The following is a 56445-nucleotide window of genomic DNA, read 5'->3' on the forward strand; positions in this document are numbered from 1 at the left end:
GAAACGAAAGTACGGCTTGAATCGCAGCCGGTATCGGGGCTTTGCTGGCTCAAAAACCTGGGTCGGTTTAGGAATCTGGGTTCACAACCTCAAAAGAGCGGCTCAAATGATCAAATAGAGCAATTAACTGGGATTACATGGTAATTTCTCGATATAAAAAGTCGTAGTCAAAAAAGTGACTTTGTCAAATTCGACTTTTTCAGGAGCAACTAGTTAGTTCCCCCTGAAAAATTCGGGGATTTTAAAGAAAATAAAAAGGAATTTGTTAGCTCAGATGGAAGTTGTTGTTGTCGAGATTGGGGACACAATCGGTGAAGCTCTACAGGTATCGGCCGAACTAAGAAATAACGGCATACGGAAACGAATTGATACAAGTAAGCGGAAACTGAAAAAATCACTTGCAAGCGCCTCGTCCAAAGGAGTTCCATATGTGATATTCATTGGTGAAAATGAAGCTGCAGATGGTACCCTACGATTAAAAGATATGAATGAAATGACTGAAACAGTTGTAAGTGTTAAAGAAGCAAAAAAACTCTTATTGAATATCTGAACAAAATGCCGGCCAATAATGAGACTGCTGCAAAAGTGCTACTTTGAAAAACCAACTTCATGACCCAAAGAAAACGAGCCTCTAGAATCGATTTTAAGGCTCGTTTCGAGGTTGGGGAGACATTTATGTTCGCTGCTTAGGGCTTTATTACAGTGTCCACTAAAATGAGTCTTGACATTTTTGAATAGGTTGCTTTTCATCTCTTAATGGACACCCCTTACATTACCTTTCAACTGTAATTTCTCCACTAAAATTCCTCGTAATTTCATTCCATGACAAATTAATAAGCAGTCTTGCTGCGTTAAATGAATAATAGGCCGACAGGTAGAGAGCTACGGCATCAATTAGCTCCTGCTGATTCAGGAAATATTCTTGATAATGGAGTCTACCACGAGCAGAGAATCCTTTGTGCTCATCGAAAAATAGTTTGATTTCATTGACATGTTGCGGATCACTGCCTTCAACTCTACCGCTGTTTACTTTTGCTGCAATCGCTACGCAAACAGAATCAATGATGTCTTGCTCGTCAAATTGAATTTTCATATTCTTCGTCCTCTCAGGGATCTAAAAATAACCACTATAAGCCATATAACCAAAGCTGCAATTGCTAAATCTAAGATTAATGCCATAAATGAGAACGGTTGATGAACATAACCTCCATGTGAAGCAGGGTAATAACCTCCTGAAGGATGCAGCATTGATCCCAAAAATGTTCCTGCCGCAAATGCTCCAACCATAGGCCAAATGGTGCTACGTGGTTTCTGGCCTGCAGGTAGTGTATCGGAATATGATCCTCCACCATAGTACTGTCTGCCAGTGTTTGGGTTGATGTTGGAGCTACTATTTATCGTTGTCTTATCGTTGGTATTCCCAGAGACACTAGATGATGCTCTTTGATTGCCCGTACTATAAGTAGTGCCATCTTTCGTAATGGTGCTGCTATTTGAACTCGGTAAACTTGGTACATCTGTTTTATTTGATGCTCCACCACTGAATCCAGAGTTAGATGAACTACTCTGTGATGGGGTGATTCCAGGACTTGTACTTTGACTTGTGCTTGTACTCGGATTTGTCTGAGTCGTAGTACCATTAGGTGTCGAATTGCTGCTCGCACCGCCACTGAATCCACTAGAAGATTGTGACGAAGGTTGATTTGAGTTTGACGGTTTTGGACTTTGACTATTTGATGGGCTAGTTGAAAATGAACCTGATCTTGCTGAAGTAGAAGGTGCACTTGTAGAAGACTTTGATGATGGAGAAGACTGTGTACTTGAACTACTTCTGCCTGATGTTGTTGCTGCGAAAACAGTAATCTGACTCATTGAAAGCACTAAGGCAATCATAGCTATTAATACTTTCTTTTTCATAATAATCACTCTCTATTCTCAGAATACTTAACATATTTAATAATACGACAAAACTCTTCTTTACTGCCACTTTTTATGGTTTGCTCATAAAGTAGAGATGGTATTTTTTGAAATGGCGTGGTCTTGTTTTTCATTGTACACCCTCACTAAGCAGATTATAATTTAGACATTCCTTATTTATTTTATTAATTAACAACGGAAAGTTACGAGACAAATTCCGCATTCTAAGACCCTAGAGGTCCATTGCTACTGAACCTTGGTTCAGTGTGCTTAATGAAGAATCGGAGGTCGCTCTCGTGACTTTTATTGTTGTTTAAGGGGATTAGTAGCAGTTCCTCTTTAATGCACTCAGCTTGTGTTGAGTAATCAGTGAGAACAACCTATCGAAGTGCTCTCGCCAAATGTTAAGTCTTATTCACCCTAGAGTGCATCAGGCTTATTTTTTCATACTTGGTGAGGTCGCCATTTTATTAAAATGTTGCGTCATGGTGCGATCGGAATTTATTCATATCCCCGCACCACACCTTTATTATCAACAATTCGTGAGAAGAAATTACTATCAAGTTTAAGAGTCTTGGGACAGTGTGGTGCACATATGCCTAACTGACGGTTGTGTTTGTCCGTCATCGTTCCAAGAAAAACGAGTGGCTCGCGATCCTTTCGACCGATCTAACCTTGACCGCCCAGGAGATCATCCGGATTTACGGGATGTGCTGGGAGATTGAAGTATTTTTCAAGTGTGCCAAAGTCACTCCTACGTTTGCAAAAAGAGTTTCAGGGGCGATCCTACGACCTGCTTGTCAGTCACACGACGATTGTCTTCTCCCCCTACATTCTGCTCGCTTGGCAGCATCGGCAGAGTACGGACCAGCGGTCTTTTGGAGGACTGTTTTATTTGCTTTGCGATGAAGTCGGTACGCTTGACTGGGTTGTTGCCTTGCAACAACTGTTCGATTTGATCAACGAAATCGCCACAAAAGCCGGAAAGAAGATCACCACTTTAATTCAGCGTCAACTCCAGCAATGGATTGCTGCTTTGCCCAACTACATCAAGGCTTATCTGCCAATTTCAAGCTGCGAAAGTTGAGTTAATAATACAGCAAAAAAGGTACAGCCTCTTCAATTTTCTTGAAGAACTGTACCTTTTCTAAGAAGAAGGACTTTTTCAGTGGCCTCGCTTGCAGCCTAGGGCTTTTTTCAATGTCCGCTTTTTGGGGTCTTGACCAACGCGTGCTGCGCGTTGTTGGCGGGTTTTCTGTTATTACCCCTTCAATCCGGTTGTAGCAATCCCTTCCACAATATTTTTTTGAAAAAATAGGAAAACAATGAATTGTGGAAGGAGCGACAAGACGGACATCGCAAACATATAACCCCAGTGGGAGAGCGATGAAGGGTCGGAGAACATACGAAGACCAAGAGAAACGGTATATAGCTTAGGATTGTTCAAATAAATTAACGGCCCCAAGAAGTCATCCCAGGTCCACATGAAGGAAAAGATGGCCACCGTAACCAAAGCAGGCTTGGTCAGCGGAAGAACCACGCGATAAAATATACTGTAGGAGTTACAGCCGTCAATTACTGCTGCTTCATCCAATTCACGCGGAATTCCTCGGAAAAATTGGACCAGCAAAAAAATAAAGAAGGGACTGCCCCCGATAAAATGCGGTATGGTCAGCGGCAAGAACGTATTGACCCATCCAAGGTCATGAAAAAGAATATATTGGGGGATCATGGTCACCTGGCTAGGAAGCATTAATGTAATCATCAAGCAAGCGAACAAGAAGGACCTCAGCCAAAATCGCAATCGGGCAAATCCGTATGCTACGACACTTGAGGATACTATAGTGCCTAGAAGTACTACAACCGTGATGATCAAGGAATTACTGAAGAAGGTTCCGAAGGTCGTACCGCCGAAGCCGGCCCAACCGTTTACATAGTTTTTCCATTCCAGGCTCGATGGAATTAATGATCCCGAATGGGCAAAAATTTCTGACTCCGGTTTGAAGGAGCTCGCTAAAGTCCATAGGATTGGATAAATCATCACAAGACCAAAAGCAATAACGAAAGCATGATAGATGAACCGGCGGCCCGCTAAGATCATGATTACTTCCCTCCCTCCGATTCATAGTAGACCCATAACGAAGAGGATTTAAATACTAAAGCCGTCAAGAAAGCGATAATCAGAAGCAAAATCCATGCCATGGCAGATGCATAACCCATTTGAAAATTCGTAAATGCTTTCTGATACAAATAAACCGCATAAAACAATGTGCGGTCGAGAGGACCTCCGCCCGTTACGAGGAAGCTTTGAGTAAAACTCATGAAACCGCCGATCATCTGCATGACCAGGTTGAAGAAAATAACCGGCGTGAGCATGGGAAGGGTGATCCTGAAAAAATTGGACAGTGGTCTGGCGCCGTCTACGGCGGCCGCTTCGTACAGTTCCAGCGGGATTTGCTTCAGTCCGGCCATAAAAATAAGCATAGGGGAGCCAAATTGCCAAACAACCATTGTTATCAGCGTCCACAAAGCCGTATTGGGGTTTGTAACCCAATCTTGTCCCGCAATTCCAAGAAGGGCCAGGCCGCTATTCAATGCTCCGTGGAGCCCGAACAACTGCTTCCACATCACGGACACGGCTACACTGCCTCCAATAATGGAAGGAATGTAATAGACCGTACGGTAGATGCCGACCCCGCGTCGATTTGCATTAAACAGCATGGCAATAAACAGGGCAAAAGCCAGCTTTAACGGAACCGCGATCAAGACGAACAGAAATGTGATCTTCAAAGACGTCCAGTATCTCGGATCTTGGGTAAACATATGAATATAGTTTTTAGTTCCGACCCACTCGGGACTCGAGAGCATGTCATAGTTAGTGAAGGAAAGGTACAGCGAGGCAATCATCGGGCCAATAATAAAAACGAGAAAACCCAGCAGCCAGGGAGAAATAAATGATAAGCCCACCAGCTCCCGAACTATCAACTTCTTTAAAACGGATGACTTGTGAAACGCACCTAACAACGAAGGTCTCGAAATAACACGATTGCTCACAAAGACTCCTCCTTAGAAAAGAAGCCATCTAAAAATATTTAGATGGCTCTGATAGTTTAACTGATGAATTTACTTATTGCTGCTTAAGATTGAGGTTGCTTCCGTTCGGAACTGCTTAGCCGCATCAGCGGGAGAGACCTGACCGTATAGTACCGAGTCTTGGACTCTGGTAAATAAGTCTGATACGTTGCTTGCCCCTTTAGGAGATGGAGGATCAATCGGGCGAGAATGCTTTTGTACATACTCAATATACGTAAATTGCTGTTGAGTAGCTTGATCCAGTTTCGGCATGATATGTTCACGTACTTTGGATGAAATAGGTACTCCCCGTTCCGCCAGCAGAATATCATTTGCATTTAGATCATTCGTAAAGAAATCGATGAATTTCACTGCCGCATCCTTATACTTCGAGCTCGAGGCTACCGAGAAGAATTGGGATGGTTTTAAGTAATTCCCCTCTTGTCCTCCAGAATAGCCGGGGAACGGAATTAACTGCAAAGGCCGCTTAGCATAGGTCGAATATGCGGTAATCAAATTGCTGGTGAAAGGATGAAAGGCTGCGTTTCCTTTGACCAGGAGCGTATCCGGTTCACTTGAAATTCCTTTTAAAACCTGTGGAGGAGCCATCAGACCTTCTTTAACAAGGGCTTGATCAAGAGTAAAGAAATCAACCAGTAGCTTATCATCGGTGTAGCCCAATCCGTTTCCATCTTTATTGTATAAGCTCGTCCCTCTTTGTCTTAAATAATAACCGAAGTCCAGTCCCGAATCCGAGGTTGCGTTGCAGTCGATTGGGAAAAAATTGCTATTTCCGGACTTCGATTTCAGCTGACGGGTCAGGTTCATCATATCGTCATAGGTGTAGCCTTCCTTCGGAATCGCGATACCCGCTTTCTCGAATGCTCCCGGATCAATCGCTACGGCAGGAGCGTTGGCTCCCAGGTTTACCGCAAATAACTGATTGTTGACTTTACCGCCAACGATATAAGGATCGTCGGCATCCTTTAAATTCAACGCACCGGATTGAACGTAAGAATCGAGAGGAGATACTAATTTCCGGGATGTGTATTCCCCAAGATAGGCATAGTCCATTTGCATGACATCCGGGAGACTTTGTCCGGCCGCCTCCGTTGCCATTTTAGTCCAATAGTCTTTGAAGCCGGCGTATTCCGTTTCAATATGGATATTCGGGTATTTCGTTTCGAACATTTGGATGACCTTTTGAGTACGGTCATTCCGGTCCTGCGACCCCCACCAAGCCACTTTCAAGGTGATTTTTGCATTCGGATCTTCTTTTGTCGAGACATTTGCAGGCGCTCCGCACCCAGCCAGCCCAGCAAACAAAGCAGTCGATGCCAAAATAGGAACAAAAAAATTTAAACGCCTTCCCATGATTGAAGACCTCCTGTAAGTTGGTAGAAACCATCAACCTTATTAGACACGAAATGTTAGCGCTTACGATAATTAATACTACCAAATGTTAACTCACTAGTCTATATTTTCCTGCGAGGCTTTAGGGAATTCCAGTTATTTAGTAGCCACATTCAAAGCAGGCTTTTTACCCATTGATTATTAGATGAAGATGCTTAGCGCAAATGAAATCGGTAATCTTTTACCGGCCAATCAGCATCAATGAAATATGGATATTCAAATTTATTACAATGTGAAATCCAAAATTTCACTTTCTCAAGCCGTAAATCGGCAAAAAATGTCCAAGGATCAGTTTATTAATCTGATTCTGGGTTGTGTTCATGCTTTTAAAGAAGTAGACGAATATCAGTTAGTCAATAAGGGAGTTCTGTTGGATATCGATCTCATTTTTGTAAAGCCAGGCTCGTTCGAACCTTCCTTTATTTATTTGCCTATATATGCCCATGACGAGGGGATAACCAAACTTAAAGAGTTTATTACATGACCTATGCACTTCGTGGTAACACTTGGTAAATCTCTGGTTTAGGCGTAACCCAAAGAAGCATTAAATAATGCTCTGGCCAAAATAATTGAATAAGCCTTGCAAATTGCTACACATCTGTGTCAAAATCAACGTAGATTCGCTGAGAGCCTTGGTGGTTTCTCTTGCGGAGCTGGCAACGAGTGTGGAAGAGGCCGCGAACCATTTTGCCGTGGGTGTAGCCTTCATCATCACTCGTTTTTTCTTTGTTCAATTCATAGAGAGCAACAGCTAACAACGTCTCGGCTGCAAACAATAACTCGAAGTGAGCATGGTGATGCGCTTCCGAGTCGGAGTGGCATTTTTCAAAAGCCAGTTCCTGTTTGGCTGTACGAAAAAACACCTCAATCCTCCATCTTTTCACATAAGTCTGCAGCGCTTCCTTGGGAGCATCGTAGCGGTTACTAATGAGAAGATAAGCCCCTCTGTAAGTCGCTGGGGACTCGTCTTTTTCCGTCTCGGCAGTATCGGAATCTACCAGTTGCTCATCTTCTTTTAAACGCATGGCGACGACAGCGGCAATCTGGACAAATCGCTGTTTGGTGACTTGCTTTCCTTTACGATTTGTTACTGTAAACGGCTGTTTCATGTAGATATTTGGAATCGAAATGGACACCAGGCCTGATGCCCCTTGACGTGTTAAGGTTTTAAACACTTCACGGATCAGCATGACAGGAGTAAGTGGCACGTAACGTTCTCTCCCTGTACAAGGTTCAATCACTTTACGAAATAAAGCCGTATTACGCTTGGCCTTCGTAACCCAATCCAATTGTTGAGACTCCAAGAATGTAAAAAAATCCTTACACAAATACCAACGATCCATCGCCACCCATAGGCGGCAAGTCACGGATTCACGCAGCATTAAGAGCATTTGCATGGCGAGTTCCAGCTTCGTAAGCCCTTCACCTTTGGTTTCAGGTTTATGCCACACCGAGTAAAACAAAGGATACTCCAGCCCGTTGTTCAAAACAGCTTGAAGCACCACCAGATTCATGGCCCACGCATACGTTTTTGTAGAATGATCGATAAGCCAGCCAAGGAAAGGGAGTTGTTTAGCATGGGGATGCGTACAATGGGTATCATCGAGATTGACCACATCCCCTTCTTGAAGGCGAGTCTGCTCATCTTGCTGCAAACGTTCTACGCGCTTTTTCCCGAAGGTTTTCCAGGCAAACGAAGTCGTAAAAAAGCGGCTCTTGGTGTACTGAGCGAGTTTCCAAGGATGGAATATCACTCTTAGCATGGCATCCTTCTCAGCCAAGTCGGCCATTTGGACGACGGATGAGCAATTGGAAATCAAACCGACGACATAGAGAAAGCAAATCAACCAGAACGGTGTGCCGCTACGTTTCATCATGCCAGACTGGGTTAAGAGCAGGGAGAAGTCAAACCGATCCCACAGGTTACGCAAAATCGGAGCACCCGCACATTCACTCAGAGATAGCTTGCGAAACCTTGGTTTTTGTAGCGCATTCATTGGAAAATCACCTGTTATATTGAAGTAACACCTGTAAAAAGGTATCCTTCGCAATTATTGTGTCGTTTTCTAAATGTCAAGTAATTCTTAGACTCTATGTGCTTTTTTTTCATAACCATTTTAACCTTTTACCAAAATCTAACTTCAACTGCATAACTCATGTAATAGTGTTAAATTATGGTCGAAACTGTAAAATTGTGGTCAATTGTTTTGAATTATGGTCAAGCGTGAGGTTCAACTTTCGGTGAAAGGCAATGGGAGTAAATGTTCCGTAAATTGGACTGTTGATAAAGTCTACGTCTAAGTAAAAGGCTGATGATTCAATACAATATATAGTAGGTGGAGTATCAAATACAGTCCTTTATTTAAAAGCACCTATGTTTGTGTCGCGAAGCCACGAAACAAACATAAACACATAATCACAAATGAAATTGGCCCGCAATTGATGTGTCATCTTTTGACCCCATAACGCTATCTTATTAAAAGTGGGGAATGTATTATGGAGATCTATAAGTTGTTTTCAAATTGGCTAATCTAATTTCAGAGCGAGACATCCCCAAAGGAATAGAAGCATTTAATTTTAACTTATATGAAGGCTCAGAAGATACATACGATATACAAATAATTGGTACAGATGAATTCGAAGAGGATGACTCAGATTCGCCAACTTTGGCGACGAAAAAAGCCCAGCATTCACGTAGATGTTCAATCCGAACTGCCGGAATGTGTAGCCTCTTGCACACGATACTTTATTATGTATATTATAAGAACGCTAGTTCGCATAATAAAGGGTGTATCCCATGAAAATAGAAAAAATCGTTCAGGTGAAGCTCCGTGCTGTCAGATATCGGACACAAAATACTCCGCATAATCGCCAATTTGTCCGCGCTGCGCAAGTATACGCCTAACATCGAAGCACTGGAGTTCAAGACTGGCCGGGATCGTCAGGTCGTTATGAAGGTGTTGGCCGTGTTGGCCCGGGAGCAGTATATCGAATGGTCCGAGAAGGATCCAGATTACATCCAGTTGCTGGAGGTATGGGAGCGGAAGCCTCTGTACGATGCGAAATTGTCTCCGCCATTTAAAACGAACACGTCGCCGTTTATGAATTGGCTTATTTAGGGAGTAAGTCCTGTCTGACTGACTTCAGTAAATAATCAATAATTAACGAATCCAGTTTTTCACTTAGAGACTGTAAATATGGGTGTTGAAAATCCATATCATATTCTGCAGAGAGTAAGACTATTTGCTTTACTAACTGGTCTATCTTTTTCTTTAGAGTGAATACATCGTCCACCAATTTCCATTCGTCCTTTCGAGTATATTCCAAGTTGTATTATCGCAAATTCTAATGTGGGTTTGTATTTATTAAAGGAATATTTAGGAAGAGGGGAACAATCACACCATGAAGCCAAACAAATTAGCCTCTGAGCGAACGTCATGTTTGAGTCGTCCCGCTTTATGCTACCGGATCATCACGAAAGGGCAATTGAGTAGCGTAACGGGTTGGTAAGAAACCGCGACCGGAGCTGACAGAGGAAGAGCAGCAGGAGCTATTCGGTAGGCTAAAGGCATCCTTGAGGAACTCGGTCGAGGTGACGATCACCGTTTTCGGTGAATTAGGCAACCGGCAGGTAACCGGGGGCGTCGCAGGCTTAGACCCGAAGCACCGCCTGGTCAAAGTGGAGACCTCGGGCGACTGGGAATTAATCGAGTTTGAGAACGTACTTGCGGTGGAGTTGAGCTCGGTGGAGTATTAGCTTTATCAACCAGTTTCTTTCACTTTTCCTTTACATCTCGGGCAGGTGATCTTCTCGCCGGCCAGCCGGATACCATCGAGCCTTTTTTGAAAGATGAGCGAATCTCCTTCTATGTCTCCAAACAAAACGAAGGCTTGGGTAAGACCATACAGAAGGATCTTATTCTCTTGGATACACCGTATTTTATGACTCTCGATTCCGATGACTGGGTGGAACCTGAAACACTCGAGCTATTATTAGACGAGATGGAATACTAGCCAGTAACTACTTCGCTTATTTGCGGGAATGCCCGTTATTGGAAGGAAGAAAGCAACGGAGAACTTATTTTCCTTAGAGACGAGAAGAATCCGTCTTTTTTCAATAAACTCGATTTCTTGTTTTATGGCCCCACACCAACTCCGAGGTTTTACCGAACAGCTACCGTCAAACGAATTGCGCGGCTTTTTGAATGATGATCCGTCAGGTGGCCGTAATGCTGAAGATCGCTATTTGCTTTTGAGGCTAATCGCAATCAGTAATTTCGTGTCCATCGACCGACCTTTATATAATGTTTTGGTTCACGGCAGTAATATGACAGATCCGTCTACTCGTGAGCATTTTAATGAAATCAAGAGAATTATCTATTACAAGGTATTGCAGGAATGGGGCGACGGTTATGAACCTGTTTTCGCCATTAGTACGGACGGCTGGCTAGATGTCATAGATGTTAAAATAAAAGCGGAAAGCGACGAATAAGACGCTCCCCATTTTATTTTAATACTTTCAGAATTTCTTTCGTTAATGTTTTCATAAAGAAAGGTAATTGATCAGGACGTATAGCCTTGAGCATATCTTTTTTCTGTTCAACTGAAACATTGGGATTAATTAGCGCATTTCTGACTCGTTCGTGTACAGCACTTTGAATATCTACACGATAGTCTTCAACCCTGCTTTTCATCATACTTTGCACCCTAAAATTAAATAATTTTCATGTATATAAATTTTTAATGGTAGGATTCCTACATACCCATCCGTGACCTAGAGCAGTAGGAATATTCAATGTGAAAGCCTCCCACTTTGGACTTCACCATTTGAGGTGAATTCTTCTTATCCCCCCACACTTGCCATTTCGATTACGACCCTCGATTTCATGAGTCAACTCAATCTGTCGCGGAGTCTTTTTGCGTACGTTGAAGCTTTGTTTTCGTGGTAACGGCAGTAACGGTTGTCTCTGGTTGGACGCTGTTATTCTGGTAGATGTTCTTAACTCGCGTAGGTAGAGGTACGAGAGTTTGATAGTGTTAAGGATGCAGTAGATTGAGAAAACAAAGGTGGCGTATCTTTTTTTTCTTCATACCGGAAGGGGATGAGCCGGAACGGTACGAAGAGGAAGTGCTTCGGCGCATGCGGGAGCTCGTCCGTCTGGCAGAGGAAGCAAATGTAACTCTCATTCATGAGAATGAGAAGGAGATCTACGGAGATACAGGGGTTCGCTACCAAAAGCTGCTTATCGCATTGTCTTCCGCACATCTTCGAAGTGCATTTGATCCGGCCAATTTCGTGCAATGCAAGGTGAAGCTGATGTCGGACGCTTATCCGCTAGTGGAACCGTATATCGCCTATACTAATGTAAATGATGCACTCATGGAAACTGGTAAAGTCGTTCCCATCGGAGAAGGTGACGGACAGCTAGAGGAACTCATCGGCGTGCTGAAGGACAAGAATTATTCCGGTTTCCTTTCTCTGGAGCCCCATCTTCGTACCGACGGCAAGTACCAAGGATTCAGTGGGCCGGAGCTGTTTAAGGTTGCATCTCAATCGTTGAAACAACTGCTCGCAGAAGCAGGTGTGGAGTGGCGATAAACGCGCGGTGGGAGCTTTAAATCATCATCTGAATCTGCCATTGCATTATAATGCTATAAAGAACAAGAGAGGTGCTTTTCTGGGCATCATCGGAGGTTTCGATGGATGAAACTTTCAAAACGGCAGCCGACAAAAAATTGGATTTTGTAGAGTTCTGTATCAATGTTACCCAAAATGTGGATAATTTCAAGAATAGTATCAGCGACCTGAAAAACTGAATGCTGTTCAGTTACTTAATAATCAATAGCTTATTAATATGGCGTAGCCTTGGTTGCTTCTATGAGAAGTGATCTGGCGCGATATACAGGCGTGATTGCCAAGAGTATTTCCTTAGCAGAAGATAGGGCAAATATATTGATTGAAAATGGTTGGTTGGAACAGCCACCGCAAGCAGCAGTTGAACGTAAACAATTGACAAGAGTTTAAATGATAAAACATTCAAAAACGAAAACGTTCACTGATAGCCACTTACTGAAAGTGGCTATTTTCATGGATAATTAGTAGCTCCTACTGCACCTGAGCGTGTCACATAAATTAGATTCAGGGAGATCATTCAATACTCCGGCTCTCCCAAAAATCCCCTTTTCTTTAAATACACCGATTTCATATCCTTATTCCTGCAGCTCAATGCACATATGAATTAGCGATAGAGAGACGGAGAGTAAATCAGTATCCGTATTAATCTTCGTTTAGTTTATCCATTCTATCTTCTGCAGGATATCGGGATTTTTTATCGTAGTACGTTTTGAGGGGAACTTCCCAGAACCATTTTGATGATGCCCAGTCATATACATTTACCCTTCCATACTTTTCTTTATCCCAGAGCATTTATAGTCAATTAAACTGCAAGTGACGTGACCGTGCCGTTATATGGCAACCTAATTCGTACACACTATAAATTTTCCTTTGGAAAGCGTGCTAGCATTAGCAATATATGATATAAAAAAAGTACTAGAAGCCTATTGACTTTTATAACCACTTTAAAGAATTCGAGCAATCTCTGAGGTTTTGATTTTATAAGGAAAAAAATATTGCAGTTAGATAGTGCATTATACCGGTAAGGAGAGTTTATGGGTGACACGCAGTAGAATGAGATTGGTAAGATTGCTCACATCGTTAGATGGGGGCTATTTGACGCTTACATTCAATAGAATCTTAAATTGGATTGGACCGACGGTAATTCATACAACATGAAGGAGGGATCAGATGGCTGCACTGGGGACTTGGATAATCAATGCCTACCTCGTACTGCCCAATAAGGTTTCTATGGGAAACTTATTCATAACAGGGGGCACCATTACAAACATCGTTGAGGGCGAAGCCCCTCATTCATTCATAGACTCTGACAAACATGAAGTAATCGATGCACAAGGCGCATACGTTCTACCTGGGTTAATCGATATTCATTGTGACGCAATCGAAAAAGAGGTTCAACCTCGGCCGAATACGCTGTTTCCCATGGATTTGGCTTTGTACGAATTGGAAAAAAAGTTGGCCAGCAACGGAATAACCACAATGTATCAGTCCGTCTCCCTTGGTGTAGGATTAAGCCTTCGCGGTGACGATCTCTTAGTTCAACTGATTAATCAAATTATTAAATACCGCGACGAGCGCTCGATGATCCGGCATCGTGTACACCTTCGTTATGAGTTAATTCATTTGGCGGGATTGCAGTTGGCTGAAGAGCTTATTCAAACCGGCGCAGTGGATTACCTGTCATTTATGAATCATGGGCCCGGTCAAGGACAATACAAACGACCAGGCTCTTTTGAAGCTTATGTGATGAAAAATCAAGGCGTGGATAAGGAAGAAGTAAAGAAAATTGCTGACAATGCGATAAAAAAGCAAGAGGCTATTAACTGGGATGATATCCTGGCGTTAAGTCAGTTGGCCCATAAGCACCAAATTCCCATTGCGTCACATGATGATGACTCAAAGGAAGCCATCTCGAAGGCGCTAGAGTTTGGTGTAACCGTTAGCGAATTTCCTTTGAATTTGGAGACGGCAGCTTACGCTAAAGAGAAGCAATTGTTTGTGTGTGTCGGAGCCCCTAATGTAGTTAGAGGTGGGTCGCATGATAAAAATATGCGTGCGATCGACGCAATTCACGCGGGGACAGCTCATATTTTATGCTCCGATTATTTGCCCTCGTCCTTGCTTGCAGCCGTATTTGTGATTCCAAATGAGAACATCACTCTCTCTGAGGCAGTAAACATGGCGAGCCTGCATCCTGCTCAGGTGATGGGGATTGACAAACGATTCGGATCGATTGAACAGGGAAAAGCAGCCGATCTCTTGCTTGTCAAATCCATCAATGGATACCCATGGATAAAGCGAACGATTGTAGACGGTACTACAGTATATTCCTCCGATTTTTTTCATGGGATTGCCGAAGAAATCTAATCAAATGAATGGGGCGGCATATGGAGTTATTTCGTTATGTGTTACCCGATGGCATTCTTGACGACAGCTTCATCTTACAAAAAGAAGTTATTTACAAAGGCACAAATGGGAAGTTTATCGAACGATTTGTTATTCAGACTGATCATGGACCACAAAGTTATATCTTTAAGCCGCTTACCAATGTGGAAACGATGGGGAGAGAACCGTGGGCACATACGGAGATACTACCCTTAGTACCACAAATCCGGTCACCCCAAATCCTCGCTCGGGCGGATCATTGCAATCCGGATCGATATTGGGCGATTCTGGAGGATTTTGGTACACTATCACATGATTTAAGCGAAGCGGACCTGGTGCGTGCTGCTGGCGTTGTTCCCTACTGGCATGAGCTTTCATTGCATCTCGTTTCTGAGAGCTTTACTGGCAACAAGCCCAAAGTTGAGATTGCTTTACAAACGGTACGATATAAGTGGAATAATGTGGAAAGTATCTTGCAGACTTACGGGATTAATGAAGCTGTGATTGCCAAATTTCACTTGGCTTTGAATCATGTACCGTCAAGCTTTTTTCAGGAGATGGTCGTGTCTCATGGAGATTTCCATAGAGGGAACATCGCCATTAAAGATGGTAGTCTAATTGTTCTGGACTGGGAGCATGTACACCAAAATTCGCCTTACTGGGACCTTTATAACTTGATTGATATTACTCATCCGGTGATTCGAAGGAATACAACGCAGATGAGCAGAGCCGCGGCGCTGCAAGCTTACTTTTCAAAAAGAGCAGAGTTCGGGTGGAAAAGCTCGAAAGCTGAATTTATAGCACAATATCACTTATATTCATCGATTTATTCGGCTTGGATGCTGCTCTTAATTGAGGCGGATTTGCGTAAAGGTGTATTCCAGGTCAATGATTTGAAAGAGGCGGAAAAGGAAACGTTGAACTCAATGGTCGAGTGCATGCTCCACATTTAGATGTCAGCATGGTTTGCGTCCCAATGATGGGTAAATCATAAGCACAAACAGCCTCCATCGTCAGGTCGGGGCTGTTTGGTGCGTACAGGCCATCCAAAACAAACGATAACAGAGCCAAAATAAACAAAACTTTATTTGAATAAAATGGTAAAAATTGTTACCATTTACCTATTGAATAATACACAACGTAGACAGAAGTTGGGCTAAATAACCTATATTACAATATAGTAGAAGGGGCTGGATGTACACATGCTATTTCAGTATTATCCGCAGTGTTTTCATAATTATTGTTACGAACTAAACAAGGACCTCAATTTTTCGGCAGCTCACTTTATACCTTCTTCCTTAGCGGGAAAATGTGTAAATACACATGGTCATACTTACATTGTGAATATCACTATTGCGGGAAATGAATTAGATAGATCTGGATTCTTGGTTGACTTTAAAACAATAAAAGAACTTGTCCATGGTACATATGACCATACATTGCTAAATGATCAAAACGAATTTAATGGAGAATTTGATGGAGATCCAGATTTATTTCCTACGACCGAAATTGTTGCAAAAACAATTTACGAAAAACTTCAAGCATATTTACAATCTCTAGCAAATAATCCAACTTGTTTACAAGTCATTGTTCGGGAAACACCAACAAGTTATGTGGTTTACCGACCAGATACAAATCGATAACTTTTATTAATTTAGAACTGAAGTCAAACGCAGACTTTCTCACTGGATTTAACTATTATCGCATTTTCGATATGATATAAAATTGATTCAAAAACAAGCAATTAAATGCTTATTCTGAAGAGTCAGATCAAAGTAGGTCCGCTGGGCATAATTGAACCTTCCTTCAGAGGGAATGAAGAATTTGTAAAATTTCATAAGATTCACCCGTGAAGGAGTGAGTGGTCTGTACGCGGTAGTATTACTATTTCACAGTTTAATAGCCGTTGTACTCATGGGTCCGACCTTTACATATCCATTTATTTTTTATCGGGCAAAAGGTGTAGATGATATCCGGCATAATATCCGAATCCTCAGAAATATTTGTTGGATGTTCAAATGGGCAGATATTTTAATGTTTTTCAGCGGCATGTTTTTATATATAGCTGGTGGATGGGCATCGTGGCATCTAAATTGGATTAATATTGCCATTATTCTTTTCATTCTGATGAAAACATTATCTAATATATGTGTTGCCAAAAGTAGTAAGGTCAACCGATATGCTACCGATGCCACTGTAAATGATGATGAACTGGTGACAATATTTGAAACAACAAAACGTAAGACGCTATTATTAGATGTGACGGTACCGATACTTACGTTCAGTGTTCTAATTTTAATGCATTTAAAACCATTTTGACATTGAATAGAAAGTATTAGTCCAGTTTTCAGCACTTGTACGCAATGAAATCATAACGTTTCCATTAATAATATTTCCGGTGATGTCCAGTTTGGTTTTGGGTCAGTGCAATTCGTACAATAAAGCTATCCTCGTTCAATTCCGGTGTGCCGTATGTCGGCGGCCGGGATTTTTTTGCTAGAACTCTAGTAGGGCACAGACGTTGGTATTTTCCAAGATTGGCGATATAATCAAGTATACATTTAACACATGAGACAGACGGAAGGTTGAGTCTAGTGATCGAATTGCGGAATCTATCGAAAGTAGTGCAAGAGGCCGGCCGGGAGCTCCCAGTGCTGCGCAGTGTCGATTTATCGATTCAGGCGGGGGATTTTGTCTCCATTATGGGCCCGTCGGGGTCGGGCAAGTCGACTTTAATGAACATTTTGGGACTCCTGGATGAACCGACCTCCGGCGAGTATTGGTTCGAGGGAACGAACGTCCGTAAGCTGAGCGGGAGTAAGCAGGCGGCATTTCGTAATGAGCGCATCGGCTTCGTGTTTCAAGCGTTCATGCTCATCCCCCGGTTATCGGTAAAGGACAATGTGGAGGTGCCCCTCCTATATACGTATTGCCCTCGCAAGGAGCGCAAAAGGCGCATCGAGACGGCGCTGGAGCAAGTGGGGCTGCTGCATAAGCTGAACGAACCGGTGGTTCATCTCTCTGGTGGGCAGAAGCAGAAGGTAGCCATCGCCCGTTCGATCATCAATGATCCGGATTTGCTGCTGGCGGACGAGCCGAGCGGGAATTTGGATGCGGAGTCCAAGGAGGACATTTTGCGCATCTTTACTTCTTTGAACCGGATGGGCAAAACGATCGTACTGGTCTCGCATGACCGGGAAGTGGCGGAGATCGGGAAGCGGATTCTGACTTTGCGAAATGGCGAGTGGACTGAAACCTCTGATCCTGCTCCTATGGGGGTGGCGCTATGAGGCTGCTGCGTACGTTTCTCGTCGCCTTCCGCGGATTATGGAGCTACCCGACCCGTACTTGGCTTGCGGTGCTAGGGATTACGATCAGTACGCTGCTGGTGGTCTTTTTACTGTCAGTGCTCTATAACTTCAAGAACAGTCTGGTCGGCCAGGTACAGAGCGTGGGAGTTCAGCAGATTGTGGTCGTGCCCGGCAAGCTGCTTAACAGCGGGAAAAATATAAGCCAAACCAGCTTATCCAGCTTGATGTCCTATACATCCGTCACAAGTACACTGACGTATAAAGATGCGATGGACGTGAAGGCCCAGGTGCCGGACGTCGTTAAAGCGGCTCCACAGCTGGAGACGATCACAGCGATGCAGGGCAACGGCAAAAGCGCCGAGATCATGTACACCGGAACGCTGCCGGATTATGCCGATATGTACACGCTGGAGCTGGCGGAGGGGCGTTTTTTCACGGAGGAGGAAGCGGTGAAGGAGACGCCGGTTATCGTGCTGGGGCAGACGGTGAAGCAGCTGCTGTTCGGTGATGAGCCTGCGGTCGGCAGCAAGGTGAAGGTGAAGGGGATTGATTTTACCGTCGTTGGCGTTCTGCAGGACAAGCAGCTGATCGGCTTCAACTTCAATGAGCGGGCTTATAGCGGGTATCCGTTGGTATCTCATACGACGAATTTGCAGAATGCGTCGATGCTCTTTTTCAAAGCGCAGTCCCCGGAAGGGCTGGAGGCTGTGCGGCAAAAGATTGCCAAGGTCATCGCTACCAACCATGGCGTTCAGGACTTTGGCTTGGTGGCACCTGAGGGGGCGCTGCATGTCATTGATACGATTGCCGATCTGGTCACGGCGATTGCTGCAGGGATTACGGGTGTATCGTTCTTGGTCGGCGGGCTTGGGATCATGAATGTGATGCTCCTTACGGTGAAGGAACGGACCCGGGAGATCGGAGTTCGAAAAGCGGTTGGAGCGCAGTGGTGGGACATTTTGCTGCAGTTTCTGCTGGAAGCGGCCTATATCAGCGCGATCGGATGTGTGCTGGGGTTAGTGGGAGCGTACGGATCGCTTCAGCTGCTGCATCGGTTTTTCCCGGTGCTGTCGACGGAGTTCCCGATGGCGCTGGTGGGCGGATGCTTGCTGTTCTCTATCTGCCTGGGTTTGGTGTTCGGAATTACGCCGGCGCTGAAGGCCTTGCGGGTGAAGCCAATCGATGCGCTGCGCTATGAGTAAGAAGAAACATGGAGGGATCAGCATGAGAAAAAGCAGCTGTGGCGCAGCGATGGTTACAATGGGGGGGGTAGTGCTGCTGACCGGGTGCTTCTCGGCCCCCTCGCCCTGGGTGAAGTCGCAGGCGGAAGCGCCGGTGTCCACGCCAGCGGTGACGGCAGCCACACCAGCTCCGAAGGCCACAGAGCCTCCCAAGTCTGAAGCAGCAGTGTCGGCCAGCACGACTCCGTCCAAGGAGGATGCTCCTGCCAAGCCCATTCCCGAAGAGCTGGCGCAGACAGCTCCTGCCGCATCTTCTGCACCTCCTGTAAAAGAGGAAGCAGCGCCGGCGCCTAAGCCGACTCCGACTCCAGCTGCGGCGGAAAGCCCTGCACCGCAAGCGCCTCAGCAAAAGCCTGAGCCTGCTCCAGAGGTCACGGTCGAACAAGTGACGGCGAAGTATAGAGCCGAGCTGACGCAGCTCAAGGCCTACTACTCGGGTCAGCTGCAGGACCTCTACGGGCAGGCTGTCGCAGCACAGAAGAGCGGGCAGTCGAACCGCGACATTCTCACGGCCTTTTCGCAAAAGGTGGTGGCTTTGGAGGAGGATTCGCAGGCGAAGGTGAACGAGGCGCTCTTCAAGATGAAAGAAGAGCTGACGAGCCATAACCTGCCTTTGGACAGTGTCGACGAGCTGCGCACCTCCTACTATGCGGAGCTGGATAAAGCGAAAGCCAGCTTCATGGATAAAGCCAAAATCGATTTCAAGCTGTAACCCTTCTGAAGGACGTGCTGCAGGTGAGACTAACGAAATACTGGAGGCTGGGGCTAACCCATGTGCTTCCGCTGCTAGTTTGGATGCTTGTGATCTTCTCTTTTTCCTCTCAATCGTATGATCAGCAGGACCTGCGGCCATGGCTTAAGGATCGGGTGCCGGAGCAGGTTATCAAGGAGCATTTTTCCTCGGTAAAAGTCAATTATCATGGCAGTGAAGTAAGCATCCGGAAGAAAGGCGTTCCCGGCTTCGTTGAATTTTTCATTCGCAAAGGGGCGCACGTATTCGAATATGCGTTGCTGGGGCTGCTCTCGGCTCGGCTCCTGTGGAGACTGCTGAGAGGGCGTATCGGCCTGACTTTGCTCTGCAGCCTCCTTTTTTGCGCGATCTATTCGACGTCGGATGAGGTGCATCAAATCTTTACCCCGAACCGAACGCCGATGGCGACGGATGTTCTACTGGATTCGAGTGGGGCAGCTTTCGGGATCCTACTGTTGATGGCATACTATTGGTTCATGAAAAGGCGGAGTCATTCTCTATGAGTGATTTCGTCCTTTTTTGCTCTGCTGTCTCATTCTAATGTAATAGACATGTTCTCTAAATAAGCTTGTATGATGGGGATATGTGTCTCTGCAATATTAATTTTATCCAGCTGTTCCCTTGGAATAAATCGAAGCTCTCTGGATTCTTCACTACAAACTAATTCGGTATAGGCTTCGACTTCAACCTCATACGCGATGGTAATAATCCTCTTCACATTGCCATCTGGAAATGCGATGATTCTTGAGGGATCAGAAAAGGTTCCAAAAAGGTTTACGCTTTGAACCTTCAAGCCGGTTTCCTCTTTCACTTCACGTATAAGCCCCTCTACCAAGCTTTCGTCCAGATGAATGGCACCGCCAATAATAGCCCATCGATCGCTGTCCATTCGTTTTTCTAATAATACGGAGTCTCCACTTCGAATTAATGCCACTACTCCAATACTAGTCGGCTTATTCGGTACCGGCGCTTTAGCATTTTTATAATAAAACTTAGCTTCCAAAAGCTCACCCTCCTAAATGGAATAAACGTTATTCATCTTGAGAATAATTTCGACTGAGCCCACCCATTTTCCTTTTTTTAACATAGTCCATTTTAACATAGCCTATTTTTCAAAACGCTTACATAATAATGTAGGGTGAGCCACGGAACGAATGCAAGTCAGTCCTGCGAATGGTATAGGTACCAGCCTAATCTCGGTTGAGGATGAAATGGAGGGAATGCGCATGGTTATGGTGAGAAAGCTAAAGGTTCTCTGGCATGCATTTTGGTCCTGCTATCATCGTCTCCTTTACGACAGCTGCTTGGACCGCCAAATGAGGCAGCAGCTGCTGAAAAAGGTGGAGTACCATGAGGACAGCATTCGATATATCGACGCGGCGTAGCTCCAGTATGGTAAAAATAGTTATTTAGACCTAGGGTTTATTGGGCTTGTACGACTTAAGTTGTGTTGAATTTCTTGATATAGGATGGTAAAATTTTAATGTATATAAAACCTCACATAAATCATACGACAAAGGCAAAATCGCTGAAAAGCGGTGACGCAAAGCTTAAGGGGCTTCATCGGGTGACCGATATGCCAGCCAGCTACCGAAGCATCGTACCTCCCGTAGATTTATGTGCAATTAGGAGGAGAGTTAATGGAAAAGTTGTGGCACGGATTTTGGATGAGATTTAACGAATTGATCTTGGCGGATTGCATCTGCAAGAGCGAACGAGAGAAGATTACGAATAAGATTAAGTATCATCATATGAAACTGAATAGCTTAAACTTACAAAGCACCCTATGAAGGGTGCTTTTGTCATCTAGCCTAGCTTGCAGTCCCGCGGCGGATCTGGGCGTAGGGATTCCGTTGTCGCAAATACAACCTCAAGCAGCCGGTTGGGGTGGATCCCGAGCTCCCGTCCGATGGTTAGAATATCTAAAGGCTTGGGGTTAGAAAGTGCATTCGAAGATAGATTCATGACGAAATACTCCTATCTATCCGGGTAATAATGTTAGTAGAACTTATTATAATGAAATTGGTTGAAAGTGCTGTCGAAAGGTCGTTCTTGCTATATTAAGAATTATTTAGGCTTTTTTTGGGAATCTGACAGCATTCATACGTGATGATGTTGTATGATGTAATAAACTAGGTCTTGCGACGCAGTCGCAACACCACTTCCATTATGACTTCAAGAATAGGATGATCCTGTTGAACAACTGGTCTATTGCACAACGTTATAGAGGAAGACTCGTCGGCACCGCGTTTGGTCTGGTCCAATCGGTCGTATGGATCGTACTCGTTCTGGGATATTTGAGTGTGAGGGTGGTTATAGCGGCGTGTTTATTTATGGTGTTAGGGTGGGTTCTGGGCCAACAATACGATAAGGTGAAATATTATTCCGAGAAAGATGCCCTAACCAAGCTGTACAATCGCAGATTTATCGCCAGGGTGTTTCCGAAGCTGAAGTCGCTCATGGACCGCCGGCAAAAAAAACTGGGCTTGTTTGTGGTCGATGTGGATCAGTTTAAGAAAATCAACGACATGTATGGACATGTTATAGGGGACAAGGTATTAACGGAGCTTTCGAATCTGCTGCTGGCCAATGTGAGGAATACGGATTTTGTAGCCCGGTGGGGCGGTGATGAATTCGTCATCGTGTCACCGGACATCGGCGTGGATGGCGCGGACAAAGTCATTACCAGGATGAAGGAAAAGCTGGAAGCGCTTCGGCGGGCTAACGATTGGACGCTTAGCGTCTCGATCGGGTCCGCGATTTATCCGGATGAAGCCGATACGTTGGAAGCGCTGATTCATGAAGCGGATCAAAAAATGTATCAGATCAAATTTGGGGAGTAGCTGTGAGGCGGGAATTGAAGTTGAAGAAATCTGTACTTAGTATAGCCGTACTACTTATTGTGGTAATTATCATTGCTGCCGGTGCCGGGAGATTTCTGGTGGTTGATGAGCCGCCTAGGCAATCGGATGTGATTGTCGTGCTGTCCGGCGATAAAGGAGAAAGGACTGTAAAGGGAGTAGAGCTATTTCAAAAGCATTTTGCTCCCTACCTCTTGTTTTCTGGGGGAATCGTATATAATCACGTTACTATGGCTGAATTAATGGGGAAGCACGCCGAGGGTCTGGGTATTCCTAAAGACGCTATTTTACTAGAAGACAAAGCAGATAGTACGTATGAGAACGCCACTTTTACTTTGGATATCATGAAGAAGAAAGGACTTACATCGGCTATTGTCGTTTCTTCGAATTATCATATGAAGCGTGTGAAATTTCTTTTTGAACGGGAATTTAAAAATTCAGGAATCACTCTCACGTATGTGGCAGCCACAGATGAATATTTTGCCCCCTCCAAATGGTGGTCCAACAATAAAAGCATTATGATCACTATCAACGAATACATCAAATTCGCAGGTTATTTGTTTGGCAAAAATGCTTGATGGTCGAAAGAAAAAAACGACGATCCTATAGTCGCCGCCGTTTGGAGTTCCAATATTTAATCCATTTCGCGCCTTCGTCATCCAGATAAAGCCTAACACCGACGAGTTTAAGAGGAGTCCATATTTCTCTAAAATGATACAATGGCATATATGAATTGACCTCCATTTTCATTATTAGCTATATTTTAGCAATTTCGCGCGATGAAGTTCGTCGATATTTGTTGGCTGGTTTCTAAAATAAACTTTAAACGAAAAAGACCACACTAGGCTAGGCGATGTGGTCTTTTTGAACGGCTTCTTGTAGTTTTCTTTTTCTAATACATCTATCGAGGAGCTTCGAAAGGAATTCAAGCTGCTCCATGGTGGCTACCCTTAAGAAATACCGCATGATCCTTCTCATTTGTACATGGTAGTGCAACTGGTTTAGTTTCACGGTGGAATCGTCCCTTTAACTAACGAATTTTCGCTTAAGCAGCCGTCTTGGTTGTGACCACAATTTGATCCAAACCCGTTTTTCATCATCACGATAAAAACGAATGCCGAAGTATCTCAACGGTGTCCATATATCTTGGAAGTAAGGCATTGGAAGATTTGTCTCCTAGTCAATTATGTATGAAGTATGTATATTCATATTTTAGCACTTGGCCCTATTACCGTGCGTAAACCTTAAGGTAAGTTTATAATGGTACATTATGGATACGTGTTTGGAGGAGATAAAATGAAGCTAAGCGTGATGGACCTGGTCCCGGTGTTCCCGGGGACGGAGCCTGCGCAAGCGCTGGAGCAGGCGCTGCTGCTGGCCCAGACCGCAGAGCGCTGCGGCTATGGCCGCTATTGGGTTGCCGAGCATCACGACATGCCGGGGCTGGCCTGCACGTCGCCGGAGGTGCTGCTGGCGTACATCGGCGCGCGGACGAGCCGGATTCGGCTGGGCTCGGGTGCGGTGCTGCTGCCGCATTACAAGCCGCTCAAGGTGGCCGAATCTTTCCACCTGCTCTCCTCGCTGATGCCGGGACGGATCGATCTGGGAATCGGTCGAGCACCAGGCGGCTCGGCGCATGTGACGATGGCGCTGAGTGATAATTTCCTCGACAATATCCGCCGGCTGCCGGAGGCGCTGCAGGCGCTTATGGCGCTGCTGACGGGCCAATACCGGGTGGAGGGCGAGCCCGTGACCGCCCGACCCGTGCCTCCGCAGCCGCCGGAGGTATGGATGCTCGGCACGAACCAGAAGAGTGCCGCGTATGCAGCCGAGCTTGGATGCGGCTACGTATTCGGCCAGTTCATGAGCGACCGGGATGCGGCCGAGGTGATGCAGCTGTACCGCGAGCAGTTCAGGCCCTCGCAGTTGACGCCGGAGCCGAGGGTGATGGTGGCGATCGGCGTCGTCTGCGCCGACACAGAAGAGGAGGCGCAGCGCTTGGCTGCGGAAGGCGCGGCACTGTTCGGCCAGCGGGGAAGAGCCGCCAGCCAGAGCCAGTCGGAGGCGGAGCGAGAGAAGTCTGCTGCGCCGGAGCGACTGATCGTAGGGACGGCGCAGCAGGTCAAGTCGCGCTTAGAAGCGTTGCAAGCCAGGTTCGGAGTGGACGAGTTTCTGATCGTCACTCATGTTCCGAATTATGCGCAGCGGCTGCGTTCCTATGAGCTTCTGCTTACCTAAGAATCCAAAGCGTAAGCAGCCACCGCCTCATACATCGGCGTCCGGCCCAGATGGCTTCGGTACAGCACGACTTGGTCCGCGCTCCACGTCAGCGGCTGCGGCAGCTCGAGCTGCCGCAGCTTCTCCCGCGGAAAATCGTCGCCGTTGCCGTTGCCATCGCTGGCGGTGTTCGCCGCCGAATATCGTCGAGCCAGCGTCAGGTGCGGACGATAAGCCCGCGCTTCCGGCTCGAAGCCTAGCGGCGCCATCGCCGCTTCCACGCGGGCTTGCAGCTCGCTCAGCACCCGCATCTCCCCGTGAATGCCCGCCCAAAGCACGCTCGGTTCGGATGGCTTGCCGAAGGTGCCCAGCCCCCGCAGAGACAGCTCGAAAGACGGCCGCTCTTCTGCCTCCGCCACCTGCTTCAACGCCACTTTTACCTGCTCCATCGTCTGCTCACTTGCAGCCCCCAGAAATTTAATGGTGATGTGCAAATCGTCCGGATGCACCCACTTCTGGAACGGGAGCTCCTGCTTCAGCTCCCTCATGAAATCGGCCATCGGGTCGCGCACGGTTCCCGGCAGCGGTACGGCAATAAACAGCCGCAGATCGGACATTGGAAGTCACCTCGTGAAATTTGTATCAATCCCATGAATCTTGTCGATAAATACTTGCTACGGTTAGCCAACCTTTGCTATCATAGCCATATCATATGAAAAGCAAAGGTGTGAATCGGTAAATGTCAAAGCGCGCATACAATTTCAACGCGGGGCCGGCTGCCCTGCCGCTGGAAGTGCTGGAGAAGGCACAGAAGGAATTCGTAGAATACCAGGGCATCGGGATGTCCATTATGGAAATTTCCCACCGCAGTTCCCAGTACGAGCAGTTGAATGACGAAACGCAAAGCTTGCTCAAGGAACTCTTTGCGATCCCGGATGGCTACAAGATCATGTTCCTCCAAGGCGGAGCAAGCACTCAATTTGCCATGATTCCAATGAATTTGCTGAAGCCAGGGAAGGTAGCGCGTTTCGTGCATACCGGCTCGTGGGCTGAGAAGGCGATCAAAGAAGCGCAGCTGTTCGGCGAAACGGCAGTCGCAGCTAGCTCCGAGGCAGACAAATTCAATCGCATTCCGGATGTCAGCAATCTGCAGCTGGATGCCAACACCGCTTACCTGCACGTCACATCGAACGAAACGATCGAAGGCTCGCAGTATCAACAGTATCCGGACACGGGCAGCATTCCGCTCATCGGCGATATGTCCAGCGACATTTTGTCCCGCCCTGTAGATGTTTCCAAGTTCGCCATGATTTATGCGGGCGCACAGAAGAACCTGGGACCGTCCGGCGTGACCGTCGTCATTATGCGTGAGGATCTGCTGAACGATCTTCCGAAGAACATCTCAACCATGCTTCGCTATGAGATTCAAGCCAAGAACAACTCGCTATATAACACACCGCCGGTGTATTCCGTGTACATGGTCAACCTGGTGCTGAAGTGGATCAAGGAGAACGGCGGATTGGCCGCTATGGAGAAGCGCAACCGCGAGAAGACTGATCTGATCTACCAAGCGATCGATAACAGCAACGGCTTCTACCGCGGCGTAGTCGATCCAGGCAGCCGCTCCATCATGAACATCACATTCCGCCTTCAGGATGAAGAGCTGGAGAAGAAGTTCGTGAAGGAATCCGAGCAAGCTGGATTCGTCGGACTGAAAGGACACCGCAGTGTAGGCGGACTTCGCGCCTCCACGTACAATGCCGTTCCTTACGAAGCCTGCAAGGCGCTGGCTGATTTCATGGCTGACTTCCAGAAGCGCAACAGCTAAAATGAGCATAGCGAAAAGCCCTAATCTCAGCTGAACTGAGCATTAGGGCTTTTTGTTCGATGGGAATCAGCGAAAGCCTAAATCTAAACCTAGTAAGCTACCGATTCCTTCGCCGCAGCTTCCGTCAGCTTGTAACCGACGTTGCGAATCGTTACAATATATTCGGGGCTGCGCGCGATCACCTCGATTTTGTCCCGCAGATGACTGATGTGAACATCGACGATCCGGGTATCGCCTAAGAAATGATAGTCCCATACCCCATGCAGCAGCTGCTGGCGGCTGAGGACTTTGCCACGATGCTTGCACAGGAACAGTAGAAGCTCGTACTCCTTCGGGGTGAGCTCAATCAATTCGCCTCGAACGGTGACTTCGCGCTGATCGGGCTTCACGACGATTTGACCGATCGTAATCGGTGCGGACTCCTCGGCCGAAGGCAGCGTCTGGATGCGGCGGAGAATCGCTTGAATCCGGGATATCAGCTCCTGAGGGCTGAACGGCTTGGTCATGTAGTCGTCGGCGCCGTTATCGAGTCCGGCAATTTTATCGGATAAATCCTGCATCGCTGTTAGCATAATGATCGGAACCAGATTGTTCTGTCCTCTCAGCTTGCGGCATACTTGAAGGCCGTCCATTTTCGGAAGCATCAGGTCCAGCACTATGACATCGGGGCGGAAATGCTGGATCGCCTGAAATACCGCTTCACCGTCATAGACGCAATGCACCTCGAAGCCAACCAGCTTCAGGTTGAATTCAATGAGCATCGAAATGGAAGGCTCGTCATCAACGACGAGAATCTTCTTCTTCATCATGCGATCAGTCTCCTTCGCTTCATCATGGTTTGATTATAGCGAGAGACTATCATCCGTAGATAAAGAAAAGGTTAACGGAATGTTAAATTTCTTATCCATTTCGCTAACATGGGAACCAAAATATAGCAGAACAGAAGGGAAGCATCTCATCATGGCATTTCATATCGTATTAGTAGAGCCGGAAATCCCGGCCAATACGGGCAATATCTCAAGAACCTGCGCGGCGACCGGCACTTGGCTGCATCTCGTTCGGCCGCTTGGCTTCGATACTGACGACAGGACGCTGAAGCGGGCAGGGCTAGACTATTGGCATGCCGTCAAGCTGGAGTACCACGATTCCTTCCAAGAGGTGAAGGATAAATATAAGGAAGGCCGCTTCTTTTTCGCCACGACGAAAGCGGACAAGCTGTACACCGACTATACGTTCCAGGATGGAGATTTCCTCGTCTTCGGCAAAGAAACCAAGGGCTTGGCGCCGGAAATCTTGGCGGAGCACCCGGATTCGCTGATGCGCATGCCGATGACCGATGCGGTCCGCTCCTTGAATTTATCCAATTCAGCCGCGATTGTGCTGTTTGAAGCTTTGCGGCAAACCGGGTTCCAAGGCCTAAGATAATTTGACAACTAAACTAACGGCTTTGGGAAGGAATTTTCACATACGTGCCGAATTATATAGAGTGCAGGAGGCAATTGTGTGAAAAGCGAGGTGAGTTGAGATGAAGCCGGCAGGCGTCGTGAGAAAAGTGGATCAGCTAGGGAGAATTGTATTGCCGAAATCGCTCCGCAAACGGTACCAGATGAATGAAGGGGATCCGGTTGAAATTTTGGTCAGCGGTGATCATATCATTTTAGAGAGATACCGTCCGCGCTGCGTATTTTGCAGCTCGATGGAAGAGGTCAAGGAATTCCGAGAGCGTCACATTTGCAATCAGTGCTTAATTGAAATGGCTGAGATTAAGGAATCATAGATAAGATTTAGAATAAAAAAAATCACGAGCCCCGAGTGCTTCAGACGGGCGTCGTGATATTTTTTTTCTTCCGCTTCCATTTGGCGAGCTCTTTCTTGTTGTCCGTCTGCTCATAAATGGCAATGATTCGGTCCATTAATCCCTCATCCTGAGGGAAATACACCAAGCAGCTGCTTAGGAACGTGACCGCTTCGTCCATTTTGCCCAACCGACAGCAATAATTGGCGCACCATATGGCCAAATGCTCCCATAAGGACGCAATTTCGTCATGCACACTTAAGGCAAAGGGATCGAAGAATCCCGATAGCATGCTAGAAGAGACTTTATGTAACATATATTTACATAAATTATATCGGATAGGCTCATAAGCTTCCGCTTCCGCCTGCCGCAGCTCCTTCAGAAAATCATGAACATCCGAATCCACAAATAAATTTAAACGGATGACATCCCGATCGAGAATTACACAGGGGCTGTCCGACCCGGCACCCTCTAGCAGCTTCAGGAAATGGCTCAAGTACACTCTCAGATTGGTCAAGGCAACCTTGGTTTCCACTTCAGGGAAGAGCGCGTCACACAAGTCTTCTCTTAATGTTACCGGATGGAAGGATAAGTAGAGCAAAATATTTTTCGCGTAGCGCTTATTCCACCCCTCATTAAGGACCCGCCCGTTAACGGCTACCTCGAACCCGTCCAAGCATCGAATAGTCAGATTAGGGCCTCTGAAGAGCATTTTATACCCTGCTTGTAATACTTTTCGGATCGATTCATTGATCTCCGCAGTGTACGGGCTATCGCTCCAGCCGGTGGACTGCTCGGTTCTTAGGATAAAGGCGTGGATCCGTTCGCTGGTAGAGGACGGTTGGTCCAGAAACATCATATTGGATGCGTCCGGCAGAATAAATAGTGAAGCTTGCTTCAAGAGTGAACAGGATAAGGCGTTAATCGCCGGGGTGTAGAACGGGTCAAGCTCACCGGATAGGACCAAGGCAGGTCGATGGATCAGCTGCAATTCTTCAACGGGCCTCGTCTGAATGCTCAATTGAATAAATTCAAGATACTTTTCCTTGGATAAACGCTCGTAGGCGTGTACGATCTGTTCTGCAATTTCGGCCTCGGCATTTCTAGCCGTAACCCACTGAAGCAAGTATTCGCCAAGCGGCTTAAGGGTGGGGGCTTCCAGCAACGATTTGCGAACCTCCAGATCCTTCTGGTGCGTCTTGCTGGGCAAATAAATCGGTGGCGCGAAGAAGATAAGGCAGTCAACATACGCTTCATATTCGAGAACAAATTTGGCAGCAATGTTAGCCCCGACGCCATGTCCGGCAAGGATCACCGAAGTGAGCTGCAAGTGCTCGAGAAGCTCAAGCAGATCGTGGCACAGCAGCTCCCAAGAAATACTGCTGGAGCTGTCGCCGCTTTGCCCATGGTCTCTGAGATCGTAGATTAGCAAGTTATAATTTATACTGAGTCCAGGTACCAAGGGGTGAAAAAACGAGCTGTTCAAGCCCGCCCCATGGATGAACACGATGGTTTTGGCATTTGGAACAGCTGCGTGGTGGTATTCATAATAGAGCTGGACTTGATCATCGGTTTGGAAATAATTCATTATGTGACTCTCTCCGAACAAAATTTTGGTCAAGGAATTGTCCGCCGCGTTTTCCAGTGGTCGGATATGCTCCTAGTTCTTAAGTACTGCTTGTTTATAGTATTATACCAAACCGTCGATCGCATGAATATGAAAAAAAGCGCTCATTTTTCAACAAATTTCAGTGAAACCATGTCGTTATTGCTCAATTCAGTGTACTTTTCAGGAAATAAAAAAGTACCAGCTTGTGAACTCAAGCTGATACCTTCTTCGAGGCTATTACAGACCTTTGGTCTTGTCATCATTGTAGGAAGCTGTTAGCATCGCGGTAATAAACAGCAACAACACCGTGATCATAATCCAAAACGTGGCTGACATGTCGCTCCACCTCCATCTAAGAGTATATTATAACCAACTGGGCGCGAAAAGAAAACGGGAGGAAATGTGAACATTTTGAGATTATTCGTATCGCTGCCTATTTAAAAAACAAGAAATGCGTGGCCAGCGGGCGCATGTGTCCATCGGACGGGTGGTTAATGACCTGGCCGTCAAAAACCAAGGTAGTCGAGCCGCCGCCGTCCAAATTGTAAGCATCCCGGACGCCCAGTGCCGTCAACTTGTCCTGAAGCTCGGGCAGCGAAGCACCGGAATTGCCGTTCTCGTCGTAGCCGTCCGTAACTAAGAACAGCAGCTGATCGTTCTTGAAATTGCCTACGACCGTTCTCGGCGCCCTGGCAGGGGAGTTGAGCCAAACGGAAGGGATGGACTGCTTCTTCCCATTCTGCAGCAGGATCGGCACGAACGAGGAGCCAAACGATGGCTTCAGCTTATCCAGATCCTCCTGCCGCGCGAACTTGCCGCCAATCAGCTTCAGGTCTGTGCTGATGCCGATGAACGCCAAGTCTTCGAAGCTCGGCTCGAACCCGTATACATATTTGCCCCCGATCATCGTGGTGCTGAGCGGGTATCGTTTGCCGGTCTTCGTATCGTCCGCGAAGCCGCCGGCATTGACGCCGGCCACGGCGCCGTAGCGTCGGACCGCTTCCAGCGTCGTTTCGCTGCTCCCCAGCTTATCTTTCCCCAGAACCATCTTCATCCCTTTATCGGATTTCAGATCGATCTTCAACGCAAAGCCCTTGTATCGGGAATCATTGAACGTGTACAGCTTGAGGTCGATATTGCCGCTCGAGGCGGTACGGGTCAAGTTCCCGCCGAGCTTGGCGCCCACCCTGGAGTCGAAGATGGCCGTCGGCCGCTTCGTGGCCGCATCGACCGTCTGAGACATGCCCGCGACCTCGGTCGCGCTTTTGGCGTACAGCTCGAAATATTTTTCAATCGTGGTGCGGGTTTGCCCGGCGTCGTCCTTCATCTTGTCCAGCTTCGTCAATGCCTTCTGCAGATCATCCTGCATCGAGAACATGGCTGGCATGGACATGCCTTGCTTCGGGAGCTCCACGGAAATTTGGGTCGAAAGAAGATAAATCATCAGTCCGATAAAAGGTGCACAAGCAAGCAGCATCGTTCGATTAATTAATTTAATCGGATTCGTTCTCGTTTCCATTAGGTCACGGCCTCCGTCATTGCAACGCATCCAAGCTTTTCTTCAGGTCATCAAGCTTCTTCTTCATATCGGCCAGCTGCGTGTACAGCTGATTGCTGTTGTCGGTCTTGCTGTTGGCACTGTCCTTTGTGAAGGCGAGCAGCTCGTTAACCGAATCGATCTTGGTCTGCATTCTGGCCATGTCGGAGGTGAGGCTATCTTTCAGCTGAGCCACCTGCTTCTGGTAATCATCGGCGATCTCCGCCAGCTGAGCTTCCGTCTGCTTGGAAATTTCGCTGGCAATCTGCTGCTTCAGGAGATCGGTATACCATTTGGCGCCAAAGACGCCTCCTGCAATCAGCAGCGCCCATAAGAAAAATAACAGCACATAAATACGAGCGCTTTTCTTCGTCTTTGGTCGGGTCGTGCGTACGGCCGGCGGTTGTGCCGCCGGTTCAATCGGGGTATTCAAGGCTGGTGCTCCTTCCTGTACTCGTTCGGAGACACGCCAACCATCTTCTTGAACACTTTGCTGAAATATTTCTCATCATCGTATCCAACCATCTCCGCGACCTGCGAAATGCGTAGATGGGGATTGAGTAACAGCAGCTTTGCTTTATCCATGCGAATACCGCTTATGTAATCGGATAAATTAACCCCAAATTCCTGTTTAAATTTGCGGGAAATGTATTCTCGGCTCAAGTAGAAGTGACTGGCGATCTCCTGCAAGGTGATATCCTGATGGTAATGATTTTGAATGTATCTTGCAATATCAAAAATAACATTGCTGTCCTGATGCTGATACGTCAGCAGCTCCCGGGACAAGCCCGTCAGGCTGCGGGTCAGCTGTTCCTCCCACAGCGACAGCGACAGCGTCCCGTCCGGCTTCAGCGGCATGCTTAGCGCAGAGTTGTCCTCCGGCCGGGCAAGCTGGGGCGGCGGCTCGCGGAACAGCTCGACCAGCCAGCGGCTGCGCACGACGGTGTACTCGTGCCACCAGTGCTCCAGCTGCTCCTGCGTGATGCTGTCGAGGCCGCGGACGGCCTCCATCCATTCGCCGATGACCTTGCGGATCTGCTCCTCGCTGCCGCTGCGTACCGCAAGCCGCATCGCTTCGACATGCTCCGTGAAGGGCAGCAGCTTCTGCGTCGCTGCGGCCTTGTCCGGCTCGAAGCGATGGATCAGCTTACGCGGCTCGAGCAGATTGCGGGCGCGGAGCGCTTGGCGCGCTTCCTTGTACGCGGTGCCGAGGCCAGACGGGAAGGCGCAGCGGGAGCTGGCTCCGATGTCCAGCGTGCCTCGGAGAGCAGCGAGGATCGCCGCTTGAATCTTGGCCAGCTTGGCCTCAGCATGCTCCAGCTCGCGGAACAGCAGCAGAAGCACCTCGTTCTCACGGCTCCAGTACCGGTAGGCGATGCCTTGAACCTCGGCGCCCGACTTGAGCAGCTCGCCGGCGATGTTGGTCAGCGAGAAGAAGAGCAGGTCAAGGTTCGAAGCGAACTTCGCCTTGAGCGGCAACGGAATCGTATCCAGGCTCAAGACGGCAACGATGCACTCTTTCACCTCTGGGCCCAGCCCGAACTCCGCATTCAAAGACTCAGCGCAGGCCTCATAGCCGGACGGCTCGTCGATCAAGCTGGAGAGCATCTTCTCCCAGTAGACTGGCTTGAACTGGTTGCGCTCGATGTTACGCTCCATCTGCTGCTGCCGCTCGGCTTCTTCCTTATGCCAGCCCTCCGACGCCTTCATGACGGCGCTAATCAGCTGCTCGGCGTCGATCGGCTTCAGAATGTAGTCGATCCCGCCGGATTTCACGGTATGGCGCACCAGCTCGAAGTCGTCATGACCGCTGATGACGATCGTTTTGCCGGCCGGGTAATGCTGCTGGAGCCAGTCGAGCAGCTCCCTGCCGCCGCGCAGCGGCATAACCATATCGGTGAAGATGATCTGCGGCTTATGGACTTCAATGAGCCTCGCCGCATCCAGCCCGTCCTGCGCTTCGTAAATCTCGGTGATCTCAAACCGCTCCCAAGGCACGAGCAGCTTGATGGCTTCTCGGACATGCTTTTCGTCATCGACGATGATGGCTTTCAACTTGCGTGTTCTCCCTTCGGTATCAGCAGCGTGACTTGGAAGCCGCACGGCTCCTTGGATTCCACGAACAGATGCGCCTTCTCATTATAGTAGAGCGAAAGCCGGGTCTTCACATTCAGCAGCCCGATGCTGCCCTCCGTCTCGCTGCCTGCGTTTCCATGTTCGGTGGCGTCGTCCACCGCTGCTCCTGCAAGCTGCTTGCTAAGCCGCAGCCATTCCTCTTCGGACATGCTGCGCCCGTTATTCTCGACAATGATTTCGAAGTAGGGTTCTTCACTCGATAAGCTTGAGCGGCTGATGATCGTCAGCTCGCCGGGATGCTCCCGCGGATCGAAGCCGTGCTTGAAATAGTTCTCAACCAGCGGCTGTAATGTCATTTTTGGGATAAAAATGTCGAGCGTCTCTTCTTCTATATGATACCTCACTGTGAGCTCATCTTCAAAGCGCTGTATTTGCAATTCCATATAAGCGCGGATATGGTCAAGCTCCTTACGCAGGGGCACGACGGATTCTTGGGTGTTCATGCTGTAGCGCATCATTTTGGCCAGGGCATTGAGCAGCTGATAAATTTTCGGTGCCGAATGCTGCAGCGCCAGCGTCCCGATCGATTGCAGGGAGTTGTACAAAAAGTGCGGATTGATCTGCGCCTGCAGCGCTCGCAGCTGGTTCGTCTTGTTGGCCAGATGGAGCTTGTACTCCTGCATGATCAAATGGTTGATTGTTTCCATCATCGTACGGAAGCGGCGGGCCAAGATGCCAATCTCGTCCTTCGAATCCACTTGAATGTCCACGTCGAGCTGCCCGGTCTGAATTTTGTTAATGTAGCCGATCAGCTGCTTCACCGGACGGGTAAAGCGCACCGTAATCCACAGCGTCAGCGCCACGACGACCACCAGCAGCACGGCCAGAATCGCGAACTGAATTTGCGTCAACTCCCGGGCTCCGCGGTACAGCTGCTCGTACGGAATCGTTTTGACCAAATACCACTGGAAAAAAGGGGTCTCAATCCGCTCATACATATGGATGCTGCTTTTGTCCTCCAAGCTCCCTTCATCGTCCGCCAGATTTAGCAGCCGATCGGCCCATGGGGCGTTCAGCTTGCGGCCATCCGGAGCTCCTGGCGCGCTGGAATAGACGACATTACCGTTGGCATCAAGAAGATAGACGTCCTCCTTCTCGCTCAGCAGCTGCTTCATCATCTCCTCGAGCGTGTCGAGACGGATATCGACCGACAGGTTGCCCAGCGCCTCCATCGAGGGAACGCGGTACAGCGCGCGGTGTATAGTCAAGACTTGCCGGGGGGCATAGTAAGAAAAGGAAGACATGCCGTAATCGTGGCTCCAGTGCGTCGTTTCGAGGGCGGAGTCATACGATCCGGGCTTAAGCCCAGGGTAGGGAGGTGCGGTGACGGTATACTGCTGCGTCTTCTTCATATTAAACAGCAAATACGACAGCGGGTCGCCCTCCGCGCGGTGATCGAAGCTCATATACACCTGATACACGTCCTTGTTCAGTGCAATCGACTGCATCAAGTTGTAAATTTCGGGCTCCGCTTCATACCCTGTAAAGCCCAGGTCCATCAGCTTAATGAAGGACGGGTTTTTATACATAGAGAACGTCAGGTCGTTCAATTGATTCATATAGTTGATCAGATTCAGCTTGCTTTGCGACAGCAGGTTGGTGCTTTCCCGTATGGCGTTTTGCTTGACGGATTGCTTTGTGTATAGGTTCGTGACCAGCATCGTCGTGACAATCGGCGCGATGGTGGCGATCAGCAGCAGCACGATCAGTTTAAAACGCAGGCTGTTGCGGCCCATGGTGTTCCTCCTATGACCGTTCTCGTTAGATCAATATTTTACACCAAACGGTTCATGATCTTCGGTGTTGGTCGGCGACAAATTTCAGTACACTTTGTACTATAGACAATTTGGGGAAGAAAAAAAAGAAGGGGGAATGAGCGATGAATCGAAGAAAATCAGCCGAATGGCTCGAGCAGCTCGTGTTCGTCGGCCCTGCATTTATCTGCTTTGCGCTTATCATCATCGTGCCTTTTTTCCTTGGCATGTATTATTCATTCACCGATTGGAACGGCGTTTCCGGTCAGGTGACATGGACGGGCATCGAGAATTTCAAGCAAATCCTGTCGAACGACCCGGATTTTCTGAAGGCGTTCTGGTTTACGACCCGGTTCTCGATTGCTGCGGTCATTATCACCAATGTGCTGGCGTTTGCGATCGCCCTGCTGCTCACAAAGCCGCTGAAGCTGCGCAATACGCTGCGGACGATTTTCTTTTTGCCTAACGTCATTGGCGGCTTGCTGCTCGGCTTTATCTGGCAGTTCATCTTCGTCAAAGGCTTCCCGGCGATCGGACAATTGACGCATTTGCCGTTCTTTAATTTGCCGTGGCTGGGCGACGAAAATACCGCCTTCTGGGGTATCGTGATCGTTTTCGCTTGGCAGACAGCCGGCTATTTCATGGTCATTTACATTGCAGCGCTAATGAACCTGCCTAAGGATGTCATGGAAGCAGCCCAGATTGACGGAGCTTCGCCATGGCAAATGCTGCAGCAAATCATTCTTCCGCTGGTGATGCCGGCGGTGACGATCTGCTTGTTCTTGGCGATTTCCAATTCGTTTAAAATGTTCGATCTGAACTTGTCTTTGACCAAAGGAGGTCCGTTCAAGTCTACGGAATCCGTTGCGCTCAATATTTATACCGAAGCGTTTCAGAATAACCGGTTTGGACTCGGGACGGCGAAGGCGTTCATCTTCTTCGTCACGGTTGCAATTATTACGACCATTCAGGTACGCATCACGAAGAGCAAGGAGGTTGAAGTGTAATGGATGCTCAGCCGCGTTATTCGGCACGAATTTTTGGATTGGAGCTCATTGCCATCGTCATCGCCCTTCTGTTTCTCGTGCCGTTCTACTTCGTCATCGTGAACTCGCTGAAAACGTTCGGAGAGCTGCTGACGGATCCGACCAGTCTGCCGCATACCATGCAGTGGAACAACTACTCCCGGGCGTGGAGCATTGTAAAGTTTCCGACGGTATTTACGAATTCGCTGATTGTAACGGTGGTTGCGAACCTTGGCATTGCACTAATCAGCTCAATGGCGGCGTATAAAATGGTGCGACGTCCGAACCGCTTAAATAATGTGCTGTTTACCTTGTTCGTTGCGGCCATGGTGATCCCGTTTCAATCGATCATGATTCCGCTGGTCAAGGTAGCAAAAACAGCCGGCTTGTTCGACAGTTTACCGGGCCTCGTCGTCTGCTATCTGGGCTTTGGCGCGCCGATGTCGATCTTCTTGTTTCACGGGTTTATTAAGTCCATTCCGCTCGAGATTGAAGAGTCCGCGGTGGTGGATGGGACGAGTGCTTACGGCACGTTCTTCCGAATCGTTCTTCCGCTGCTGAAGCCGATTGCGGTTACGGTTATTTTGCTGAACAGCCTGTGGATTTGGAACGACTTTCTGCTGCCGTTTCTAATCTTGCAAAGCCCGGATCTCAAGACGATTCCGCTCGCCACCAACTCCTTCTTCGGTCAGTACACGAAGCAGTGGGATCTCGCGCTGGCGGCCCTCGTGCTGGGCGTGGCGCCGATCGTCGTATTTTTCCTTGCGATGCAGCGGCATATCATTGAAGGGATTACCGCTGGTTCGGTTAAAGGTTAAATTCCGTAACATAATTCAGGCTCCGCTATCGCATACTAACCAAAAACGCAAGGAGAGTCTGCGATGTTAAAATATTTACTCATGCTGGCGTTTCTTATCGTTGTGTTTGCCTTTGTCTTTTCCATTGCGGCGATTCGGAAGCAGAAGGACCGGGAGATGGACAAGGGCATGAATCATACGTCCGTAAAGCATAACATCCTCGCCAATCCGATGCTGATCGCTTATGTGCTGTTTCCGGTTGCGGTCGTGCTGGGTGCGATGATTTGGATGTATTACTTTTAACCCTTCGGAGGAACTGACATGGAGACCAAACGACGCTACTACGTATCCGTCCAATCCAGAACCATTATGGAGAATCAGGGCGATGCTGCTTATGAGCTGGAGATTGATGCGACCCCCGAGCAAATTGATCGGCTTCGAGACTTGTTCGATGAAAAAGAGGACTACGAGCAGGATTCCTTTATTAGAGCGCATGCGCCAGGAATTCCGTACCATCACGATGCGCCTAATGACGGGTATGACGCTTCCTTGCAAACCATTTACGAAACGCTTCATGACCTTGGAACCAAGGAGACCAAGGACCACATCGAGAGCATGCAGGTGTTGAATAGAAACTGGTAAAGGGGCAGCCGGCTGTCCCTTTTTTGCATTTTGGTGGAAATGAAAGCGCGGTCAATTTGTTCCACCTTTTTGTTCAATATTCTCTGTGTTGGCTCATCGTGCCAGAATTTATAATGACCAATGTAGGCACAATATAAGAAAAGCTTCTGTAAGTTCAAGGTAAGGTCATATTAAAAGGGAGGCTCTCGAATGAAACAATCGTTCAGAAAAATGACGGCTATTTCCATGAGCGCGCTGCTGCTCGCCGGCGTTGCAGCAGGCTGCGGGGCGAAGACAGGTCAAAATAATACAGCGGCTCCAGGTGCGGCTGGTGGTAAACAGGTTACGCTGAAAATTTTTCAATTCAAGGTGGAAATTAATGAAGCGCTGAACCGCATGAAGGATGAGTATGAAAAGACGCATCCGAACGTGAAGCTGCAGATCGAAACGGTTGGCGGCGGGGCGGACTATGGCGCGGCGTTGAAGACGAAGTTCGCGTCGAACGATCAGCCGGATATTTTCAATAACGGCGGGTTCCGTGAAGCGGATACCTGGATGGAGCATCTCGAGGATCTGTCCGATCAGCCTTGGGTAAAAGATGTGCTGCCGGTAGCCAAAGCGCCGATGACGAAAGACGGCAAGCTGTACGGCATGCCAATGAACATTGAAGGCTACGGCTTCATCTATAACAAAGATTTGTTTACGAAAGCCGGCATTACGGAGCTGCCGAAAACGCTCAGCCAGCTGGAAGAAGCCGCAAAGAAGCTGCAAGCTGCAGGCATTACGCCGTTCGCTAACGGCTTTCAGGAGTGGTGGATTCTCGGGATCCACAACCTGAACGTAGCTATGGCTCGCCAAGCGGATCCGGATAAATACATTACTGGACTGTTCGACGGCTCCCAAAAGTTCGGAGGTCCGGTATTTGACGACTGGACGAAGCTGCTGGATCTGACGGTGAAATACGGTCAGCCGAACCCACTTACGACGGACTACAACACGCAGGTCACGAACTTCGCTACCGGCAAAGCGGCCATGATGCAGCAAGGGAACTGGACGCAAGTACAGATCGATAAAATTACGCCGAATCTGAATATTGGCGTGCTGCCGATGCCGATTAACGAAGATGCGGCGGCGAACGATAAAGTATTCGTAGGGGTGCCGAACAACTGGGTTATTAACAAGAACTCTACGGTGAAGGCGGAAGCGAAGGAATTCCTGAACTGGATGGTGACCTCCGATACCGGGAAAAACTACATGACCAAAGAGTTCAAGTTCATTCCGGCGTTCGCCAGCATCAATGCGGATGTAAAGGATTTGGGGCCAATCGCGGGCGATATTCTAAAGTACAGCAAAGACAACAAAGTGTTGGGCTGGAACTGGCCTAAATATCCGGACGGCGCAACGCAAGAATTCGGTGCTACCATGCAGGCATACATCGCCGGCAAGCAGACGAAGGATCAAATGTACGCGAGCTTCCAAAAGACTTGGGATAATCTGAAGGCGAAGAAATAAAGTTTTATATGAAACGGTTTGGCGGGAGCTTGAGCAAAGCTTCTGCCAGGCCGTTTTTTTTGTTGTTTGCTGGCGCTTGGTGAATGGTTTGATTGGAGAGGGGGATGCTAGGGGCAATGTGTGTATTTCCACTACCAGAGGTGACGATTTCATGTTGGATTGCATCATCGTCGGCGGGGGCATTGCAGGGATGCAGGCGTCGATCCAGCTAGGCCGCTACGGCCATCGGGTGCTGGTTATCGATAAGGGGCTGGGGCGCTCCACGCTGTGCCGCAGCTATCACAATGTGCTGGGCTGGCCGGACGGTGTCTCGGGTCAGGAGCTGCGGCGGCTCGGTCGGTTGCAGGCGGAGCGGCTGGGTGTGCAGTTTCGGGTCGATGAAGTGATTGCAGCGGCGAAGCATGGCGAGCACTTTGACGTCGCGGTAGCAGAAGGCGGCGGGACCTTGTCTGCGCGGACCCTGCTTGCGGCAACCGGGATCATGGATCGTTTTCCGGACCTCCCCGGACTTACGCCTTGTCTTGGCCTCAGCGTGTACGTATGTCCGGACTGCGATGGCTATGAGATCAAAGGAAAGCGGACGATCGTGCTGGGCGCGGGAGATGTGGGTGCTTCGATGGCGCTTACGCTGCGGTATTGGACGGATCGGATCGTGTATGTAAATCATGAGCGTAAGGTGATCGGAAGCACGTTGCTTGATCAATTGCTGGGGCGGGGCATTGTCTGTGAAGAAGCGGAAATCGCTGAGGTGCTGGGCAGCGCGGACGGGTGGTTTGGCGGGGTTCGACTGGCCGATGGCCGCATCATCGAGGGCGAGCGCGGGTTTATCGCTTTCGGCGGGAATCGAGTGCACTCGGATTGGCTGGCCCCGCTCGGCGTGGAGCGGCTGGAAAATAAACATATCGTCACCGATCCCCGAAGCAAAATGACGTCGGTGCCGGGCGTTTGGGCGGCCGGCGATATCGGCGTGCATTCGGAGCAGGTCACGATTGCCATGGGCGAAGGCTCGCAAGCGGCGATTTGGATCCATAAGGAGCTGGTGAAGCGTGATGAAGCTGCAAAAGCGCTTGTGAAGACTTAGCAGAAATGAGCGTAACAAAGCGGAATGGCTGAATGGCCTACCCTTTTTCCAGCTTCGACTTCCATTTGCTCATCGATTCTTCGCCGTTCACGAAAATTCGCTTGAGCTTGTAAGGATGCTGATCCGGCGTAGTTTTTCCCTGATCGATCGTAAAGGCATAGCGGAAGCCGTATTCCTTCAAAATGGTCAGCGTGCTTTGATTGTATTCTCCGTAAGGATAGCAATACACATCCGCTTTCGTCCCCAGATGCCTCTCAATGAGACGCCTCGCCTCGACAATCTCGTAGGCCTGCTCCTCCGCCGACAGCTTCGGCAGATGCGGGTGCGTCATGCCATGGGGCTGAATATCCCACCCTGCCTCGTGCATTTCTTTGATTTGCTCCCAACTCAAGTAGTAGCCATCATCCACCATGCCTGGCGATACGAAGAGCGTGGCATGAAACTGGTGCTTTTGCAGGACGGGCAGCGCATACTGATAATTATCGGCATAGCCGTCGTCGAAGGTCAGCAGCACCGGCTTGTCCGGGCTTGGCTCCTTGCCCTCCAATATATTGAAAAATTGCTGCAGCGTCAGCGTCGTATAGCCTTCCTCGGCCAGCGCGTCCATCTGAGCTTCAAATTTTTCGGGCGTGATCGTAGCAATGTTTCCGGGATCGACTGTGATGCTGTGGTAGTTGAGGACGGGGATGCGGAGCTTTTTGCGCTCGTCTGTCGCAGCGGCCTCGACGTCTGTGTAGTCGGTCGGCAGCGAGATCGAGCAAAGCAGCAGCAAGGGCATAAGCAGGAAACGCCAGCGGATGAACAAGGACACCGGTTTGTACAAGCGAGCGACAGCTCCTTTCTATGGGAACTCTATTACTCTATTCTTATCCGGTGTCCCATACGATTATGCATGAAAGTTTAGGATGATTCGACAGACCGAGTGGAGAGGACTCGTTTATGTAGCTGCCGGCTCCAGCGAAGGAAAAGCAGCGACCACATGGGCGAAGCTCTCCAGTGCTTCTTCCCCTAGCGGCGTAATCTTATAAATGCCGCGTTCGACGCGCTGGAACCAGAGGTAATAATTTTTTTGCAGCATGTCTGCCGCTGTCGGGTAGCCGGTTAGATCACGCAGCTTCTTTGGGCTTAGCGGGCCTTGCTGCTGCAGTACGCTGGCCATATGCAGCGACTTCTCGCGGTAGGCCGTCACCAGCTTGCGCCTGGTGCTGCCGCCGACATTGTAGTCGGCCTTGCGCTCTTGGAACTCCTTCACGACGCGGCCTGCGGCATATTTGTTATGGCGGGGGGGCGCCGTGAGCAGAGCCGGATCGGAGGGCGGATGGCATTCCACTTCGACTCGCGGCTTCCTGGTTTTATAAAATTGGACGGTTATCATTCCAATGCCGAGCATACCGCACAGCTTGCGCAGCTCCGGCCAGCTGGCGGAGTGCGGAGCGCGGCCTTTAGCCGGCCGCTCGAAGGCGACATAGACGGTACGGCTGAGCTTCAGCCGGTCTATGGCTTGCAGCAGCAGCGGGATGGAGAAGCTGCGCTTCAGCTCGACGATGACCGGCGGCTCCTCGCCGCGGATCGCCACCAAATCGCAGTGGCGCACCTCGCCCCGCACGTCGTAGCCGAGCTGCTCTAGGTAGGTTTTCACGGGAGCGTAGAGCTCCGTTTCACTTTTGATCGGCACGGGATGGCGGTCTCCTTCGTTCGGGTCTAGGGGAACAGGCTTATGTAGTGTCATTATAGCATAAATTTGGTAGGATAGATGAAACGACTAGTTCGACTAGTTCATAGGGAGCGTGTGAAACGGATGGAGCATCAATGGGAACAAGCCGACCAGCTGGAGCCGTGGCTCGGGCGGAGCTTTGTGTGTGATTCGTGCGGGCGGGAGCATCGCGTGCCGCTGCGCCGGGTGGTGCTGGAGCGCGGGGCGCTGGCCGCGCTGCCGATGTATGCGCAGGAGCGGGGGCTCCGCGACCTGCTGCTGGTGTGCGACCGGCGGACCGTGGAGGCCGCCGGCCAGGCGTTGCTCAAGCTGTGCGCTGAGGCGCAGCTCCCGGCGCAGTTGTGCGTGCTCGACGATGACGAGCACGGGGAGCTCGCCGCGAGCGAGCGGGCGATCGTGCAGCTGCTGCTGCACGTGTCGCCGGCGACGCAGGCGCTGGTGGCCGTGGGCGCGGGGACGCTTCACGATATCGTGCGTTTCGCGGCCCATCGGACCGGCCGCGTGTTCCTTAGCGTGCCGACGGCACCCTCCGTCGACGGCTTCGCTTCCACCGGCGCGCCGCTCATCCTCGGCGGCTTCAAGCAGACCATCCCGGCTTGCGCGCCGGACGCCATCTTCGGCGACCTCGAGGTGCTGGCTCTGGCGCCGCGCCCGATGATCGCCGCCGGCTTCGGCGACATGCTGGGCAAGTACACGTCGCTGGCCGACTGGCAGCTCGGACAGCTCTTGCTGGATGAGCCGGTCTGCGAGCTCGCGGCCGAGATCACCCGGCAGGGCCTCGAGCTGTGCATCCGGCACATCGACGACATCGCCTCCGGCACCGAAGGGGGAGTAAGCAAGCTGATGGAAGGCCTGCTGCTCTCCGGCATCTCCATGCTGCTCGTGGGCCATTCCCGCCCGGCCTCCGGCGCCGAGCATCACTTGTCCCACTACTGGGAGATGCAGTTCCTGCAGGCTGGCCGCCAAGCGCTGCTGCACGGCGCCAAAGTCGGCGTCGCCGCAGTGCACATGGCGGCGCTGTACCGCGAAGCTGCCGCGCTGGACGCCCCCGCTGTGCAGGCGGCGGTGCAGCAGCGGCTCGCGTCGCCAGCTTGGCTCGCGCCGGACGGCGAAGCGGCGGCGATCCGCGCCGGCTACGGCGCCATCGCGAGCCAGGTGCTTGCGGAGAACGCCGACGCGCTGGCCCCCGCGAGCCGGGCTGCGCAGCTGCGCCAGCTCGCCGAGCGGCTGAGCCAGCGCTGGGGCGACGTCGCGGCGGTGTGCCGCCGCATGCCGGCGCCGGAGCAGCTCGCGGCGTGGCTCCAGCGCGTCGGCGGGGCGACGGCGCCCGAGCAGCTCGGCATCGAGCCGGAGCTGGTCGAGGGCAGCCTGCGCTACGCCAAGTACGTGCGCAACCGCTACACGATTTTGCGTTTGCGCGAGTGGTTGTAGCATTGGCGGGAGAAGGGGAAACGTAAGTCGCATGAGGTGCGGTTGGGCAAGCGTTGGCGGAAGTAGGTAACTATATACGCCATATGCGGGGCAATCCATCAGCCCCGACTGACCAAGAGCGCGTTCGCGCTCCCCGCGCTGCCAGCAAAGCGGAAAAGCCGCGTTAGAGCGCATCCGCGCCGCCCCGCGTTACCAGCAAAGCGGAAAAGCCGCGTTAGAGCGCATCCGCGCCGCCCCGCGTTGCCAGCAAAGCGGAAAAGCCGCGCTAAAGCGCATCCGCGTGGCCCCGCGTGACCAGAAAGCGGAAAAGCTGCGCTAGAGCGCATCCGCGTGGCCCCGCGTTGCAGCAAAGCGGAAAAGCCGCGCTAGAGCGCCCCCACGCCGCCTCGCCATACCTGAAACGCGGATAATCCGCGTTACAACGCCTCCTGGCCCCGCGCCCACGTAAATGCCCCAGATCCGTCCGGACCATGTCCCGACGGTCTTTTTGACATGCGCTGGCCGCGCGAGACTCATATTTTTGCCTGGCGGCGGTCTAGAACTGGTGGGTCCAAGCATAAAGTGTTGTTTGAAGACGCCTTTTGCGAGTCAGTTGACGAGAAAGGACAGAGAGGGTGCGGGGGATGATTTTATTGAATTTGTCTTAAAATTTCGGTCAACTTACTCTCCACTCTTGCATAGGTATTTAATACACTTCGCAATTAATAAAAGAGGTTAAGGATGATGACATGAGCGCTCCTTAGGCTTTCGACGTTGAAGAAATGGGTTGTACCGCGAGAAACGCACGGGTGTGCAGGAGGCTGCAAGCAGCACTGCATGTTCGGGGAGCCCATCCTGGTGAGGCTGAGGCTCTAGTGTAGGCTGGATTGAAGAATGCTTGCATGACAACTTTAGAAGCGGATGCTGCAAAGCCGTTCGGCTGCGTTTTCGCATCATCTAAGACGTGTCCTTACGAAGCTGGTTTTGCCCCGCAAAACCCGGAGGAGGTTTGAATCATGAACTTATTTAAGAAGATCGCCGATTACCGCACGGAAACCGAAAGGCTGGCTTGGACTGGAACCTTCGCCGAATACATTCAGAAGCTCCGAGAAAATCCTCGCCTGGCCATGACGGCACATTCGCGGGTGTACGAGATGATAGCCTCCCATGGGATCGTGGAGGAGAACGGGCGCCGTAAATACAATTTCTTTGAGAAAGAAATTTTCGGGCTCGATTCGGCCATGGAGAAGCTCGTGGAGGAATATTTCCACTCTGCGGCGCGCCGGCTCGACGTACGCAAGCGGATTTTGCTGCTGATGGGGCCGGTCAGCGGTGGTAAGTCCACCATCGTGACGGTTCTCAAGCGTGGACTGGAGCAGTTCTCGCGCACCGATGACGGCGCCGTCTTCGCGATCAAGGGCTGCCCGATGCACGAGGAGCCGCTGCACCTGATTCCGATTGAGCTGCGCCCAGATGTGGAGCAGGAGCTAGGGGTCAAAATCGAAGGCAACCTGTGTCCTTCCTGCCAGATTCGGCTCCGAGAAGAGTATAATGGCCGCATCGAGGATGTGCTAGTGGAGCGCGTGCTGATCTCCGAGGATAATCGGATCGGTATCGGTACCTTCAGTCCCTCCGACCCGAAATCGCAGGACATCGCCGACTTGACGGGCAGCATCGACTTTTCGACGATCACCCAGTACGGCTCGGAATCCGATCCGCGGGCGTACCGGTTTGACGGCGAGCTGAACAAAGCGAACCGCGGTCTGATGGAATTCCAGGAGATGCTCAAGTGCGACGAGAAGTTCCTTTGGAACCTGTTGTCGCTGACACAGGAAGGCAATTTCAAGGCCGGCCGCTTCGCGCTCATCTCCGCCGACGAGCTCATCATCGCGCATACGAACGAATCCGAGTACAAATCGTTCATCTCCAATAAGAAGAACGAGGCGCTGCAGTCGCGGATGATCGTCATGCCGATTCCTTACAACCTCAAGGTATCCGAGGAGGAAAAAATCTACGGCAAGCTGATCAAGCAAAGCGACATGAAGCACGTGCATATTGCTCCGCACAGCTTGCGGGCCGCTGCGATATTCTCCATCCTGACCCGGCTCAAGGAGTCGAAGAAGCAGGGCATGGATCTCGTGAAAAAAATGCGCATGTACGATGGCGAAGAAGTCGAGGGCTACAAAGAAGCCGATCTAAAAGAAATGCAAAACGAGTACAGCGAGGAAGGCATGACCGGGATCGACCCGCGCTATGTCATCAACCGGATTTCCAGTGCTCTGATCCGCCACGACCTTGAATTCATCAATGCGCTGGATGTGCTGCGGGCGCTCAAGGATGGGCTTGACCAGCACCCGTCAATCACCAAGGAGGAGCGGGAGCGCTACCTCAACTTCATCTCGATTGCGCGCAAGGAATACGATGAGCTCGCCAAAAAAGAAGTGCAAAAAGCGTTCGTTTACTCCTTCGACGAGTCCGCCAAAACGCTGTTTAACAATTACCTGGATAACATCGAGGCCTACTGCAACTGGCAAAAAATCAAGGATCCGTTAACCGGCGAGGAGATGGATCCGGACGAAAGGCTGATGCGCTCCATCGAGGAGCAGATCGGCATCTCGGAAAATGCGAAGAAGGCGTTCCGCGAAGAAATTCTCATCCGCATGTCCTCGTATTCCCGTAAGGGCAAGCGGTTCGACTACAGCAGCCACGAGCGGCTGCGGGAAGCGATCGAGAAGAAGCTGTTCACCGATCTGAAGGATATCGTGAAGATCACCACGTCGACCAAAACGCCGGATGAAAACCAGCTGAAGCGCATCAACGAAGTCATCAAGCGGCTGGTGGAAGAGCACGGATACACGACGGCTTCGGCCAATGAGCTGCTGCGCTATGTCGGCAGTCTGCTGAACCGATAAGCCTATGATCATAAAGACAACTTCCTGTGGAGAGAAGGAAGTTGTCTTTTTCTTTGTCGTTAGCACTTATTGACTTTTGCGTGACGCTCATGCGGGTGGAGCTGGTGACGGGCTCCGCCATGATTTTGAAGTGCACCGAGCAGGGACTGTTGACAAAGTCCTCGGCTAAATAAAACGCTGATGATTCACTACAATATATAGTGGATCATCAGCGTTTTCACTTCTAAATGTTGTATCACTCAGAAGTGAAATGCCGTTTGTCAACAGTCCCAGCAGGAGGACTTTTTGAAAATTTTGTTCGAGACGGTGTCTGCCTTCGGTACGGTCGGCTACATACTAGGCCTCACCACCGACTTATCGGTGCCCTGCACGGTGCTGCTGATTTTTCTAATGTTCGCCGGTCGGCTCAGCCCGCTCACCATCGCTTACGCGATCCATCCTGAGGGAATATTATGATCGGCTAGCGTATGAATATTTTCGCACGCTTTATTATAGAAGCAAAAACGGGAGATAAAGGAACGGTAAGTCCCTCTATCCCCCGTTATTTCATTAAGAGCTGGATTAACCTCTGGCTTGCCTTTTGGCGGCGGGCATCTTAATTTCTACGGTCGTTCCCTTGCCCAGCTCGCTGAAAATCCGCATCTGGCCCCCGTGATTTTCGATGATTTTAAACGTCACCATCAGTCCCAGTCCGGTGCCTTTTTCCTTGGTCGTATAGAACGGCTCTCCGAGTCTTGGAATGCGATCCTCCGGAATCCCACACCCGTTATCGCTAAAGCGCATCAGCAGCTGTCCGTCCTCCGCCGTGACGATTGAGATATGAATTTCCCCGCCTTCCGGCATGGATTCGATGGCATTATTCAATATATTGATAAACACTTGCTTGATTTGATTCTCGTCGCATTTGATTGTCGGCACGTCCGGCTTGGCTTCGGTCGTAATATTCACATTATGAATGAGTGCCTGGGAGCCGGTCAGCATGATGGTGTTGTGCAAGATCGTCGGCACGTCCTTCGTCTGAAAGCGCACGGACTGCGGCTTGGCAATGACCAGAAATTCGCTGACGATAAAATTAATGCGGTCCAGCTCCTCCTGCATGATGGAGAAGTAGCTGTCGAAGCCCTCGACCTTGGACTGCATGAGCTGTACAAAACCTTTGAGCGAGGTTAGCGGGTTGCGAATTTCGTGTGCGACACCGGCGGCCATTTGACCGACGATCGACAGCTTCTCGGAGCGCAAAATCATTTCTTCCGCCCGCTTGCGTTCGCTGATATCTTGGCAAATCATATAGACGCCTGCGATTTGTTTGTTCACGAAGATTGGAAAGCTTTCGACGCTCAGTTCTACGGGACGCTCGTCCTTGCTGATGAACGTGATTTCAAATTGTGGGGTCGCCCCCTTGACCGTTTCTTCAAACCACGTAGCCATCAGCTCGTGATGCTCCGGCGTTACGAGCAGGTCGAGTGTTTTTTGAAGCAAATCGTCCTCTGTGTAGCCCATCACCTCGAACATGGCCGGATTGACGCTTGTGATGAGTCCATTCAAGTTCAAGGAGAGAATCGGATCGGGATTGTGCTCGAACAGCGACTTGTATCGCAGCTCGCTTTCCTCCAGCCGCAGCTCGGCCTTCTTCTTCTCGTAGAGCGCTTTAATCATGGCGTAGGAGCGGGCAAACCGGTAATCCTCTTCCTGGGCCAAAATCGTCTCGAAGATCGCATCATCCTCTTCGTTTTCCGGTACGCCGTGCCCCAGATTCTTCATCTTGGCCAGCAGGTTCATCACGTTGACGATATGATCGCCGTGAATCCAGGCGGCAGAAGCCGTCTTATACCGGGAGGAAGTGTCGGATTTCAGCGTCACAATGCCTTTGCGGGCGTCGTAATCGGTTACATGATTCATATTGACGACATTCATTTGATCAATGAGCCGAAAGCCTTCCTCGAACAGCCATTCTTCAAACGCATCGATGGAGGCCGCCCAATAATACTTGTCCGTCAGCGTATGGATGATGTACTCTTTGTCCCGAATGCATTCGATTTTTACTACATCATCGGATGGAATGATGAGGATGTCGGAGCTTTTTTTGTCACGAATCACTGGGATTTTTTGCATTAAATGTGATCACCCGCCTGTCCGCATTCGCTTCATTATAACATGGAAATTCATGGGATAACAGATCAAAGCAAGAGCCTGAAATAAAGGCCTAGCAAGGTGATGAGCAAGGTAGGAAGCGTCAGCGCCAGACCGGTCTTAAAATAGGCCGACCAGCCGATATATACCTGCTTTCGTGCCAAAATATGAAGCCAGAGCAGCGTAGCTAAAGAGCCGATCGGCGTTATTTTGGGGCCCAAATCGCAGCCGATGACATTGGCGTAGATCAGCGCTTCGCGTACCGGACCCTCGATGACCGAGGCATCCACAGCTAAGGCTCCGATCATAACCGAGGGCAGGTTATTCATGATGGACGAAAGGACGGCGGCGAGCATACCCATGCCCAAGGTGGCCGCCAGTGGACCATAGCTGGATAGGTGCTCGATTCCGGCGCTAAGCCAATTGGTGAATCCGGCATTTTTAAGCCCGTAGACCACCACATACATCCCGATGGAAAAAATGACGATCGACCAGGGGGCTTGCTTCAGCATCCGGCCGGCTTTCATTAATCCGCTGCGGTGGGCAAACCAGGTCAGCAATAAGGCGGTGAATCCCGCAACCGCGCAAACCGGTATCCCATAGGCTTCGCTGAACAAGTAGCCGAGAAACAGGATCAGCAGGACGAACCACGCCAGCTTGAATAAGGTGCGATTTTTGACGACCTCCATCGGCTGCTTCGCAAGGGACAAATCGTAATGGGTCGGGATCTGTTTGCGGTAATACAAATAGAGTACGCCTGAGCTGGCGAGCAGCGAGATCAGGTTTGGAAACAGCAAAATGGACGCATAATCCGTGAACGAGATATTAAAAAAGTCCGCGGACACAATGTTGACCAAATTGCTGATGATCAGCGGGATCGACGTCGTATCGGCAATAAAGCCGCTCGCCATGACAAAGGGAAGCACGATGGGAGCCGGAAGCTTCAGCGCTCTGACCTGGGCCAGCACGATAGGCGTCAAAATGAGAGCCGCACCGTCATTGGCGAAAAAGCAGGACACAACTGAACCCAGCAAAATCGTAAAAATGTAAAGCTTCACCCCGTTGCCACCGGCAAAGCGAACCATGTGCAGGGCAGACCATTCAAAAAAGCCAAGCTCGTCTAAAATCAGAGAGATTACAATTAGTGCTACGAAAGTTAAGGTCGCATTCCAGACGATGTGTGTAACGGCCAGCACGTCCGTCCAGGTGACGACACCGAAGAGCAGTGCTGCAACGGCCCCCCCGAGGGCGGGCCAGGCGATACTGAGACCGCGAGGCTGCCAAATGATAAGCGTCATCGTAGCTGCGAATAACAAGAATGATATGACTGCGGTCATAGAAGCCTCCGTAAAGTTTGACAGTTCTTTCATTATATCGCCACCGGAAAGGCTAGTAAATGAGATTACAATAATTAAATTTGCAAAGGATCAATAGATTTAATGGAAGACAAGTTTCGATGAAAATCGATATAATCATTTCATAGGTTTGTAACATTTTCTGGGTATATTGTATCTAAACACACGGATTTCGGACCGATCATTAAATAGAATAGATGAATAGACATTGGCATCAGACTACGGCGGAAGTAGGAGTTAAGACATGATGATTGATATTCATACGCACATTTTACCCGGGATCGATGATGGTGCTGAGGACATGGACGAAGCGATTCGTATGGCCAAGGCGGCCGTAGTGGAAGGCATTTCGGTCGTGATCGCCACACCGCATCATGCTAATGGAAAATACGATAATCCCGGTACGCGGGTTGCAAGCCAGGTGCAGGAGCTGAATGACAGGCTCGTGCAGGAGCGCATTCCGCTCAGTATTCTTCAAGGACAAGAAATTCGCATCTATGATCGCTTAATCGATGATCTACAGTCGAATCAGGCAATAGCCTTACATAATTCACCTTATCTATTGCTAGAGCTTCCTTCAGGTGAAGTGCCTTCCAACACGGAGGATCTCATTCATGAGCTGCGCGTGCTTCGCAAAATCCCTATTATTGCACACCCCGAACGCAACATGGAGCTAGCGGCTCAGCCGGCCAAGCTGATGCGGCTTATTGAGCTCGGTGCCTTGTCCCAGCTCACCAGCCATTCGGTGAACGGGGTATTCGGAAGCAAGATGCAAAAGAAATGTGTGCAGTGGTGTAAGGAGGGACTCGTTCATTTTATTTCCTCTGATGCGCACAATCTGACGAAGCGTGCTTTCGGGCTGCAGGGTGCCTATACGCTCCTGTCAGAAAAGGTAGGCGATTCAATGGTAAATTATTTTCAAGAAAATGCCCATCGTCTGGTCAGGGGCGAGCCGATTCCGGCACCTCCCAGAGTCGGTCAGACGAAGCCATGGTGGCGAATCTGGTAATTCGTCTCTATCTAAAATAACATTTAGATATCTTCTAGTACATTGACCACAAATCGACCCCATGGTAGTATTTACTACGAAATTGGTGCTTTAGACGTAGGGAATTCGCTCGAAAAATTAAGTGTTTTAACGAACTTTGCCAATAAAGCTAGTAGTGAAGACTCTACTTCACTTATGGCTTTATACATAATTTTGATATTTTTAAGAGTAGGGAGAGGAATGAAAATAATGAAAAAGAAAGTGTTTGCAACGACGGTAGCAGCAAGCCTAGTGCTTGGTTCGTTTGCCGGATTGCCACTGAGCAGCAATGGATTGCTGGAGAAGGCAGGGATTAGCGTTGCCTATGCGAGCGCGGATACGATTCCGGGGCAAGTACAGGTAATTGAGAACTACCTGTGGGATGATGCGGAGAAGCAATCGGTCATCAATGCCCGGACGAAGCTGTCTGGGTTGTATCAAGATGCTAGTGAAACAGATGGTTCCGGACATTATCCGAGAATTTCCGAGGTGTGGCAAGTAATTCAAGCGAAACTCGACAACACTCCGGACAAAACGAACTTTGCCAGCCTGACCGAGAGCAATCTGGTCAAACTGCTCAGCGATCTTGGACTGTTCTTAACTACAAACCCTCAGAAATTGACGGATTCGTTGAATGACCCGACAAACCGTGAAACGCTGCGGGAATTGGTTGCTTTGGGCGGCGGGGATACGACTCAGTTCGAAGTACAAACGGCAGTTGATTTCTCCAAAGCGCTCGAAAGTCAATTGAAAACACAGCTGAAGGATATTGACTTGACAGGTATGCTGTCGTTTACAACTGACAACGAACAGCTCAAAACCATGGTTAAAAACGCTATTAAGAATACGATTGATAATGATAACAAGCTGGGACTTGTGTTCCGTAACCTGAATATTTCCAAAGATGCGCTTACAGCCGTTGCCCAAAAGCTCTTAGACTATGCTGATCCGAAGCATGAAGCAGTGAAAAGCATTGGCCTTGCGATGCTGCGTTCCGAAACGGTTTTGGTCGAGACAACCGGAAGCACTACCAATACGAAGAACTACCAGCTGAAAACGTTCGACAAGGTTATGCCTGCCGGATTTTTCTCTTGGACATCTTCAAATCCCAATGTATCTGTGGCTTATAACAGCAATAGTGGTTATGTCGTTGCTTCTTTGATCAGCGGAAATACTGCGGTCACAACGTTCGAAGGTGCAATTAACGTTCCAACTATTACTACCAGCATGAATGGCAAGAAGCTGTACAAATCGCCGCAGGCGGTAACACTTTATATCCCGTCCAATGGTGGCTCCAGTGATCCAACCCCGCCAAGCGGTGGTGGCGGTGGCGGTGGCGGTGGGGCTGTAACGTCGAGCCCGCTTGATACGGCGCAAAAAGATCTTAGCGATATTAAAGGCCAAATCGAGAAAGCTTCCAATGTAGACAAAGCGAAGCTGATCGAGCAGGCTGCAGCAAAAGTGGCCGATGCGCTTGCCAAAGCGTCCGTGATTGATGTGAAATCGAATGTTGTAGTAGCGAACGGCAAGGCCGAGCTGAAGCTGGATACAACCGCAATGATTAACCAAATAAAAGATTTGGCGGCGAAGGCGCAAAGCTTGATCGATGGCTTGAAGGCCGTAGCTGGCAAGGATGTCCCGGTAGTGAAGCCAGTGCTTAAGCTGAACCTTGGCGACATATCGGTCAAGGCGGTAGATATTCCTCTTTCGGCAAGTATCTTGAAAGCAGCTGCAGACAGCGGGCTGTCGCAGATCGCTCTTAACGTGGGCGGTGTGGGCATAGCGATTTCGCCATCAGCATTTAACGGCGATACGAAGCTTTCGGTTAGCAAGCAAGAGAGCACAGTGGCAACCAGCGCAACCCAGCTGCCGATCGCTTCTGAAGTATACGAATTCAACATGACGGTAAACGGTCAGCAAGTATCTTCGTTCAGCACACCTGTTCAGCTGAGCCTTCCAGTTTCCAACCCAGCTCAGTTCGATAAAGAGCTTTTGACCTTGGCGAAGATCGAAAATGGCGGACTTATTTTCTACGGCGGTGAGTACAACGCTGCAACAGGTCAAGTTGAAGGCAATCGTACAGGGTTCTCCTCCTACACCGTAGTTGAGAACAAGGTGGAGTTTGACGATACAGCATCGGTAAAAGCATGGGCTGGGCGCCAAATTCAAGTTGCTGCAGCCAAAGGCATTCTTGAAGGCCGCGAAGCCAAGCTGTTTGTGCCAAATGAGTCGGTCACTCGTGCCGAGTTTGCTAAGATGCTGGTCAACACCTTCGGCATCCTGGACGCTCAAGCAGTCGAGAACTTTGGTGACGTGTCTGACGCCGACTGGTTCAAGCCTTATGTCGCGACGGCTGTGAAATACGGCCTGGTGAACGGACGCTCCGAAGGCGTATTTGATCCGAACGGTAAGATCACGCGTGCCGAGATGGCTACCATGGCGGCTAGAGCGCTGTCCGCGTTCAAAGATGCGAAGCCGGTGGCGGATGTGAACGGCTCGCTGAAGGATTTCAAAGACGTTGCTGCAATTAACGACACCCTGAAGTCCGGCGTAGCATTGTCTGCGGCTCAAGGCATAGTCGTGGGTGAAGAGGGCGGCCAGTTTAATCCAGACAGCAACTCCACACGCGCCCAAGCGGCGGTAGTGATTTACCGACTGCTTAATAAGTAATTTATCGGATTCCCTCCGTCGTCTGGATGAGGGCGGGGGGATCCATTTTAACACCATCAAAATCCAAAATTTCGTATAGGAACATCTAAGGATGGAGGCCAATAATGGAACTGGATCTAAGGGATTACATTAAGATCATAAGAAAACGGATCTGGTTAATCCTTATCTTTACTCTCGTCTGTACACTAACGACGGGGATTGTTAGTTACTTTTTTTTGCGACCGGTATATGAAGCATCGACCAAGCTGATTGTGAATAAGTCCAATGAACGTCAGGGCTTGGATCAGGTCGATATCAATTCCATCAACTTGAACTTAAGACTCATCGACACCTACAAAGAAGTGATCAAAACACCTCGGATTATGGATAAAGTCGTGCGAGAATATCCACAGTTCGATTTGACGGCAGAACAGCTAATCAACAAGATCACGGTGAGCTCGGTGAACAACACGCAGGTCATGACCCTGATCGTTCAAGACAACTCTTACGCTAAAGCCGTCGACATTGTGAATGCCGTTTCCAAGGTGTTTCAATCCGAAATTCCTTCGATTATGAAGGTTGATAACGTGTCCCTGCTCAATGAAGCGAAGATGATGGATAAGCCAATACCGGTGAAGCCAAATCCGAAGTTGAATATTGCTATCAGCTTTGTTGTATCGCTCATGCTGGCCGTCGGTTTGGCCTTCTTGCTTGATTATCTCGACGATACGATTAAGACAGAAGAGGATGTCAAAGAAGTTTTAGGACTGGCCACACTTTCTATGATTGCTAAGATCAACGAAGAGGATTTGATCAGCCACAAGCCGTCTGTAACGGCATCAAGACAGGTAGGTGAAACCAAGCATGTTACCATCAACCAATAAAAGACCGATTATCACGCATGAAAATCCCAAGTCACCCATTTCGGAAGCGTATCGGACATTAAGGACGAATATTGAATTTTCGGCGATAGATGAGGAAATCAAGGTCATTATGGTAACGTCTGCCGGTCCGGGTGAAGGCAAATCGACGACGATAACGAATCTGGCGGTCGCTTACGCGCAAGCGGACAAGCGGGTAGTGCTGATTGATGCCGATCTGCGCAAGCCGACGATGCATCACACCTTCCAAATGTCCAACCGTTGGGGTCTGACGAATGTGTTATCCGGGCAGGCGACTTTGCAGGAAGTCGTCCGAGAGACGGAGATCGTCCATTTGGATGTCATAACCTCCGGTCCGATTCCGCCCAACCCATCTGAGATGCTTGCGTCCAAACGGATGACTGCCTTCCTAGATGAGCTGAGAGGGAAGTATGATGTGATTTTGATCGACACCCCTCCTGCACTCGCTGTTACCGATGCTCAGTTGGTCGCTACCAAATGCGACGGCGTTGTCCTCGTGATTGACTCGGGCAAGGTAAAGCGTGATATGGCGATTAAGGCTAAAGCAAACCTGGATTATGTGAAGGCGAAAATTTTAGGCGTTGTACTGAATAATATGGATCGAAAAAATGCGGAATCGTATTACTATTATTACTACGGTGCGCAGGATAACAAGAAGTAAAGTCAAATTTGCGGGGGATAAACCATGAGCCACGAACGAAGAAGATCAATGTTAATATTTGTGGATTTAGTAATCATATGGTTTAGCGTATATACGTGTTATTTGCTTCGTTTCGACGGACATATCCCTCCGCACTTTATCAACCAGTCTATCTTATATGGCCTCATTTCGGCCGTGGTTTGCTTGATCACCTTGAACTACTTTAAGCTGTACACGCGAGTATGGCAATACGCAAGCGTCGGTGAGTTGGTAGCTTTATTCAAAGCGATTACGATTGGTGTGTTGATCTCGTACGGAGCGGTGTTTGCGGTTACCTTTGAACGTGTTCCTGTGTCCGTCCTGTTGCGGAATCTAGAGACGCTGCTAATTTTGATTGGTGGTTCCCGATTTGCTTGGAGATTAGTCCGAGATCGCATTTATAAACCCAAGCAAGCACATATGAATGCTTTGATTATAGGGGCGGGCGATGGTGGCGCCATGATTGCGAAAGAAATGCTGTCTCAGGAAGAAGCCTCGCTTTATCCTGTAGCTTTTATAGATGATGATAAAAATAAACTCAAGCAGCACATACACGGGATTCCTGTAGTCGGCAGCCGCAAAGACATTTCGAATATTGTCAAATTACATAATATTGATGAGATTATTATTGCCATTCCATCCCTTTCTAAAAGGGAAACGGCGGACATTATCGAGATTTGCAAGCCGACTAAAGCGAAGCTGAAGATCATCCCAGGCCTGAGTGACCTGATCGAAGGAAACGTTTCGATCAAAGAAATCCGAGATGTCGAGGTCGAAGACTTGCTGGGCCGAGAGCCGGTCAGCGTCGATCTCGAGGGCATAGCCAACTATGTCGAGAATAAAACCGTGCTGGTGACCGGTGCAGGAGGCTCGATCGGCTCGGAGCTTTGCAGACAAATCAGCTTGTTTAAGCCTAAATGCCTGATGCTGCTGGGACATGGCGAAAACAGCATCTATACGATTGAAATGGAGCTGAGACGGACTTATCCGGCACTCCAATTGGAAACGATTATTGCCGATGTTCAAGACCGGGAACGCATTCATGATATTTTTCGAATCCATAAGCCTCAGGTTGTGTTTCATGCGGCTGCGCACAAGCACGTTCCATTGATGGAGCGGAACCCGGCCGAGGCGATCAAAAATAACGTATTCGGCACCAAAAATGTAGC

57 protein-coding genes, 2 pseudogenes and 1 riboswitch (1 of these 60 only partly in view) are annotated in these 56445 nt (G+C 49.3%); of the genes and pseudogenes, 39 read left to right on the top strand and 20 right to left on the bottom strand.

What is annotated here, in order from left to right:
• Positions 1–274: 274 nt before the first annotated feature.
• Complete coding sequence (locus FPZ49_RS08005; protein ID WP_144845345.1) at positions 275–550, top strand: His/Gly/Thr/Pro-type tRNA ligase C-terminal domain-containing protein; 276 nt, start codon at positions 275–277, stop codon at positions 548–550.
• 222 nt (positions 551–772) lie between these two features.
• On the opposite strand, the gene FPZ49_RS08010 is transcribed toward FPZ49_RS08005, so the two are convergent.
• Together FPZ49_RS08010 and FPZ49_RS08015 are read right to left on the bottom strand one after the other, a co-directional pair.
• Entirely contained in the window at positions 773–1093 is a 321-nt protein-coding gene (locus tag FPZ49_RS08010; RefSeq protein ID WP_144845347.1) for a DUF2653 family protein, read from the bottom strand.
• A complete protein-coding gene (locus FPZ49_RS08015; protein ID WP_144845349.1) occupies positions 1090–1917 on the bottom strand; it encodes a hypothetical protein in 828 nt (275 codons plus the stop codon). The genes FPZ49_RS08010 and FPZ49_RS08015 overlap by 4 nt, the downstream gene beginning before the upstream one ends.
• Positions 1918–2526: 609 nt before the next feature.
• On the opposite strand from FPZ49_RS08015, the pseudogene FPZ49_RS08020 reads away from it, so the two are divergent.
• Positions 2527–3004, top strand: a pseudogene (locus tag FPZ49_RS08020) (IS4 family transposase); the annotation flags it as partial.
• Positions 3005–3178: 174 nt separating this feature from the next.
• Here FPZ49_RS08020 and FPZ49_RS08025 read toward each other — a convergent pair.
• The 3 genes from FPZ49_RS08025 to FPZ49_RS08035 all read right to left on the bottom strand — a co-directional run bounded on the left by FPZ49_RS08025 (position 3179) and on the right by FPZ49_RS08035 (position 6363).
• Entirely contained in the window at positions 3179–4018 is an 840-nt protein-coding gene (locus tag FPZ49_RS08025) for a carbohydrate ABC transporter permease (RefSeq protein WP_144845350.1), read from the bottom strand.
• Between the two features lie 2 nt (positions 4019–4020).
• Entirely contained in the window at positions 4021–4941 is a 921-nt protein-coding gene (locus FPZ49_RS08030; RefSeq protein ID WP_391563810.1) for a carbohydrate ABC transporter permease, read from the bottom strand.
• A 99-nt stretch (positions 4942–5040) separates the two neighbouring features.
• Positions 5041–6363 carry an ABC transporter substrate-binding protein gene (locus FPZ49_RS08035; RefSeq protein WP_144845352.1) on the bottom strand — a complete coding sequence of 441 codons (1323 nt, stop codon included), beginning with the start codon at positions 6361–6363 and terminating at the stop codon, positions 5041–5043.
• 247 nt (positions 6364–6610) lie between these two features.
• Here FPZ49_RS08035 and FPZ49_RS37430 point away from each other — a divergent pair, with 247 nt between their 5' ends.
• Positions 6611–6886 (top strand): DUF6382 domain-containing protein, encoded by a 276-nt coding sequence (locus FPZ49_RS37430; RefSeq protein ID WP_222429886.1) that lies wholly within the window; start codon positions 6611–6613, stop codon positions 6884–6886.
• Between the two features lie 106 nt (positions 6887–6992).
• Here FPZ49_RS37430 and FPZ49_RS08040 read toward each other — a convergent pair whose 3' ends face one another.
• Positions 6993–8399 carry a transposase gene (locus FPZ49_RS08040; RefSeq protein ID WP_144845354.1) on the bottom strand — a complete coding sequence of 469 codons (1407 nt, stop codon included), beginning with the start codon at positions 8397–8399 and terminating at the stop codon, positions 6993–6995.
• A gap of 834 nt (positions 8400–9233) precedes the next feature.
• Here FPZ49_RS08040 and FPZ49_RS08045 point away from each other — a divergent pair.
• The 4 genes and pseudogenes from FPZ49_RS08045 (at position 9234) to FPZ49_RS08060 (ending at position 10894) form a co-directional block, all read left to right on the top strand.
• Positions 9234–9521: a hypothetical protein gene (locus FPZ49_RS08045; RefSeq protein ID WP_186445678.1), complete on the top strand. Its 288-nt coding sequence runs from the start codon at positions 9234–9236 to the stop codon at positions 9519–9521.
• Between the two features lie 401 nt (positions 9522–9922).
• Positions 9923–10159 (top strand): annotated as a pseudogene (locus FPZ49_RS08050) (YolD-like family protein); the annotation flags it as partial.
• Positions 10160–10245: 86 nt separating this feature from the next.
• Positions 10246–10416, top strand: a complete 171-nt coding sequence (locus tag FPZ49_RS37435) for a glycosyltransferase (RefSeq protein WP_186445679.1) — start codon at positions 10246–10248, stop codon at positions 10414–10416.
• A 124-nt stretch (positions 10417–10540) separates the two neighbouring features.
• A complete protein-coding gene (locus tag FPZ49_RS08060) occupies positions 10541–10894 on the top strand; it encodes a hypothetical protein (protein ID WP_144845358.1) in 354 nt (117 codons plus the stop codon).
• A 13-nt stretch (positions 10895–10907) separates the two neighbouring features.
• On the opposite strand, the gene FPZ49_RS08065 is transcribed toward FPZ49_RS08060, so the two are convergent.
• Complete coding sequence (locus FPZ49_RS08065; protein WP_144845360.1) at positions 10908–11099, bottom strand: hypothetical protein; 192 nt, start codon at positions 11097–11099, stop codon at positions 10908–10910.
• Between the two features lie 356 nt (positions 11100–11455).
• On the opposite strand from FPZ49_RS08065, the gene FPZ49_RS08070 reads away from it, so the two are divergent.
• From FPZ49_RS08070 to FPZ49_RS08115, 10 genes are all read left to right on the top strand, one after another.
• Positions 11456–12001, top strand: a complete 546-nt coding sequence (locus FPZ49_RS08070) for a sugar phosphate isomerase/epimerase family protein (RefSeq protein WP_144845362.1) — start codon at positions 11456–11458, stop codon at positions 11999–12001.
• A 267-nt stretch (positions 12002–12268) separates the two neighbouring features.
• A complete protein-coding gene (locus tag FPZ49_RS08075; RefSeq protein ID WP_261381314.1) occupies positions 12269–12427 on the top strand; it encodes a DUF3231 family protein in 159 nt (52 codons plus the stop codon).
• 780 nt (positions 12428–13207) lie between these two features.
• Positions 13208–14404 (top strand): alpha-D-ribose 1-methylphosphonate 5-triphosphate diphosphatase, encoded by a 1197-nt coding sequence (locus FPZ49_RS08080; RefSeq protein WP_144845366.1) that lies wholly within the window; start codon positions 13208–13210, stop codon positions 14402–14404.
• Between the two features lie 20 nt (positions 14405–14424).
• On the top strand, positions 14425–15375 hold the full coding sequence (locus tag FPZ49_RS08085) for a phosphotransferase (RefSeq protein WP_186445682.1): 951 nt from the start codon (positions 14425–14427) through the stop codon (positions 15373–15375).
• A gap of 249 nt (positions 15376–15624) precedes the next feature.
• Positions 15625–16065 carry a 6-carboxytetrahydropterin synthase QueD gene (gene queD / locus FPZ49_RS08090; protein WP_144845370.1) on the top strand — a complete coding sequence of 147 codons (441 nt, stop codon included), beginning with the start codon at positions 15625–15627 and terminating at the stop codon, positions 16063–16065.
• 214 nt (positions 16066–16279) lie between these two features.
• The gene (locus FPZ49_RS08095; protein ID WP_186445683.1) at positions 16280–16741 is read left to right on the top strand and encodes a DUF2269 family protein; all 462 of its coding nucleotides are present in this window, start codon (positions 16280–16282) and stop codon (positions 16739–16741) included.
• Between the two features lie 275 nt (positions 16742–17016).
• Positions 17017–17712 (top strand): ABC transporter ATP-binding protein, encoded by a 696-nt coding sequence (locus FPZ49_RS08100; RefSeq protein WP_144845374.1) that lies wholly within the window; start codon positions 17017–17019, stop codon positions 17710–17712.
• On the top strand, positions 17709–18935 hold the full coding sequence (locus FPZ49_RS08105; RefSeq protein WP_144845376.1) for an ABC transporter permease: 1227 nt from the start codon (positions 17709–17711) through the stop codon (positions 18933–18935). Before FPZ49_RS08100 ends, FPZ49_RS08105 begins: the two co-directional genes overlap by 4 nt.
• A gap of 22 nt (positions 18936–18957) precedes the next feature.
• On the top strand, positions 18958–19686 hold the full coding sequence (locus FPZ49_RS08110) for a hypothetical protein (protein WP_144845378.1): 729 nt from the start codon (positions 18958–18960) through the stop codon (positions 19684–19686).
• 23 nt (positions 19687–19709) lie between these two features.
• Positions 19710–20228 carry a VanZ family protein gene (locus FPZ49_RS08115; RefSeq protein WP_261381315.1) on the top strand — a complete coding sequence of 173 codons (519 nt, stop codon included), beginning with the start codon at positions 19710–19712 and terminating at the stop codon, positions 20226–20228.
• A gap of 29 nt (positions 20229–20257) precedes the next feature.
• Here the strand turns inward: FPZ49_RS08115 and FPZ49_RS08120 are convergent, their stop codons facing one another.
• The gene (locus FPZ49_RS08120; RefSeq protein WP_144845380.1) at positions 20258–20728 is read right to left on the bottom strand and encodes an NUDIX domain-containing protein; all 471 of its coding nucleotides are present in this window, start codon (positions 20726–20728) and stop codon (positions 20258–20260) included.
• A gap of 223 nt (positions 20729–20951) precedes the next feature.
• On the opposite strand from FPZ49_RS08120, the gene FPZ49_RS35435 reads away from it, so the two are divergent.
• The gene (locus FPZ49_RS35435; RefSeq protein WP_186445684.1) at positions 20952–21110 is read left to right on the top strand and encodes a hypothetical protein; all 159 of its coding nucleotides are present in this window, start codon (positions 20952–20954) and stop codon (positions 21108–21110) included.
• Between the two features lie 123 nt (positions 21111–21233).
• Positions 21234–21320: riboswitch (cyclic di-GMP riboswitch) on the top strand.
• A 211-nt stretch (positions 21321–21531) separates the two neighbouring features.
• Here FPZ49_RS35435 and FPZ49_RS35440 read toward each other — a convergent pair.
• Complete coding sequence (locus FPZ49_RS35440) at positions 21532–21690, bottom strand: hypothetical protein (RefSeq protein ID WP_186445685.1); 159 nt, start codon at positions 21688–21690, stop codon at positions 21532–21534.
• A 230-nt stretch (positions 21691–21920) separates the two neighbouring features.
• Between FPZ49_RS35440 and FPZ49_RS08125 the strand changes: the two genes are divergently transcribed.
• The 3 genes from FPZ49_RS08125 to FPZ49_RS08135 all read left to right on the top strand — a co-directional run bounded on the left by FPZ49_RS08125 (position 21921) and on the right by FPZ49_RS08135 (position 24824).
• Complete coding sequence (locus FPZ49_RS08125; protein WP_186445686.1) at positions 21921–22568, top strand: GGDEF domain-containing protein; 648 nt, start codon at positions 21921–21923, stop codon at positions 22566–22568.
• Between the two features lie 20 nt (positions 22569–22588).
• Positions 22589–23164 carry a YdcF family protein gene (locus FPZ49_RS08130; protein ID WP_261381316.1) on the top strand — a complete coding sequence of 192 codons (576 nt, stop codon included), beginning with the start codon at positions 22589–22591 and terminating at the stop codon, positions 23162–23164.
• 682 nt (positions 23165–23846) lie between these two features.
• The gene (locus FPZ49_RS08135; RefSeq protein ID WP_261381317.1) at positions 23847–24824 is read left to right on the top strand and encodes an LLM class flavin-dependent oxidoreductase; all 978 of its coding nucleotides are present in this window, start codon (positions 23847–23849) and stop codon (positions 24822–24824) included.
• Here FPZ49_RS08135 and thpR read toward each other — a convergent pair.
• Positions 24821–25420 (bottom strand): RNA 2',3'-cyclic phosphodiesterase, encoded by a 600-nt coding sequence (gene thpR, locus FPZ49_RS08140; protein WP_144845386.1) that lies wholly within the window; start codon positions 25418–25420, stop codon positions 24821–24823. The genes FPZ49_RS08135 and thpR overlap by 4 nt on opposite strands.
• Before the next feature lie 122 nt (positions 25421–25542).
• On the opposite strand from thpR, the gene serC reads away from it, so the two are divergent.
• Entirely contained in the window at positions 25543–26631 is a 1089-nt protein-coding gene (serC, locus tag FPZ49_RS08145; protein ID WP_144845388.1) for a 3-phosphoserine/phosphohydroxythreonine transaminase, read from the top strand.
• An 89-nt stretch (positions 26632–26720) separates the two neighbouring features.
• Here serC and FPZ49_RS08150 read toward each other — a convergent pair whose 3' ends face one another.
• The gene (locus FPZ49_RS08150; protein WP_144845390.1) at positions 26721–27440 is read right to left on the bottom strand and encodes a response regulator transcription factor; all 720 of its coding nucleotides are present in this window, start codon (positions 27438–27440) and stop codon (positions 26721–26723) included.
• A 151-nt stretch (positions 27441–27591) separates the two neighbouring features.
• Here FPZ49_RS08150 and trmL point away from each other — a divergent pair, with 151 nt between their 5' ends.
• Both trmL and FPZ49_RS08160 read left to right on the top strand, forming a co-directional pair.
• On the top strand, positions 27592–28056 hold the full coding sequence (gene trmL, locus FPZ49_RS08155; RefSeq protein ID WP_144845392.1) for a tRNA (uridine(34)/cytosine(34)/5-carboxymethylaminomethyluridine(34)-2'-O)-methyltransferase TrmL: 465 nt from the start codon (positions 27592–27594) through the stop codon (positions 28054–28056).
• 100 nt (positions 28057–28156) lie between these two features.
• The gene (locus FPZ49_RS08160) at positions 28157–28408 is read left to right on the top strand and encodes an AbrB/MazE/SpoVT family DNA-binding domain-containing protein (protein WP_144845394.1); all 252 of its coding nucleotides are present in this window, start codon (positions 28157–28159) and stop codon (positions 28406–28408) included.
• Between the two features lie 40 nt (positions 28409–28448).
• On the opposite strand, the gene FPZ49_RS08165 is transcribed toward FPZ49_RS08160, so the two are convergent.
• The 5 genes from FPZ49_RS08165 to FPZ49_RS08185 form a co-directional block, all read right to left on the bottom strand.
• A complete protein-coding gene (locus tag FPZ49_RS08165) occupies positions 28449–30014 on the bottom strand; it encodes an alpha/beta hydrolase (RefSeq protein WP_144845396.1) in 1566 nt (521 codons plus the stop codon).
• A 454-nt stretch (positions 30015–30468) separates the two neighbouring features.
• Positions 30469–31554, bottom strand: coding sequence for a phosphodiester glycosidase family protein (locus FPZ49_RS08170; RefSeq protein WP_144845398.1), 1086 nt, complete (start codon positions 31552–31554; stop codon positions 30469–30471).
• Between the two features lie 16 nt (positions 31555–31570).
• Positions 31571–32005 (bottom strand): hypothetical protein, encoded by a 435-nt coding sequence (locus tag FPZ49_RS08175; RefSeq protein ID WP_144845400.1) that lies wholly within the window; start codon positions 32003–32005, stop codon positions 31571–31573.
• On the bottom strand, positions 32002–33627 hold the full coding sequence (locus FPZ49_RS08180; protein ID WP_144845402.1) for a helix-turn-helix domain-containing protein: 1626 nt from the start codon (positions 33625–33627) through the stop codon (positions 32002–32004). The genes FPZ49_RS08175 and FPZ49_RS08180 overlap by 4 nt, the downstream gene beginning before the upstream one ends.
• Positions 33624–35444 carry a sensor histidine kinase gene (locus FPZ49_RS08185; protein WP_144845404.1) on the bottom strand — a complete coding sequence of 607 codons (1821 nt, stop codon included), beginning with the start codon at positions 35442–35444 and terminating at the stop codon, positions 33624–33626. Before FPZ49_RS08185 ends, FPZ49_RS08180 begins: the two co-directional genes overlap by 4 nt.
• 143 nt (positions 35445–35587) lie before the next feature.
• Here FPZ49_RS08185 and FPZ49_RS08190 point away from each other — a divergent pair, with 143 nt between their 5' ends.
• The 6 genes from FPZ49_RS08190 to FPZ49_RS08215 all read left to right on the top strand — a co-directional run bounded on the left by FPZ49_RS08190 (position 35588) and on the right by FPZ49_RS08215 (position 40498).
• Positions 35588–36469 carry a carbohydrate ABC transporter permease gene (locus tag FPZ49_RS08190; protein ID WP_144845406.1) on the top strand — a complete coding sequence of 294 codons (882 nt, stop codon included), beginning with the start codon at positions 35588–35590 and terminating at the stop codon, positions 36467–36469.
• The gene (locus tag FPZ49_RS08195) at positions 36469–37305 is read left to right on the top strand and encodes a carbohydrate ABC transporter permease (RefSeq protein ID WP_144845408.1); all 837 of its coding nucleotides are present in this window, start codon (positions 36469–36471) and stop codon (positions 37303–37305) included. Before FPZ49_RS08190 ends, FPZ49_RS08195 begins: the two co-directional genes overlap by 1 nt.
• Positions 37306–37368: 63 nt before the next feature.
• The gene (locus FPZ49_RS08200; protein ID WP_144845410.1) at positions 37369–37587 is read left to right on the top strand and encodes a hypothetical protein; all 219 of its coding nucleotides are present in this window, start codon (positions 37369–37371) and stop codon (positions 37585–37587) included.
• An 18-nt stretch (positions 37588–37605) separates the two neighbouring features.
• A complete protein-coding gene (locus FPZ49_RS08205) occupies positions 37606–37926 on the top strand; it encodes a hypothetical protein (protein WP_144845412.1) in 321 nt (106 codons plus the stop codon).
• 189 nt (positions 37927–38115) lie between these two features.
• Positions 38116–39417: an ABC transporter substrate-binding protein gene (locus tag FPZ49_RS08210; protein ID WP_144845414.1), complete on the top strand. Its 1302-nt coding sequence runs from the start codon at positions 38116–38118 to the stop codon at positions 39415–39417.
• Positions 39418–39568: 151 nt separating this feature from the next.
• Positions 39569–40498, top strand: coding sequence for an NAD(P)/FAD-dependent oxidoreductase (locus FPZ49_RS08215; RefSeq protein ID WP_144845416.1), 930 nt, complete (start codon positions 39569–39571; stop codon positions 40496–40498).
• A 37-nt stretch (positions 40499–40535) separates the two neighbouring features.
• Here the strand turns inward: FPZ49_RS08215 and FPZ49_RS08220 are convergent, their stop codons facing one another.
• Together FPZ49_RS08220 and FPZ49_RS08225 are read right to left on the bottom strand one after the other, a co-directional pair.
• Positions 40536–41321 (bottom strand): polysaccharide deacetylase family protein, encoded by a 786-nt coding sequence (locus FPZ49_RS08220; RefSeq protein WP_261381318.1) that lies wholly within the window; start codon positions 41319–41321, stop codon positions 40536–40538.
• A gap of 114 nt (positions 41322–41435) precedes the next feature.
• Positions 41436–42173, bottom strand: a complete 738-nt coding sequence (locus tag FPZ49_RS08225; protein ID WP_144845418.1) for a DUF2161 domain-containing phosphodiesterase — start codon at positions 42171–42173, stop codon at positions 41436–41438.
• Positions 42174–42296: 123 nt separating this feature from the next.
• Between FPZ49_RS08225 and FPZ49_RS08230 the strand changes: the two genes are divergently transcribed.
• From FPZ49_RS08230 to FPZ49_RS08240, 4 genes are all read left to right on the top strand, one after another.
• Positions 42297–43643: a sn-glycerol-1-phosphate dehydrogenase gene (locus FPZ49_RS08230; RefSeq protein ID WP_144845420.1), complete on the top strand. Its 1347-nt coding sequence runs from the start codon at positions 42297–42299 to the stop codon at positions 43641–43643.
• Positions 43644–44638: 995 nt separating this feature from the next.
• Entirely contained in the window at positions 44639–46534 is a 1896-nt protein-coding gene (locus FPZ49_RS08235; RefSeq protein ID WP_144845422.1) for a PrkA family serine protein kinase, read from the top strand.
• Between the two features lie 41 nt (positions 46535–46575).
• On the top strand, positions 46576–46707 hold the full coding sequence (locus FPZ49_RS36685) for a hypothetical protein (RefSeq protein ID WP_261381319.1): 132 nt from the start codon (positions 46576–46578) through the stop codon (positions 46705–46707).
• 112 nt (positions 46708–46819) lie between these two features.
• Positions 46820–46990 (top strand): potassium transporter TrkG, encoded by a 171-nt coding sequence (locus tag FPZ49_RS08240; RefSeq protein WP_144845423.1) that lies wholly within the window; start codon positions 46820–46822, stop codon positions 46988–46990.
• A 105-nt stretch (positions 46991–47095) separates the two neighbouring features.
• Here the strand turns inward: FPZ49_RS08240 and FPZ49_RS08245 are convergent, their stop codons facing one another.
• Entirely contained in the window at positions 47096–48646 is a 1551-nt protein-coding gene (locus FPZ49_RS08245) for a PAS domain-containing sensor histidine kinase (protein WP_144845425.1), read from the bottom strand.
• A 65-nt stretch (positions 48647–48711) separates the two neighbouring features.
• On the bottom strand, positions 48712–50001 hold the full coding sequence (locus tag FPZ49_RS08250) for an arsenic transporter (RefSeq protein ID WP_144845632.1): 1290 nt from the start codon (positions 49999–50001) through the stop codon (positions 48712–48714).
• A gap of 262 nt (positions 50002–50263) precedes the next feature.
• Between FPZ49_RS08250 and FPZ49_RS08255 the strand changes: the two genes are divergently transcribed.
• The 5 genes from FPZ49_RS08255 to FPZ49_RS08275 form a co-directional block, all read left to right on the top strand.
• On the top strand, positions 50264–51028 hold the full coding sequence (locus tag FPZ49_RS08255) for a tyrosine-protein phosphatase (protein WP_144845426.1): 765 nt from the start codon (positions 50264–50266) through the stop codon (positions 51026–51028).
• A 228-nt stretch (positions 51029–51256) separates the two neighbouring features.
• Positions 51257–53716, top strand: coding sequence for an S-layer homology domain-containing protein (locus FPZ49_RS08260; protein ID WP_186445687.1), 2460 nt, complete (start codon positions 51257–51259; stop codon positions 53714–53716).
• 104 nt (positions 53717–53820) lie between these two features.
• Positions 53821–54579: a YveK family protein gene (locus FPZ49_RS08265; protein WP_144845430.1), complete on the top strand. Its 759-nt coding sequence runs from the start codon at positions 53821–53823 to the stop codon at positions 54577–54579.
• Positions 54560–55258 (top strand): CpsD/CapB family tyrosine-protein kinase, encoded by a 699-nt coding sequence (locus FPZ49_RS08270; protein WP_144845432.1) that lies wholly within the window; start codon positions 54560–54562, stop codon positions 55256–55258. Before FPZ49_RS08265 ends, FPZ49_RS08270 begins: the two co-directional genes overlap by 20 nt.
• Positions 55259–55282: 24 nt before the next feature.
• Positions 55283–56445, top strand: the 5' portion of a protein-coding gene (locus FPZ49_RS08275; protein WP_144845434.1) for a polysaccharide biosynthesis protein. Its footprint extends 664 nt past the window's final position; 1163 of the gene's 1827 nt are visible here — the first part of the coding sequence; the start codon lies at positions 55283–55285; the stop codon falls past the right edge of the window.

The sequence above is a fragment of the Paenibacillus cremeus genome (assembly GCF_007786445.1).
Classification (GTDB): domain Bacteria; phylum Bacillota; class Bacilli; order Paenibacillales; family NBRC-103111; genus Paenibacillus_G; species Paenibacillus_G cremeus.

What these genes read in the sequence shown, in the direction of transcription:
- thpR (WP_144845386.1), bottom strand. Translation starts at nt 25,420, where the DNA reads ATGTCCGATCTGCGGCTGTTTATTGCCGTACCGCTGCCGGGAACCGTG.
- FPZ49_RS08150 (WP_144845390.1), bottom strand. Translation starts at nt 27,440, where the DNA reads ATGATGAAGAAGAAGATTCTCGTCGTTGATGACGAGCCTTCCATTTCG.
- FPZ49_RS08005 (WP_144845345.1), top strand. Translation starts at nt 275, where the DNA reads ATGGAAGTTGTTGTTGTCGAGATTGGGGACACAATCGGTGAAGCTCTA.
- FPZ49_RS08060 (WP_144845358.1), top strand. Translation starts at nt 10,541, where the DNA reads ATGGCCCCACACCAACTCCGAGGTTTTACCGAACAGCTACCGTCAAAC.
- queD (WP_144845370.1), top strand. Translation starts at nt 15,625, where the DNA reads ATGCTATTTCAGTATTATCCGCAGTGTTTTCATAATTATTGTTACGAA.
- FPZ49_RS08255 (WP_144845426.1), top strand. Translation starts at nt 50,264, where the DNA reads ATGATGATTGATATTCATACGCACATTTTACCCGGGATCGATGATGGT.
- FPZ49_RS08040 (WP_144845354.1), bottom strand. Translation starts at nt 8,399, where the DNA reads ATGAATGCGCTACAAAAACCAAGGTTTCGCAAGCTATCTCTGAGTGAA.
- FPZ49_RS37430 (WP_222429886.1), top strand. Translation starts at nt 6,611, where the DNA reads ATGGATATTCAAATTTATTACAATGTGAAATCCAAAATTTCACTTTCT.
- FPZ49_RS08250 (WP_144845632.1), bottom strand. Translation starts at nt 50,001, where the DNA reads ATGACCGCAGTCATATCATTCTTGTTATTCGCAGCTACGATGACGCTT.
- FPZ49_RS08010 (WP_144845347.1), bottom strand. Translation starts at nt 1,093, where the DNA reads ATGAAAATTCAATTTGACGAGCAAGACATCATTGATTCTGTTTGCGTA.
- FPZ49_RS08270 (WP_144845432.1), top strand. Translation starts at nt 54,560, where the DNA reads ATGTTACCATCAACCAATAAAAGACCGATTATCACGCATGAAAATCCC.
- FPZ49_RS08015 (WP_144845349.1), bottom strand. Translation starts at nt 1,917, where the DNA reads ATGAAAAAGAAAGTATTAATAGCTATGATTGCCTTAGTGCTTTCAATG.
- FPZ49_RS08085 (WP_186445682.1), top strand. Translation starts at nt 14,425, where the DNA reads ATGGAGTTATTTCGTTATGTGTTACCCGATGGCATTCTTGACGACAGC.
- FPZ49_RS08025 (WP_144845350.1), bottom strand. Translation starts at nt 4,018, where the DNA reads ATGATCTTAGCGGGCCGCCGGTTCATCTATCATGCTTTCGTTATTGCT.
- FPZ49_RS08230 (WP_144845420.1), top strand. Translation starts at nt 42,297, where the DNA reads ATGGAGCATCAATGGGAACAAGCCGACCAGCTGGAGCCGTGGCTCGGG.
- FPZ49_RS08200 (WP_144845410.1), top strand. Translation starts at nt 37,369, where the DNA reads ATGTTAAAATATTTACTCATGCTGGCGTTTCTTATCGTTGTGTTTGCC.
- FPZ49_RS08235 (WP_144845422.1), top strand. Translation starts at nt 44,639, where the DNA reads ATGAACTTATTTAAGAAGATCGCCGATTACCGCACGGAAACCGAAAGG.
- FPZ49_RS08165 (WP_144845396.1), bottom strand. Translation starts at nt 30,014, where the DNA reads ATGAATTATTTCCAAACCGATGATCAAGTCCAGCTCTATTATGAATAC.
- FPZ49_RS08260 (WP_186445687.1), top strand. Translation starts at nt 51,257, where the DNA reads ATGAAAAAGAAAGTGTTTGCAACGACGGTAGCAGCAAGCCTAGTGCTT.
- trmL (WP_144845392.1), top strand. Translation starts at nt 27,592, where the DNA reads ATGGCATTTCATATCGTATTAGTAGAGCCGGAAATCCCGGCCAATACG.
- serC (WP_144845388.1), top strand. Translation starts at nt 25,543, where the DNA reads ATGTCAAAGCGCGCATACAATTTCAACGCGGGGCCGGCTGCCCTGCCG.
- FPZ49_RS08185 (WP_144845404.1), bottom strand. Translation starts at nt 35,444, where the DNA reads ATGGGCCGCAACAGCCTGCGTTTTAAACTGATCGTGCTGCTGCTGATC.
- FPZ49_RS08065 (WP_144845360.1), bottom strand. Translation starts at nt 11,099, where the DNA reads ATGATGAAAAGCAGGGTTGAAGACTATCGTGTAGATATTCAAAGTGCT.
- FPZ49_RS08135 (WP_261381317.1), top strand. Translation starts at nt 23,847, where the DNA reads ATGGTACATTATGGATACGTGTTTGGAGGAGATAAAATGAAGCTAAGC.
- FPZ49_RS08170 (WP_144845398.1), bottom strand. Translation starts at nt 31,554, where the DNA reads ATGGAAACGAGAACGAATCCGATTAAATTAATTAATCGAACGATGCTG.
- FPZ49_RS08245 (WP_144845425.1), bottom strand. Translation starts at nt 48,646, where the DNA reads ATGCAAAAAATCCCAGTGATTCGTGACAAAAAAAGCTCCGACATCCTC.
- FPZ49_RS08215 (WP_144845416.1), top strand. Translation starts at nt 39,569, where the DNA reads ATGTTGGATTGCATCATCGTCGGCGGGGGCATTGCAGGGATGCAGGCG.
- FPZ49_RS08110 (WP_144845378.1), top strand. Translation starts at nt 18,958, where the DNA reads ATGAGAAAAAGCAGCTGTGGCGCAGCGATGGTTACAATGGGGGGGGTA.
- FPZ49_RS08190 (WP_144845406.1), top strand. Translation starts at nt 35,588, where the DNA reads ATGAATCGAAGAAAATCAGCCGAATGGCTCGAGCAGCTCGTGTTCGTC.
- FPZ49_RS08210 (WP_144845414.1), top strand. Translation starts at nt 38,116, where the DNA reads ATGAAACAATCGTTCAGAAAAATGACGGCTATTTCCATGAGCGCGCTG.
- FPZ49_RS08105 (WP_144845376.1), top strand. Translation starts at nt 17,709, where the DNA reads ATGAGGCTGCTGCGTACGTTTCTCGTCGCCTTCCGCGGATTATGGAGC.
- FPZ49_RS35435 (WP_186445684.1), top strand. Translation starts at nt 20,952, where the DNA reads ATGGTTATGGTGAGAAAGCTAAAGGTTCTCTGGCATGCATTTTGGTCC.
- FPZ49_RS08080 (WP_144845366.1), top strand. Translation starts at nt 13,208, where the DNA reads ATGGCTGCACTGGGGACTTGGATAATCAATGCCTACCTCGTACTGCCC.
- FPZ49_RS08160 (WP_144845394.1), top strand. Translation starts at nt 28,157, where the DNA reads ATGAAGCCGGCAGGCGTCGTGAGAAAAGTGGATCAGCTAGGGAGAATT.
- FPZ49_RS08205 (WP_144845412.1), top strand. Translation starts at nt 37,606, where the DNA reads ATGGAGACCAAACGACGCTACTACGTATCCGTCCAATCCAGAACCATT.
- FPZ49_RS35440 (WP_186445685.1), bottom strand. Translation starts at nt 21,690, where the DNA reads ATGAATCTATCTTCGAATGCACTTTCTAACCCCAAGCCTTTAGATATT.
- FPZ49_RS08195 (WP_144845408.1), top strand. Translation starts at nt 36,469, where the DNA reads ATGGATGCTCAGCCGCGTTATTCGGCACGAATTTTTGGATTGGAGCTC.
- FPZ49_RS08265 (WP_144845430.1), top strand. Translation starts at nt 53,821, where the DNA reads ATGGAACTGGATCTAAGGGATTACATTAAGATCATAAGAAAACGGATC.
- FPZ49_RS08035 (WP_144845352.1), bottom strand. Translation starts at nt 6,363, where the DNA reads ATGGGAAGGCGTTTAAATTTTTTTGTTCCTATTTTGGCATCGACTGCT.